The following is a 45592-nucleotide window of genomic DNA, read 5'->3' on the forward strand; positions in this document are numbered from 1 at the left end:
TTTTGCTTGTCTTCTTTTCGCAACACTAAGGTAAGTGAAAATTCTGACATGGCAAAATCCTGGGCAACTTTTTGTTGCTCAGGCACTTATAAATAATGTTAAACTATAGTGTTGCGGAATTAAGGTTATATTAATTGTTTCCTAGTGAAAGTAAAAACGCACTCGGTATGTATGCTGTACACACCGTTACCAGTTCATCAACAACCACGCCAACTCTCTGTTGCCCCTGCCATCGTGCGACTCTGCCAACTACTCCCTTAAATGCCCCATCAATAACCTTTACCAACTGTCCTTTCTCGAACTTTGGCACTTCGACTAATGACACGATGGTATTGTCCGCATCGGCAGCACAGATGATTTTGAGACTTTCCATCTGATAGTCTGGAACTACTAATGGAGTCTTCTCTATTCTGCGACCAACGTGGACGTGGCGATAATAAAAACGAAGGAATGGGAGGTTTACGTTGTCGTAAACGAAAGATTTGAGTTGCTCTTCAGTACCGTAGGCGAAGAAGATATTTGGTAAAAGTGACTCGGTAACAACTTTGCGCTTACCTTTTATAAGTTTCACAGTATCTGTAGTAGGATAGAAAGCCGTGATACCTTTGGCAGTCATGTAGTCGTATGCTTTTTTCTCCCTACCATAGGTGGTGCGTAAAGCATACCAATGAGGAATTTCTTCCTCTTTTTGCGCTTTAGGCTTACTTGCTATATGGGCATTTCTGGTGGACACCCCTGTTTGTGAACTCTCGGCGGAAACAATGCTTTGAGCTTCGGGGAGGGCGTTGGAGGTAAGTCCAGCGCAAGGAGGGAATTCACCACCTCCTGAGGTGTGTACATCTTCTGATGTCCATTCATCGACTTTCATATCGGTGCTAACTTTTTTCTAGACAGAAATCCGTTAAATTGCGACAAAAAAAGCGTGGAATCGTCCTGTTGTCCATTCCACACACTGAGGCTCTTCCAACTGCCTATCAAAGTCGAACAGACAACGTCAGAGCCCACGCCGATATGAAAATCGCTACCGCAAAGAGACCTATATAAAACATTTAACTGCACCCAAAAGGGTACAATTCATGCTTACAAGGTCTCCACGGGATTGATATAATCACACCCGGGACATCTACCGTTGACCATATTCGAGACTTTGATACTGATTGTTTTGGAAGATTTCAGTGTGTCTCAAACACAGCGTCGATAAACGCCTTCCATTATGTCTGGATTGTCTTCCCACCCAAAGCCCGCTTTCGTATAGATATGTCATGGTTGACTTCACTACACTCAGCACGGCGTAGGCTGCCGACTCGGTTATCATGAAAGAACTCGTCTTACAGCGACAACTGCGGTCTGGCTATACAATCCGACTGCAAAAATACGAAAATTTATTGAGAAAAGACAAGAAATGACAGGAAATATAAATACTACAACACAAATTTAAGACTATTTAAGCATATTTGCTTTAATATCTCAGAAATTTTGTATAAACAAATGCTGTTCTTATGCAATTTTTGTATGTTACGAGACCAATATACTTGAAGTGCCGATGAAGTATAACTTCGACAGGCTATGAAGTGCTACTTCGATGGTTGATGAAGTAATATTTCGTTTTTATGGGATGTATAATAGTTGAAGTTCTGTCATTCTTCGCCTTTTGATGGACGGAATGCATTTGCCTCTCCATCTGCAAAAGTCAAGGTAATCTTTTTCTATGTCACGCAATCCTCGTTCAATCTTTTGCAGGAGACGGCTCTTCGGAAATCTTTTGTTCCCTAATATCTTATAGGGGCCGACATTGTAGGCAAGTACGGCAAGGAGTAGTGAGTCCTTGCCATACTTGCGGAACATAGCACATAACTTGGTGAGGTCTGAGCGCAACAGAGTATCGGCTTGCTGATAAGTAAGATTCTTCTTAAACTTTTCATGTGGCAATATCCGATGTCCCCATCCGATATAGGGATAGTTGCGCTTAATATCGTGCCATCCCTCGTAATACTTGATGCACCGTACGGCTCGTTCAAAGGGTGGCAAAGCAAAGATGCCCAAGTCGGTTTGGCTTGGGCTATCGTTTGTAGGTGTTTTGTTCTGTGCCACTATGCTTTGGCACAGAAACAAGAGCATTAGGGTAATATATATTCTTATCTTTTTCGTCATGGATGTTGTTTTTGTTTTGCATTTGGAGTGTCATTGGCTTGTCACTTGGCATTCTTCTTGTTGAATATCTCTGCTATCATGGCTTTCACGTCCTCACCAACTTGCACGAAGTTTTTATAGAGGATGCGCTCACGCTCATCACGGCTCTTGAAGGTGTAGAACTTGGGCAGTGGCATATACTCGCTTTCTTCTTTCTTGATGTCTGCCATATTAAAGTCGGTCTTGCAATAGAACTTACTGGTCTTGAACTCATCGCTCTCCTGTATGTTCATACTGCCATTCATGCCGGTCTTGGTTGCCACAAAGTCCCTTGCCGTCTGACCGCAGATCCATCCTGTCGGCATGTCCGAGATTTTACTGGCTGGTACAAGACTGTCCATATTCTCATTCAGGTTGATGCTCGTCTTGTCTCTATCGATGGTCACGCCTTTCTTCAGTTGCACCACCTTTCCGAAAATGTCAGAGGATAGCCATTCCAGAGTTTCCTTGCTTCGTGCCGAACCGCTCACCACATTGCCTACGGTGGTGATAATCTTCTGCATACCAACCTTGCCATAGTCGGCTTCCAACTGCGGCAACTCCTGAAAGCCCAGGGCTACGCTCACCTTGTTGCTTCGGGCTGTGCCTATCAGTCTGTCTATTTTGTGGAAGTAGAGGGTCGGCAACTCGTCCACGATGATGCTCACGGGGATGTTCTTGCCTTGTCCTGTGTTCACTCGTGTTACCAAGCGATTGAGAATAAGGGCGTTCAATGCTCCAATGATGCTCTCCATTTCTGGGTCATTGGCTATCAGCAGATAGCTCGGATTCTTCGGGTCACTGACCTTCAGGTCGAAGTCATCGCCGTCCTTGTGGAATATCCAATAGCTTTCCTTGGTGGCAAGACGTGAGGTATAGACACGCAGTGTACCTATCATACCCTCCAACTGCTCCATAGCCTTGTTCTTCAAGGCAGTCTGGAACGGTCCCAATAAGGGTGCTACCTCATTGTCGGTCTCCAGCACATTGAAGATTGTCTGGTAACTTTCGTTCAAAAAACTAAGAATATGAGGCATATCGCTATATTTGCCCAACCAATAGGCTGGCTCCACTTCTTCTCCTGCATGGTTAAACACCTTACCGGTCGGCTTCATCTGCATGGTCTTCGGGTCAAGTACTTTCTCTGCTATCAGTATCTTACCATCCTTGTCGTATGGCTCTTTGCCATAGTTGATGAAGAAGTAGATACAGGCGGCGAGGAAGTTGACGGCTGAGGTCTGGAAGAACTGGTCGCTGCCGCCACCGCCTTCCTTTTTTCCTTTTTGCAGGGATTCAAGTAATGTCTCTGCGGTCTCGCTCGCTGCTGCCAAGTTATTGATATACTTCTGCTGTATCGGGTTCACTCGCTTGGAGTATTCCACATCCACGAAGTTGATGATGTTGAACTTGCAGCCTTCTGGCAGTTTGCCCAACTGTTGGTTCTTCTTATAGTGGTAGTACAGTTTGGTTGCCAAGGTAGGGAACTTGTAGTCGTAAACGACCATGGCAAAGCCTTTTGCACTATGCTGTCGAATGAACGGCTCGATGATGGAGAATGTCTTACCGCTACCCGGTGTGCCCACTACCCAGGTGCCACGGAATGGGTTCACGATGTTCACCCATCCCTTACGGAACTTGCCCTTATAGTAGTAGCGCATGGGTATATTCACGCTGTATTTGTTGTATTCCTCCTTTTGGCACTGCTCAAAACTCTCGTTTTCAAAATTGAAACGGTCTTTCATCAGTCCTTCCTTCAAGAACTTCGAGATGTTGTCCAAGGCGATATGCACCAATACCGTTCCGATTATGGTTGTCACCATATAGAGAATGGTGTTCAATCTTAGGGTATAGAGACGAGTGTCCATCGCATAGCCGAAGAGCCACACGGACAATATCAACAGCAGCACGCCACTCACCAAGGGGTACAGCACCTGCCTTCGGGCATCAAATTCCAAGTGTTTCTTGTTTCTCGTGCCTACACAGGTGATGCACACCAACAAGAACGTCACCACCTTGCTATACACCAGGTTGCCGTCATGGTAGATGAACCACTGCTTGATGCGGTCGTGCAGGTCGCACACCACACCGCCAAAGCCGTCTATCGCCCTTGGGTCTATGGCATACTCAAAGAACTCCATCAACACGGATATGTAGATGACCGCCCTGAATATCTTGTAAAATCCTTGTAGCTCCTTGCTTTCTTCCATTGGATATGATTGCTATTTTAGAAAAATCGGATTGAATGAGTCGGCTGACAACACATCGCTATAGTTCACTTTCAATGAGATGGTGCGACCGCTGATTTGGTTCTCCGTCATTTCGATGGTTAATTGCTTGTCATTCGGGAATGTCATTTTCCGAATGACTATCACATTGCGGTAGCCATAGCGGAAACGCTTGGTCTGCTCCAACATGAAGACTGGATGCAACTCTACCATCTGCGAGTTGGTAGCCTTGGCGGTTTTCTTATCCGTCAACTTCAATCGTATTTGGTCTATATCAAATGGAATGTCAGTCTTGTTCTCCACGGAGAAATCCAGGAAGAAATAGTCGCCCGACGAATAGATGTTGTTCAGTCGCATTACCATCTTATGGGCTTTGGTCTTCACATTGTTCACACGGGCTTCCGAACTCCAAATCTCACGAGCATAGCGAGCCATGTCAGTAGAGGACAAGGTTACCGCAGGATTGTTATATGCATTCTTTTCTATCTGTTGTATCTCCTTATCCGTCACTGCCTCTTGCAATCTTGTTGTATAGAGCAGCGCATACTGGGTACGGTAGCGTTCTGTCACAATGGTAACGATGGCAAGCACTTCACCATCTTCATGCAGTCCCTCCTTGGGTTTCAAACGCACAGTATTGTTGATGGGTTGGTCTCCTGCTATCTTGTCAGTGGATATGTCCACAAAGCGGATGGGTTCGCTTGCCGTAATGACTGTTGTCACTTGCTCGTTCACGGTCAGCTGCTCCATTTCCTGGTAGGTGCAGGGCTGATAGCTCTCCGCACTGGTCTGTTGTGCCATCATGGGTGTGGCTGTTATAGCGCACATCATCAATGTGCCAATGGTCTTCTTGATATTCATATTGATGTAATGTTTACTTTGTTGTGTTTAATGTTTACTTGCTCTTGGTATCTTTCGAGTTTATCAGATACACAAAGGTGCCATATTTCAGTTTCACCTTGTTCTTCTTGATAGCCTTTCCTATGGCATTGCTTGTTTTCTGATAGGCATTCTGCATGGTCTGCATGCCCCATTGTGAAAAACTGCTGCCAGTATTGGTGGTATTCATATCCACATTCCCGGTCACGGCTCCGCTTGCCACATCCTTGGTGGTCTCTCTAAACTGGCTGCTTGGCACATACAAGCCTTCCATACCGTCTGTGTCATAGAGTGACAGGTTGATTTTCACTATCTCGTCATCCACCAGCACGCTTTTCACCGTTCCTTTCACTCGTTGCGAACTGAAACCGCTCATGGTGGCATACAGGTATGCGCCTTTCTTCACCACCATTTCACCGATTTCCACATCATCTAACAGTCTCAAACGTACACGGCTTCCATCCATAGCCTTGATGTTCTCGTCAATGATAGCCTTGATGAGTGTCGGCTCTTTCTCATTCACTGCCAATGTATTGAAGTAGTCCGATGATGTCTTCACCTTTTTTACCACTTCACTTGGCTTGTCATTCTCGTCCGCTTCCTTTCTGGCATTCTCATTCACCTTTATTTTGCCTTCGATGTTGATACCGCCCTTGGCTGAGTCTTGCGAGTCGGCAGGAGAGGTGGCTGCAGAAGTCGAGATGTTCGCTTGTGTGGCTTGCTGTCCCTTCAGTCTTGCCTCGGCAAGTGCCTTGTTCAGTTCCGCCAACGCTTCATTCTCTCTTTGTCGCTCATGGGCTTCTCTCTGTTTTTCCATTTCTGCTTGCCTCTTGGCTTCGGCATCCAACTGTTGCAGTTCTGCATCCGAATACTTGCTTTGGTATTCTTCTTTTTCTTGCTCATTGTCTCGGTCTATATTCTCCACGGCACTATGATCTTCTATCTTGCCGTAGGCATTCAACATGTTCTCATACTTGCCTCCAATACCGTCACCGCCCTTGATATGGGCTTGTGGCAGATTCGGATTCAGATATTCCGTGGTCTGCATATTGGCATCCTTCTTCTCCGCCACCTTGGTATCAAAGAGGTCGAAGATAAAGTAGGAGGCACCAAGCAGTGGAAGATAGACAATCGCAGGTAGCATGTACTTGGGTTGTCTGAAATTGATTCTTTCTGTCAGCTTCATCGTTATTTGTCTTTATGAGGATGGCGTGCATCCTCATTGGTCCTTACTATGTTCTTTGCATTCCCCTTATTCTGATGGCGAGCCTTTATCAGCGAGTCCTGTCTCTCCGTGGCGGTGCGTCGCTCGCCCTGATAATGGTAAGCTCTTGCCATGCGATAGATGTTGAAACTGAAGCTCACACCAACAAATCCGAACACGATGATCAGGAACAGTGTCTTGTGCAAGTCGGCAAACCTTTGCACCTTGGCTGCCGTCTTGTCTATCCTGCACATCTTGGCAAACTTCCTTCCGGCTCTCACGTCTCGCTCATAGCGTTCCTTGTATTTGGGGTCGTCCTTGTCGGGCATCTTCTCCCCAATGAGCATCTGCTTAAATCCTTTTGTGTTCATCGTTATTTCTTTTCACTTATTTTTTACATTTTTACTTTTTTACCCTTTTACCTTTAATAGTTGCTCTTCGTCTTCTGGTCAATATCCTTGTTGAGCAAGGTTCTCCAGTTCACTATCAGCAATCCATGTGGATTGTTGTCAGTCCTCGGAACTCGTTTCAGTTGTCCTGCCGTCACCAGCTCACGTGTCAGCACATTGGTTCTGCGCTCGATGCGCTGTCTGCCATAGTAGGTAAACTCCATCTTCTCCTTGTTGAACTTGATACTGTCACAGAAGATACTGAACACGGCACTCGTTCCCATGATGTTGGAGTAGAAGCCCTTTTCCTTCAGTGTATTGTACTGCGCCAGTCCTGTCTCATCCACCAGATACATGGCTTTCTCCATCGTGTATTTGATGTACTTGTCATCGGGTGCCAATGTAAAAAAGTAGTGATGGAACATCTCGATATGACTCTTTGCTTCCACATCCAGTGTCTCATCCATCGTCGTGCGCTGCACCAGAATAGGCACATTGCCGTCCAATACATAGATTTTGTTCTGTGCATCCACCACCATGTTCTTTGCCGTCCAGATGCTACTGATACTTATCAGCACGCATCCAACCAGAAACAGACTACAGATGATAGTCACCAACTTCACCTTATTCTCTAAATTCTTGATTACCATTGCTATTTTGCTATTATTTTATCTTTTTACTTTTTTGCCCTTATCAGTGCATCACATGGGCAAGTGTTCCCTGTGCCGACATTTTGGCTTGCTGTGCCACACCCTCACCGAAGTTTCTGGTAGAGAAGGCGGTATCGCCCTCAGGAATCATCCAAGCTGCCAAGTCTGGAACCAAGTTCAGACACTTCAAAGCCACGATGCTTGCTGCCATCAGATACCCTGCCGAGAAGAACGAGTTCTGCAAATATGCCGCCATCGTCTGCTCACTGGCGGTGATAGCCGTCAGGTTCTCCACCTGTATGCAGAGCACGATGTCGAAGAGCAATAGCACGTAGAAGCCCACGAAGTAGAGCATGGCTCCATAGAAATGCACGGTCAGATACCTTGTCAGCCACTTCGCCCAACTGCTTTCCCATTTCGGCAGTAGCGAGAACGCCCATTGTATCGGTCCAAATATCGTCAGCATTCCCAACAGTATCTGTTGACAATAGATGGTGCTCCACCAACCGATACGGAAGACAATCAATGCTATCAGCATTACTATCTTGTCGATGTTCACTACGGCTCCTGCAGTCAGTGAGGTAAACCACAGCTTGGCTGCGTCCTTTTCCATATTGGTCACTTCATCCACGCCTGTCTGCTCCATGGTCGATTCCACCAGATTCGGGTCTGTTGTTCCCTTATGGGCAATGTCTGCCTGAGCTTGTACGTTGGTGTACATCGTGTCTCTGGTATAGATAAGCTGCTGAACTTCCGTAAACTTGTCCTCTATCTGTGTGGCTTCCGCCTCATAAAGGTCATGGGTATAACTTCCGATGGAGTTTGGAATGTAACTCAGGAAGTCCAATACGCACCAACTGCTACCACTATTTGTCATACCAGTATCGGCTGGTGGGTACCACCAACAGAGGATGATGCTTATCACCAGTGGCTTGAATAGTTTCATCACATCCAGTGGCTCATGCTTCACCATCATCTTGTAGGCCATGTTCGCTGCCACCACGATGGAGAAGAGGGCTGCGAGTGCCATACACATTTGGACGACCCACCAAAAAGGTCCGTTTGAGCCTGTAAAAGTAGCGTCGCACAGAAACTCGTTGGTCTGGAAAATCACGTCATCAATTTCTTCTTCCAAGATGTTGATGCCGAAGTCGGATAATATGCTACTGTTGTCTGCCATAACTCCTTATCTGTTTATTTTCAAATCATTGTCATCCTCATTCGAGCCATTATTACTGCCCGAAGATGCATCGTTTCTCACTGCCATTCCTGCCTCTCGCCATTTGCTGGATGCACTGCTGATGATGCTTCGTTTGTTGGCGGTCTGGTAGTTGCCGTTTGCAGCCAACAGTTCCTTGGTCTTGATGGCATTCGACATTTGCACCAGTTGCTTCACAAGCGTCTCGTTCTGCTTTGCCACGTCTGCGTAAATCTGCAGATACATCTTCTTGCGTTTGGCATTGGGCATATAGGCATCCTTGGTGGCTTTGATGGCAGTCTCATAGACATGATAGTATTCTGTCCAGCGTTGCTTGTCACCGATGGATCCGCCTACAGGCAGGATGCGGTCGATGTTCTTCTTGAAGGCATCCATCTTGCTGTTGATTTTGCTTCCTTCCACTTTCCAGGCGAGGTCAATCTGACGGTCTGCCATATTCAACGCCTCAATCTCTGCTCTTTTGGTCAGGGCAGAGTCGATGGCTTCGGCATATTCCACTTGATTGTAAGCTCCGATTCCTGCCGTGGTACGAAAACCGAGTTTGTTCTTGCTGGCAGCCGATTTCTTGTAACTGCTGTGCAGTAACTGATAGTACAATTCTGGTGACAGACTACCACTACCGATTTCCATCACCGTTATCTGGTTCTTTTTCGAACTGTCATGATTGTATGTTACACCACTTTGGGCATTGCCGCTGATAGCGACTCCCAACATCAACATGATGGTTCCTATTCTTGTTTTCTTTCTATCCATGCCTATACATTATTATATATGGGATTATAAATTCTTCGTTCTCTCAATATCCGAGTTTACCTGCCACTCGCCACCGACCGAAGGCATCTTCCAGTATTTGCTGCTTGCTTTTGGTTCGGTAAACCTTTTCTTTCCAATAGCCGATGCGCACTTGGATATATCGCCACGACTCAAAGTAGCTTTTGTTCAGATGCTTCTCTATATTGTCAAGCGAGGTGTTGATGCTTTCCAATACCACAAGAAGGTCTGCCGTGGAACACGCTGCCGCTCCTGTGGCATACAGCACCAAGTCGCTCACGCTTTTGTAGAGGTATTCGCCTTCATTTGCGATATTCTCTATGGCTCGTCGGTTAATACCTATCAGTATGGTATCGGCAAGCGAAATGCGCTTTCGTTTGATGACTTTTTTGTTGTAGTCATCCAACAGCTTCTTATAGTCCGATATTCTGTCGCTCACACCCTCGTAGGTGGAGTACACGTTCAGACTGGTTCGTAAACTTTGATATAGCACATCTATCACATCAAATGCCCTGGTGTATTTGTCAAGGTCAACGTTCAGTTCCTTGTATGCCTTGGTCTCGTCCTTACTGTAACTGTGCAATAGTTTATTGCTGTATTCCAAAGTGCTTCTTGCAAGCAACAGGCTCCGCTGTTTCTTGTGGTCATTGATGTAGGCTTCCACACTGGCAACATCAAATCCCCATTGGGCGAATGTTTTAGAGGGGAGGGCGAGGAACAAGATTGCTACCAGCAATGTTCTCACAATATCCATTCGTCGCTTCTTGCTCACTGACCCTGCAACCCTCTCCGCTGCATCAGCCTTGTATTCTCTTCTATTTCTCATTTTCATTGTCTTCATCATTAAACTTGCCGTGATAATCATCTGAATGTTTGGTGTCGGCAGCTTTCCTTAACCAACGTTTCTTGCATTTCTCCACCAGTGTCAACCGTCGTCCTTCGTCAGCATTGATATGTGGAGCGATGTCCATCAGCACGTCGATGATGTTGCGCTTGTAGTGCATCATCTTCTCCAACGATACCAAGTCTGCGTATATCTTGGTGATTCTGCTGTCCACCTCTCTGGCTATCTCTAACCTATCGCTCGACCATAGCAGATGAAGGGTATCATCGGTGTTATTGTCATCGGCAGGTGCGCTCTTAGCATATTCGGTGGTTATCTTGCACGATGGAAATTCCTGTGCGATTTCCGAGATGCGCTTGTTCACTTCGTCCGCCTTTTCCTGCTCGGTCTTGCTTGGGTCAAGCGTCATCACATCCACTACCGAGGTGTTGGTGTATTCCGATGTCAGCTCCCAACTGATCTGCAGGATGGCTCTGTGTATCTTGATGCCCAAGAAATATTTCGGCTTTCGGGCAATCTTCAATGTTGCCTTGAAGGTGATGATGCCGTTGATGTTGGGCATGGTGGCTTTTCGAATGTAAGTATAGCCGCTCCATGTTCCTTCCCCTTGCCAAGTCAGGTTGTAGGCACTCTTGCAGTCGTTCATAATGGCTGGTATGCGATAGTAGTCATCCGTCGCCACGTCATTGTCCTTTCCTGCCTCTGCCTTGGCTTCCTCTATTTCCCTTTGTTTCTGTTGCCATGTGGCAAGTTCTTTGTTCAGTTGTTCGATGGAAGCCTTGTTCTTGTTGTATTGCTCCCGATACTTGGCTGCATCTTCCACACTTGCATTGGCGATTTGCTTGACAAGTGACTTGTTCTCGGCTTCCAACTGACTGATTTGAGATTGCAGAGAGGCTATCTTGGCATTGGCTTCCTGCTCTTGTTTATACAAGTCCGAGAGGTCGAGGGTGTTTTCTGTCACCGATGTTGTCATGGCGCATTTCTTGCTGTGGTCATTCAGCGAACCGCCACAACTCTTGCATTTGTATTGTGTGGTGCCTTGCCCCAACTGCACACCGTCGCTGCATGTCACACTAATGGTCACGCTCTCGCATCCCTTCAGTTTGGCGGCATCGGTTGCCTGATAGTAGTTGCGTGCGCCACTGCCTATATAATAGGTATAGCCTTCCTCGTTGTCATTCCATTCGCTCAACCGGGCTTGCAGTTGTGCATTGAAGGTGTTCAAGTCCATCGAATAGGAGTCGAAGACTGCCTCATACACTTCTTCTGTCCTGTTCCAACTCTTGTACACCTGTATTTCGTAGGCGTATGCCTTCTGTTTCTGTCCTTTTTTCTTGCTACTGATGATGTAGCTGTTCAGCCAGTAGCTGATACCGTAGGTAAAGCCGTCATTCTGGTTGCTGAGCTGTTGCACCCTTGTCCTTGACCATCCTGCATGATTCTCCGAGTTTTGCAGGATGGCTTCTTTTTGGCTGCTGTTGGGATAGAAGTTGGCATCCTTGGTGTTGATTCTGTACCAGTGGTCGCCTTTCAAGATGCTGTTGTCATCGGTGGGCGGTACATAGTCGCACAGTTTTTCTCGTCCTTGGTCTCGTCGGGCGATATACCATCTTTGCGTGTAGTAGTTTCCTGCCGTCTCATCCAGATAGTCCGTCATCCATGAGGTGAGGTTATAGTTGGTTAGAGAGAAAAGTCCTGCCACGTTATCCTTGCCTCCAATCATGCCCAAGAGGGTGTTGCCTACGCTCTTGTCGAGACTTTTGAACAGCGAGGAATAGTTATCCACAATGTCGATGGCTGCACTGAGCTTGCCTTGGAAGAGGTCGTTGAACTGGCTGCTCTGCAAAAGGGCATTGCCGATATTGTTCATTCCTGCTCCTGCAAGGTTGGCTCCTGCCTTATACAGATTGTCGATGTCGGCTTTCAGATTGTCTACTGTAAAATTGCCTGGCACCTTCGACAAATCGTCCAACATCTTCTTCCAATCCACGTTGCCAATCTCTGAAAGTTTCAGTATGGCAGCTATCTCCTGGTTGATTTGTAGAAAGGCGATGTCCGAGAATGTGAGGGTGCTGTTTGTTACCACACTCTCAAACTGCATACACAGGTTCTTGGTGTCATCACATATCTTCACGAGATAACTTCCCCAATAGAGGGCTGTCTGCGGACTTTTCAGCATCATGCCTGCTACCGTCCATATCTTCGGCATGATTTTATTGCTCACCATGTTGTAGATACGGCGGTAATAGTAGTTCTCTGTGCTACTGTTCCAAATGCCCAACTCCGTCATTGCCTTGCGCTCCAGAAACTTGGAGGCGTAGATACCGGCACTCGCCACTTCTGCAGCATTATAGTGTTTCAATATGTTCTGCACCTGCTCGTTATAGTATGCCTCTGCCACGGCTTCCGTTCCGTAGGCAGCAGACATAGCAGCCACAGTCTGCTTGTCATAGTTCACGCTGTAGTACTGTGCGTCAGCCTTTGCCAACACACAGACTATCAGTGTTATGATGGATAGAAGTCGTTTCATCTTTGATTACTTTTTATTTTTGTTCCCTAAATTCAGTACTTTTCCTGCCTGATTTACCTTTTGAGCAAAAGCGAGGCTCTTGCTGATACCACTTGCATCCCAATCCCTGCAATAGGCTTCGATAGCTTGTTGGTGATTGCATTTCAACTCTCGCTTGTAGAGTTTTAATGCTTCCTTCTCCGCTCGTTCCGTGGTGTAGGTCATATAGCACTCATGCGGTTCTTCCACACCATACACATTGCTGGTCTGTCCTCGTCTGATGAACACTTCACGGAAGAAACTGCGTCCTTCCTTGTTCTCCAAGCGGTTGATGGTGAATATCTTCTTGCAGTCCACATCGGTCAAACCGAGTATCGCCTTGATGGTGTCAAAGCGTTCCTTGAACTTGCTCTGGTCGAGCAGCATCACCACATCCGAGTTGTTGATGATGGCTTCTTTCACTATCTCACTGCCGATGATGTCCTGTATCTCCTGTGTCACCACACCCACGCTTGCCCAGAATTTTCTGGCGGTCTTATACAGATATTTTATGTATTCCGCCATCATGGGTGAGGCGATGGCTTTCCAGGCCTCCTCGATGATGAGCATCTTTCGGTTCTTCTTGATGCGCATCTTCTGCAGGAAGACGTCCATGATGATGAGCGTCACCAGTGGAAAAAGCAGTGGATCATCCTTGATACTGTCGATTTCGAAGACGATGAAGGTCTCATCAAACAGACTGCTGTCCATGTTCTCATTCAGCGTCACATCATGGCTGCCTCCTTTATAGAAGTCCTTCAACAGATAGTTGTAGGATGACAGGTCTATGCCATGCAGACCGTTCTCCTCGCATATTTTCGGCAGTCGCTCAGTACTGAACTCATAGAAAGTGTTGAAACAGAGGTTGCTCACTCTCTTGGTGGTGAAATAGGCATCGTAATACTCGTTGATGACTTGTTCTATCAGTCTGTCTTCGGTCTTGCTCACTGTGCCTTGACTTCCTTTCCATATCAGCATCACCAGGTTCTTCAGGAATCCCAACTTCTCGATGTTCCATTCCTCTCGCTTGATTTTGAAAGGGTTCATCGTGATAGGATGTTCTTCTGTGTAGGATATGTATTTGCCTCCAAAGTATTCACATAGTCCCTCATACGAGTTTCCTGTATCTACCAACACGATGTCGGTGTCCTGCTCATGGGCTTGGCGCACCATGGAGTTTACATAAAAACTCTTGCCGCTTCCCGAAGGACCGAGGACAAAGAAGTTGCTGTTGTCGGTCAGCTTGTTTCGTCCCTCTTTTCCTGATATGTCGATGGCTACTGGTACTCCTTGGCGGTCGGTATAATAGACCTTGAAGGGTGTGTCCTCGCTATGCACAATCTTTTCCTTGTACATCAGGCAGGTGGCAGCATCGCCCAAGGTCAAGAATCGGTCGTAGTCGGCATTCATCCCATAGCAGTTGCCGGGGAAAGAGTTGACAAACAGTTCCAACTGGTTGTAGGCTCGCTTCGAAATATGGATGCCCATCCTGCCAAAGGCATTCTCCAGATGGTTGGTACACTTTTGTATATCCGTGTCTGGCTTCACCGTCACTATCAGATTATAGTGGGTATATACCAACAGCTTGTTTTCCCTCGCTATCACCTCCTGCACTCGCTTGATGTCCTCTACGGCTATCAGATTGCTTGGGTTCGGCATGCTGGCATGGCGGTTCTTCTTTTTGTCGAGCATGGCAAGCTCACGCTTCTGATTCGGCACAAAGATGATTTGGGTATACACCACACTCTCCACACCAGGAATGCTGTCCACCAATGCTACCAGATCCACTGGCATACTTGTGTTGTTCACCTCGATGTTGGTAAACGGACGGATTTGTGTCGGCAAGTTGGCGCAATCCACATCCACCAGACTATATACCTTACAGCGTCTGTCACCCATACCTATCATCTCGTCATCCACCTTGAATCCTGTCATGCTCACCATCTTGTCACGGAAGTTCATGGCAAAGAAGCGGTCAACATACACACTTGCTTCTTGCTTGTTCAAGAACTCCGACTTGATACCGGCATCCTTCAGCTGGTCTTGCACCTTTCTGATTTTCACTAAGAAATCTCGCCATTTCTTGTTGTCGAAAGACATCAGACGACTCTTCTTGTTCTCCTGCGTAATGGTCAGATAGGTCATGCTGTCCGTATATTCTCTTCCGTTGAAATAGCGGAAGTAGGATTCGGAAAGGAACTCGTGTCCCTTGCCACTCTCATCCTTGAACTGTTTTCTGGTAAAGATGTCCTGCTTGTGCAGGGCATAGCCTTCACCCAGAGTCTGTGCGATGGCAGCAAACAGATTGGTGAACTCATAATAGCTGTCTATATTGGCAGAATATTTCTGCACTGGGTTCTCCATTCTCAGGATGGCAGAATACTCTCCAGTCTTTGTATAGAGCACACCGATACCGTCCGTGTCTTCCACGGAGAAGTAGATGTCCTGAAAGATTTTCTTCCGCTTGCCACCAGTACCAAAGGCATAGACCGATATGGCCATGCCAATGCAGATTGCCACGAAAAATAAGATTACATATAGTACCATATTCGTTTATTCTTCTGTTTCTTCGGATGATTGATGATTTTCTCCCATACTGGATGATTTGTTGTCATTCTCTTTATAAGAGGTATTGGAGCTTTTCTCGCTATAAAGGGGTGATATACTATCTTTTGCAGTGGAATCCATCCTGCTTGTTTGCGTTTCCACAGTTGCAGGACGTTCTTCTGTTTCTCTCGCCCAAATAGCCCTTGCCTTGTCAGCACTCCTCATGGCATCCAATGTGGGTGGCTTGTAGGTCTTATCCTTGCAAGCGATTAGCAATATGCCAGCCAATGCCATCATTATTATGTTCTTTGCTTTCATGCTCATAACTATTCATTTATGTCGAAGATGCAATGTTCTTTTCGCAGAAACGAATAAAGGTAGACCCACACCCTTGGGGGTGAATGAGCCTACCAGTCGTTCACTTTCTACTTGTCATCCACATCTTGGTCATGTCGATACTTTTTTTGTTTCACATTTTTATATGCGCTTGCTGTAGGCATAGATAAACACTCCTTGGTCGTTCTTCTTGGTATGCAGTCCCTTCCGTTGCTTGAACATGATGAGACCTACACCCGTAGTGATTGCCACGACCAACACTATCAGTCCTGCAATAATACCCATCAGACAGTAGGCGGCAATGAAGCCGATGATGGCTCCTCCTGCCGTGGCTGCTGCCCAATAGATATACCGCCCTTGTATTCCCATGAATTCAAGGGGCTTCTGGAGTCCCTTGAACAGTGGGTAATCGGGGTAGCGGATTTCCTGCTCTTCTCTTGCCATTCTTCACGTCGTTTCTCACTTACTGAATATGCACGGAATAACTCTCACTCGTTAGTTGGTCACACCGAAGAACAATGGCAATGCCTGTGCTGCTGCCACGAGGAAGATACATGCTCCTACAATCATCATGATCTTTTTCTTGAGAATCTGCTTCCGAATTGTAAAGTGCTGAATATCAACACTCCCAAAAAGCAAAAAGTACCAAAAGAAACAAACTGGAAACAAAAATTTCAAAAACCCCAAAATGAAAACATCTGCTTAACATATCTTAACACGGAAATGAACGGAAATTTTCATTTTCTATCATTTTGTGCTGCGTTCCTGAAGGTGCAAAATCAGGTATTGTGAACCTTATTGTCGTTTCAGCAATCAGGTTGAAAAAATGGCTTTAGTTGGAAAAATGTGCACGAAAAGTGGGCTTTTCAGGTGGCATTTTATAGTATTTTCTGCGAAAATACAGTTGTATGTTTAACTTTCTACGTATAAGTCTCTTTAGTCTCACGGAATTTTATTAACTTTGCACCAAAGTTTATTTTAATTGCAATTTTATGGTCACTTATTTTGATGCATGTGAGATTCTTGAAATGCTGTCTGAAGCATCTGTAAAGGTGTTTCTGGACGGCGGTTGGGGTGTCGATGCACTTATAGGCAGAGAAACAAGAATACATAACGACATCGATCTGTTCGTAGAGAAGAAAGACTATGGTAAGGCCATATCCGTGATTACCTGGAAGGGATACAGAGAAGTTGTAATGGACTATACGACCGATAGCCATACTGTCTGGAAAGATGACAACGGAAGAATAATCGATCTGCATTGTTTCGAATATGTCGAAGATGGAATTCTATATGACGGATACACTTTCCCAAGCGAAACTTTCTCAGGTAAAGGAAATATCGGGAATATTGAGGTAACATGCATAAACCCGGAGGCACAGGTACAGTTCCATCTTGGATATGAATACGATGAAAATGATGTCCACGACGTCCTGTTATTATGCAGAACTTTCAATCTTGAGATACCGGAGCAATATAAAACTCACATCTGATTCAATATGCTATGATTACTGATAGTTATGATATTGAAACTGAACCAATGATCAATCTGTTTGATTTCTACGGCAGACGTGGAGATTTTGCAGATATATGCCTGATAATATTCTCGAAGGAGATTCATCGGCATTTACTTGATTCCTACGAATCTGAAATTATTGCAACTATGCCGGCTTGCAATGGCGATACGCATATCTATAAAACAACTTATAAAGGAGTTACGATAACTTTCTACCTGTCAGGAATAGGTTCAGCAGTAGCATCCTCTCTATGTCATCTTGCAAGCTGGCTAACTGGAGCATCAAAGTTCATTATGTTCGGTTCCTGTGGCAGTCTTGACCGTACAACCACACAAGGTAGATTTATCATACCGACACAAAGTTACAGAGGGGACGGGTGTTCATATTATTTTGCAGCACCATCCGACTATATTGATATAGCCGCAAGCAAGGAACTTTCCATAATTTTCGACAAATTATCTGTACCATATATTACAGGTAAAATATGGACGACAGATTCGATGATCAGAGAAACAAAAGGACTTGTACGCAAACGTATGGAAGAAGGGTGCATCGCTGTAGAAATGGAATTGGCTGGAGTTCAATCTGTGTGCGACTTCTACAATTTGAAGTTGTATGCTTTTTTTGAAACAGGTGACATTTTGGATACAAATGGATATGAAGCCAAAGGCTTGAACAATGCCAACCATAGTTTAAACAAACTTTATATTGCTTTAGAAACGGCAACCTACATCTGAAGTATATCAGAATTGTAAATTCCCATTTAGCGGACTATATAAAAAGTATTCCATAACCATCTATACGTGGTTTACGGAATGCTTACTTTATAACAATTAGGTTTACACTCGTTTATTTTGACGGTGCAAAGTTACTCATGCTATCTGGCTCCCACAACGGGCAATAGTGCACATTTTCAAGAAAATGACGTTTTCAAGAAAAAAAATATCCCTACAAACTTAGACTATGCCAAGTTTCGTAGGGATTTTGGAGGGTATAAACATTAGATTACTTCGTCCAGTGGTAGTGACTGTCGAGCATCAGGAAGATAGCCAAGCCGAAAATAACGAGTCCAAGGACAAAGAAGAACCAGAAGAAATACTGCACATAGTGTCCGAGGTAGGTTCCGTCGTACTCCTTGTACCTTTCCTGAACCCTTCTACGTTCTTCATAAAACATTTGATTGACCTCACGGATATGCTTCTGCATCTGAGTGGTCATCCATTCATGTTGTTTGTCGAACATGTCCTGAATCTTCTTCCAGTCAACATCATCGACTCTGACTGAAACCTTCAACTTGGTTGGGGCATCCTTCAGAACATTGTCAATGTGGGTATTGATGGTGTCAACCTTACCACTGATAGTGTCAACGGCATTGCCAAGAGCAGTCTGAGCTGAATTGTACTTACGGATGGCAGACTCCAGTTGAAGAGTTGCATTGATCCAAGTGTTGGTCGCTTTGTCAATGTTCTCACTCAACTGCCTGAGTTCAGGCGTACGACTGACAACAGCATCCTCGGCATCATGCTCTTCAATCTCTTCCTGGACTTCGTTCATCATGTCATCGAAGTCAGGCTTCTGCTCGTCATCTTCGATGAGTTCTTCTACATGTTTTGTTCTTCTCATTGATATGTAGGATTTGTCTAACGGTGGAATGAACGTCTTTTCTGCGGTGGCTTGCACATGGCATGAGCCATCTGGAGGCAACGGCGAGCCCGCTCACGCTCGTCTTCGTCATCATCCTTACCCCAACCAGAGGAAGGAGCAGAACCACCACCGCCACAAGATTCGGACACGGTTGTTGCTGCATCAATCATATCAAGGAAGAGAAGCATACCTACATGAGAAATGTCCTCTCTTGATGCAGTCATATCAGAATCAGGAACCTGAACCTCATTGAGGAAGATGTCCTTGACCGTGTTCGGAATATAGATTCTCTTCATTTCACCGCTAACATTGACATTGAAGGCAGTCTTGGTAGCAACTGGCAATGGCTTAGAATTGGACTGGGTAGGTTTCGTTGTCTGAGCAACATGGCGAGCAGGGCGAGCCGGTGAAACGGAAGGTGAAGCAGGTCGCATCTTGACCTGAGTAGGCTTAGGATGCATCTTCTTCCATGTGGCTTCAAGCTGTGATACCATGAACTTTCGACCGATGGCAGAAGCCTTGAACACTGAGGCATTCTTGCCGATGGTGTAGCCCACAAGTTTGCAGTTAGTAGTGTCATACCTTGGATTGACCTCATAGCCTCTCATGCGAAGCATATCAAAGTAACGGTCAATGTCGAAACTATCCATCTTCTGAAGGGTATATTCGCAAAACTCCGCTATATCTTGTTGGCGCATTTCACGAACCTCCTGAGGTTGCTCCCAACCATGCCTTGCGTTGATAATTTCCGCAGCCCTTATTGCTCTGATGTGAACATCGTGAACATCGTTGGTCTTGCCGTCATTATCCACACGGCAACAGTCAAGATGCAGGTGAAGGGTTCCAGACTTGGAATCCCGATGCAAGGCAGCAACACTCATAGAATTGCGGAAATTGGTCTTGACCTTCTCCTTAAAGCCTTTGGGTAAAAGTCCGACTGAATCCAAAGCTTCCAATCCTTCATCAGCGAGGTTTGCCCAGTCATCCAAGGTATAGTTCTCTGACTCTTCCTTGGATGGGGAGAGTACAAACGTGGTCATGAAGCGTTCCAACTTTCGCCCAACAGTCCTGTCCTGTTGATGCAACTGGCAGTGATGCTTCATCCGATACCAGATTTCGGTGGCATCGAGATAGTCAGGCATGTGGTTCACCTTGACCACGGTTGCATCCTCCTTCTCCATTGCGTACCTTGCGGCATTGCCGCCATAGGCTACTGGTCTTGCGAGTATAATCATTCGTCTTCTTGAACTTTGGTCAGTACAGGAGAAGTAAGGTTGTCTTCAATGCTATACCAGTGTTTGATGAGTCGTTCAACGGCTTCAATCCACCACTTCATGAACTTTGGAGATCTGAACATCTTCTGCTTTTCCTCGGGTGAAGCATCGTGCAACTTACTGCGGACTTTTATCAAGTCGGTACGTGCCTCAGTCAGAGAGTTCAGGGCTTTGCTTTCCTCTGGAGTGAGTCGCTGACGTGGGTGATGCTTCTTGCCAGTCTCAACGAGATACTTGCCTATGCTCATACCACATTCCTTAGCGAGTTTTTTCAGTTCCTTCCAGTCCTTATCGGTACAGCGGAAGGAATGCACCCTTGTGGGTGTCTTCTTGATAATCTTCTTTTTCTTAGCCATATCTTTGAATATGATTAAAGGGATGAATATAAATCAGTAAAAAAGAAGGACATAGGTCTGCGAGCCTGCGAGTAGCCCGAGAAACTTTTAGGACTGCATAAATTTGGTCACAAATAATGTAGTACAAAAGGATTTCTCGAAAAGTACCTATAAAATGACGGCACTTTTAACAGCCTCCATCCCCAAAGCTGCTTAAACGTATAACAGTGGTGCGGTAGCCTATGTCGGTCAATCGTCCTTTGGGATGATTTCTCTGTATGTTGGCTTATTAGCCTCTGTATGCCTATTGATTGCCGTTATGGTATTCGTTGGTCTTGTAGCCATTGGCGTTAGAACCGTTAGATTGTTGTGCTTGACCTCCAAACTGATGCTGTGGATATGTGTTGTGCTCTCCCTCATTCTGTTTGGCATCTGCTTCTTGCAGGGAAGAAGGATTGCCAACAGACTGTCTGGAGTAGTTTTGCTGTGGGGAAATTCCACCTGTAACAGCATCTGAAAGATTGTCATTCGTTCCGACCTTACCCACACTTCTGTTGTCATTAGATGAAGTCGAATTTAGGGAAGAAGAAATATCTGCTGTGGAAGAATTGCCATTGTTGTCAGTATCGGATATTCCATTGGCAGAATGCCCATCTTCCTTGTCCGACCTTGTATCATCCTCTGTTGTCGTAACAATTACTCTTGCTTGTGGAACTTCCGTGTGGATGATTGCAGAGCCATCCGCATTGCGCTTCAATGAAAAGCCGTTCTTGACAAATCTTCCGTCCACATACCAACCAGAGAGAGAATGCAGGGTAATGATGCGGTTGTCTCCAACTTTTTGTAAAGAGAAAATGCCCACAGCCTCCATAGCCTGTAAAAGTTTGGGTACGGTCTTGCGGTCTTTATCCCAGAGTTTGGCAAGTTGGGTATTGTCAACCATACATTGCCCACACAAGATTTCCACTTGTTGGGTCTTGCTGATAGGTACAAGTGTTGTTTCACGTTCAGCAAGAGAGGCAAGAGACATGAAGCATTCCATGCGGTCAATCTTGTACTTCTTGCAGCGAAGATACTCCATCTGTACATCGGACAGCGTGAAGCAGTAATGTATCTTTTGTTTATCCATCTTCTGTAAATTTTGAATATTATAACCATAAATGGCAAGACTGTTTTTCTCAGTAAAGAGAAAATCATCTGTGCCGTCCTCTCCTAGGGGAAATGTCCTCTGCGATAACATAGAGCTCGCCTTGCAACCTGTCATTAGAATGGCTGCTTAATCGTGAAATGCACTCAATGCAAACAGACTGGGCAAGAAGTTTTCTTCTGCCGACAGTTGCTTCATCATTGATGCCCTTGTTGGCTCCGCATTGTTCGGCAAGTCCATTGAAAGCATCACGCATCCGAAAGTAGCCGTTGCCAGTATTGATGTAGCTCACGGCAAGGTCAGCGACATTTGCCAACTTGCTTCTGTACTCCTCATGGGAAATATCGTCCTTCATCATCGCCATGTCTATTTACAAAGTTCACTCATGTGCTTGGTCGCTGCAGCCTTGGTCTCAGCCTCGGACATACTGCGGTTCTGGCGCATCCAGTTCAAAAGCTCGGACTTCTCAAAGTAGATAATCTTGCCGTTGGGACGGAAGAACGGAAGTTCATGCTTGTGTGTCATCTTGTAGAGACTGCTCTTTGATATACCCATGAATAAGGCAGCTTCCTCCAGTGTCAATACTTGCTTGGCATCACGGAGAAGGTTCTCCATTATCCCAATGCGGTGCTCATGTGACTCTACCTTCAAAAGAAGAGTCTCGGTGTCGATAGTTTTGTTCATTATCCTGTAATTTAATTGTTTGTAATTCGTTGTACTGCTTGTTTTGAAAGTGTAGTCCCCCAAGACAGAGAGAAATCCCTGCCCGAAAAATGGGGACTACAAAAGTGAAATTAACTGGTTGTTATCCTGAAAAGCTCTGTTTACTTTTATCCTGTGTAAATGTGGTTTTGCGTGGATGGGTGTTGGTGGCTGCTATCCGCTTTGTCCTCGGTATTTGCTTGTTCTCTTCACGCTGTTTGCGACCTCGAAAGGCTTTCTTCATATTGTCAACAGCCTTGACCTTTTCATGCGTCAGCACATCTGCATAGATGACGGTGGATTTGAGTGACTTGTGTCCCATCAGTTTCTTGGTAGTCTCAATGTTGCCAGTAACCGCCTGTACCAAAATTCCGAATGTATGTCGGGAGCAGTGAAAAGAGATATTCTTCTCAATGCCCACCTTTTTAGCTATCCTTTTAAGGGCTGCATCCACATTAGCCTTGGCAGGAAGGTGAAACACAAAATCATCATTGCCTTTGGGTGGCATCCATGACAAGGCGGTATTGCCGATTGGTACGGCATTGAGAGCCTTGGTTTTCTTTTGGATGATTACAAGCGTGTTTGTTTCCTCGTTCCTCTTGATATCACTCCACCGCAGAGCCTTGATGTCGCTGATACGAAGTCCTGTCAGACAGGCGAAACCGAAAGCCTTTTGTGTCTCTGCAACTCCTGGACTTCTCTCATCTGAAGCCATGAACCTTTTCAGTTCATCGGGAGTGAGATACTGCTTATGTGATGACTTCGGCTTGGGAAAGATGTCTGACTTCTCCAACTGGTAGAAAGGGTTAGCCTTCAACTTGCCGAACTTGACAGCCTTGTTGAACACCGTCACTATGCGCTGTTGAACATTATGCAGGGAGCCTTCACACAAAGGCTTGGCTTCAACTCGTACATACTTCTGTGGTACATAATCGTTCTTCAACCAAAGGAAGAAAGCCTTGAACCATGCCTTATCGAACTTCCTCAGAGTGATGTGAGGTCTGCGCTTGTTGGCAAGGAACTCGCTCATTAGGTATTTCAGATACTTTGATTGGTCAACAATAGCCTTGGAATAGTCTGTGTTGTCGCTCATCCAGTCGATGTAAGTCTGGATCCAATCTAAGACTTCGGGAGACTCGTCATTGGGGATTTCTTTCACAATCATCAAATGACCTACCTCTGGAATGGTCTCTGGATGAAGAATACGCTCTGCCCTTATCTGGTGAGCACGTTGCAATGTTTCTTCGTTCCTTGCTTTGGTCTCTGCATCAACCTCTGGCAACAAATAGAGGGAAAGAAATTCAAACTTGCGCTTGCCACCATCGTAGATGTCAAGATACAAGCTTATGTTGTCGTTGGCAAGTGCCTTTTGTCTGATAGTTATTGTCATGTCTCTATATGTTTTCGTTGTCAATGATTTATGTGAACATACCGTCAATGAGGTTGATGGCTTCCTCCTTCTTCTTGTCCACGATTTTAGCATAGATTTCCGTGGTCTGAATGTTGGAATGTCCCATCAGCTTGCTTGTGGTAAAAAGGTCTGCACCGAGCGTGAGCATCATCGTTCCGAATGTGTGCCGTGAGCAATGGAATGAGATATGCTTCTCAATCCCTGCCGCTTCCGCCCATTTGCGGAGAGCCCTGCCTATAACGGTCTGTGTGGTCGGAATGTCAAAGAAAGGAATATTATTTCCTCTTGGTTTCGGCAACCAACGCTTAGCCTCTTCCGAGAGAGGTATTATAACAGGCTTCTCCGTCTTTTGCATTTCCATGTCTATGTATTCGCCTTTTCCGTCAGCGGTCTTGAAGATGTGCATCGGCGCAAGACGGTACATGTCGCTTAATCGCAATCCTGTAAAACAAGCGAAGATGAAAGCCTCCTTGACCTCTGGGCGGTAACTATCCGTAGCTATGAGGGTGCGAAGTTCCTCTATAGTAAGGTATTCTTTCTTGCCTTCCTTGGGTTGGATGCGCTCACGTGCATCAAGTTCCTTCATCGGATTGTTTCGGATAATGCCTTGGCGCACAGCGTTATTGAGAGCAGTGGAGAACATTCCGAGGTATCGGCTTGCCGTATTCTCACTGATAGGTCTTGGCTCGCCATACTTGATATGGGAATTTGGGAAGTTACGCAAGAATTTTACATAACCACGGCAGAACTCCGCATTGACCTCTTCAAGGGCAATGAAGCCTTTGTTTGTCTCGTCAAGATACTTCTCCACGGTGTGCAGCATTTCCACACGGCAATGGAGTGTTGACTTCTTGATGCCGACACCACCTTCACAATACTTCTTTATCCAAGTAGTGAGAAGCATTGAACCTTGCTTGACGGTTTCCCAGTCCTGTATGCCATGACCATGCAGGGCTTTGATGCGCTCTGCCTTGATGCGTTCTGCAATCGCCATAGTCTGCTTGTTCTGTTCCTTACAGACGGGATTGATTTCGGGGACGAGATAGAGTTTGAGGTATTCATACTTTCTCACTCCCTTATAGTAGATGTCAAGATAGATGCTCTTGTTGCCATCTGCGAGCGACTTCAACCGAATTTTAATCGGCTCTTTCAGCTTTACTTGTTTCTTTGGTCTTGCCATGATGTATAAAGTGTTATTTTGTTTTTGTATTCTGCTGCCTGGAGGGTCTTTCTCCCTCTTGTTGAAAGTTCATGTCAGATATGGTTTCCAATGCTGACATTTGCTTTTCTTTCTCTTCCCTTACTTCGGAAAACTGATGTAAAGATAAGAAAACAAACCGAGAAACGAGAAACAAAACGGAAACAAGAAACAGTCTTTTATGTCTTTTTAAGAGTGAGTTCCGCAAACATCGGAAAATTCAAATTATCGCTTAAAGCATTGATACTTAGTGCATTTGCTTTCATTTGCTTTCTTGTCTTTTCAAACGCATTTCGGAGGACTAAGATATTCTTGACATCCTGCTCCTCATTGTTCATAGCGATGTAAACGCTGATGGCACCCACTACGGCAACAACACCTGCAATGGCATAACAGAGCTTGACCACAATAGGCACGTATTTGGCTATTTCCTCCGTCACAGTTGTCAAGGCAGTGGTTCCTGCTGTGTAGTCACCTGCCGAGTTTTGCGCCATGGCAATGCCACCGCCCACAAGGAGCATAAATGCCAATGTCTTCAAGCGTCCTGAAGAGAGAACGCTCTTGGCGGTCTTCTTCAAATAGTTCGTTGTTTTCTTAAACATTCTTTCTTGTTTTACTTGTTAATGATTCGTTTGGCAACACCTTATTATAATTATATAGAAATGTGTTGTCGCTTTCACATGATATACTCTTCTGCAGTTGAGTCTTAAATCTGGTAGCCAAAGAATGCTGGGAACAGGATGGATGCGCCTATCATAAACAGACAGGCTCCTATCAGTGTCAGTATGGACTTGCTAACTCCATCTTCCCCTGTATTCATCTTGATGTATATCTGCAAAGCGGATATAATCACCATCACGGCGGCGACAGCGTATGTCAGATACAGCACATACAGCATCATCGTCACCACATAGTCGTGCATTCCTGCCAGTGCGTCTGCTCCCCAGCTATAGTCCACATTACCGCATTTGGCTGATGCTGACAGGGGGAGCAGCGCAAAGACAAAGGAACTTACTACATTCTTTATGATATGGCTAAATTTCATCCTTGACTGGTATTGTTTTGATGTTTGGTTGTCCTGGCTTTGTTTCACCTTGTTTCAATAGGCTCTCCGTGAAGTCGTCCTGCCATAGTCCGTCTATCCATATGGGAGAAGTGGACTCCATCTGCCCATCCATCTTTTCCTGCAACGACTCGGCTGTGTTCTTCGGCTTCTGTTGGTTGACATCATTTCCTTCGTCTTCATCAACATCATCTTCTCTGCCGGAAGAATCCGTTTCTGGAGAATAATCACTCATTCCGTTGTTCTCCGTTCCCATACCATAGCCCTCATCGTATGATGTGCCGTCTTGGAAACTCGTGTCGTATTGCTTGTCGGCAACGCTAAAGCCACCATCGCTTTCATTGACGGCTACTGCGGCTTCCTCTTCCGTTATGTTGCTGATGTCAAACATTTCCTCGTTGCTCTTGGCTTCTTCCTTCTTACCATACAGGTCTCTGGTTATCATCACCGCATAGTAGATGGCGTATGCAATGGTAAGGCTGATTGCGAATATCAAAAATGGACTCATATAATACTTTGTTTTATTGATGATTTATACTCTATGCAGTGGCAAAAGTGCCAGTTGCAAGTGCAAAGTAAAGAGTAAAATCCGACATAAAAGAATTTTGTAAAGTATGGCCATCAAAGTTTAAGATATATTCAAATTATAATTATATTTCATACTCTCAATCATACTTTAATCAGCTTCTTCTGTTAGTTTTCGCATGTTTGGGAAAAGGGCATAAAAAAAGCCCTCCGAATGGGAGAGCTTGATAAGGTATATCGTAATACCTTTATTTTTCCATGTATTGTTTCAGTTCCTGTGTGATATATGTCCAAACTTCTTGGAAGGTTAGTGGCTCCTTGAATTTGATTTTCTTCAAATAACTATTCCACATAATATTTCGTTTGGCATCTGTCGCAAAAGAATCCTCGAAAAGGCTATTTTCCGTAGAGATGGCGGTGCCTCTATTCTCAAACGTGGCTGTGATGGCTTCTTGCAATGTGTTCAAGTCAATATTTCCTGCTTTTAGTATTCTGTACACATCAAAGAAGTCTTTCATGCGGCTGTTCTCTGTCGCATGGTCTATCATTGCCTGATACTTTTCAGCCACCACGGTCTCTAAAGAGTAAGCCAAGATGTCAACTTCTGGTAATGTGTCCAGCAACACCGGATAAGAAAGGTCAACGGGTGCAGGAGTTATGATGTCGCCAAAGCCTACATCCATGGAAATAACTTGGCTTGCCGTGTCAAGTCCTACCTTGACATGCACTCGCACACCATTATATTCTTTTTTGAGAGTGATTTCTTCTACGCTAATGCTGTCCTTTTCAAAGACAACTCCGTCTTCCAGACATTCTATGTCGCATAAATTTCTGAATGTCTCCTTGATATTGTCCAACTCACGGCTAATCTGTTGACCAAGGAAGTCTATGTCCAATGTTGGTCTTGCTTTCAAATGCTCATGGGCATACAGTAATGCACCACCTTTCAATATAAAGCGTTCTTTGTATGGACTTACCGACAGACGGTACAACAGACGCTCCTGAAAGTATCGTGTCAATATCGATTGGTAGAAGACATTCTCTTCTTTCGATATATTAAGCAGTTTCGCTCTTACCGAGCGAGCATAATTCTTCGTTGTCATATTTATTATTTTATAGTTCCATTTGTAGATATGTTCCCAATGTTTTGGCAACTCTCAGTTGTGAGGCATATTTCATCAGTTTGCTGACATTACGATCTCTGCGCTTCAGATATTCCTTTATAATCTCCGTACACACATCTATGCCGATTTTGTTTCTATACTTTACTGCATCACAGACACATTTCTCCACGTCATATATCCTCACATTGAAACCTTCAATCTCAGTATTCGTAATTCCAAGGTTAAAGGCGGTATCACTCCAATGGTATAGTGTAATTGGGGGATAATCTGGAAGGGTGATTTTTCGGCCTCTTTTTATTGCAAGACAATATTCTTGTGGTACCTGTGTAGTCAACTGATAATGTGACCAAGCGGAATACAGACACAACACGCCACCAGGAACAACCTTTTCCACATCAAGCATTTGACTTGCCAAATGGTCATCGGTTGCATACACACCTCTTTTTATTCTGGTGAGTTCGCCATTCTTGGCGGCTTGCAATACTTTATAGTATGCAGCTCTTCCTGCCATATCTTTTGCAGAGATGTAGCCTTCAGATTTTGGATTTGTCATACGCTTTTCCATGATTTGCATCTTTAATTCTGTACAAAGTTACTACATATTTTCAAAAGTGTAGTATGTTTGTACGGAAATCTACGCAAAAATCACGCAAAATATAGTTTTCTACGGAGAATATTGACTTTCTCCGTAGAAAATTATCGTTTTATACATCCTCTTTATGCGGAATAATGGATTTTCTGCCGATAAGATAATCATTGACATCCTTGTATTCTGCATATCTTATGGATTCGTTGATTGCCCTGTTTTGATAACAGTCCATGATTGTATGGGCAGCCACCGTTCCTGCTTGGTCATTATCAAGATAACAATGGATAGCAGTGTAACACGCCAATCGTTCCATGCATTTCCCAAGGCTACTGATGGAGTTCAGCACGATATAATCACATGGCTCTTGTATGCAAATCACATTGTCGCCTCGCTTTTCCAAAGTCTTGTACGAAAGAAAGTCCATAAACCCCTCGAAGATGCAGCATCTGTCCTGCACTCCAACTTGCTGTGAATGTATCAAGGATATGTCTTTCTCGCCCAAACAACCTTTATAATATGGGTTACGCAGCTCATAACCATCCCTGTTATTTGGAAAGGCTATACCAAAATACCGCTTGCCCTTAAACGTGTACCAGATCTCCTTGCAATAGCGTTTACCTATGTCCGCATCCACATGGCGTGAACGCAGATACGACATAAGCACAGGGTAGGACAATTCTTGGATATGTACCTTGTCCATCTTGTCTGTCTCTACTTGTGTCGGTATGGGAGGTTTTGCCTTTGTGGACTTTGGGTTGTTCATGTCCGCTGCTATATGCTGCAATGCAGCACCCACATCATCCGTATTGTAGAGAAGTTGGGCAAGAGCAATGATGTTGCCACCCTTGCCAAGAGCAAAGTCATACCATTGGTTTCGGCTGAAGTTCACCTTGAACGATGGCTTTGTCTCCGCATGCAATGGCGACAGATAATAAGATGTGGACTTGCTGCATCGTTGGGGCTGATGTCCCAATGCGCTCAGATAGTCCGTGAGTTTGATTTCCTTTGCTTGTTGTATGTTCATCTTTCATTCATTTTTTGTTCATTCGTGCGCTTATTATATATACACCAGAGTGAATGAACGGTTTTGTGAAGTCATTTTGTCGTATGTCCATGTAGTTAAATATGATGCCACTTCACAAAATCCGTCCGTTCTACTATTATATATACACCGAGGTGAATGAAGTGGTTTTTGAAGTGACTTTCGCTTCATCCTCACTTCTTTACCTCCTGCCCTTCAAGCAGCGGAAGCGAAGGATAATCCTTCATTCTGCAATACTCGTTGTTGCCACACTTCACCACCAGTTTGCTCTTCAATAGGAAGGTCAGCAGCTTTGACATCACTGTTCTACCTCTGGCAAAACCAATAGTTGTATATCCTCTCGTCAATGCGTTTATCACATTCTCATAACCTGACACCACTTTCTTGCCAAAAGCCATTCCAAGAGCCTTGTCATGCTGCTCATCGGTAATGTCGGCTATTGTCATCTTCGGCTGTTTGGCTGTGGTGGAGTCAACCACATAGTCCTTGGTAATCTCTGGAAGTCCCTCCTTGTTTATTTGGAACGCAAAGGGCGCAAAGTCCTTGTCTCGGATGTTGAGCGGTTTCACTTCACTCACATTCGCCATCGAATTGCTCTTGCTTATCACCAGTACCGTCTCTGCCTTGTTGCTGAGTTCCGTTCCTATGTGACCTCTTACATTGTCATCACCCTTGTTCAAGTGTAGGACACAATGTATGTGCAGGTCATAGCGGCTTGACCACTGCATCAGTTTGTTGATGATATGGACGGACTCGCTCGGATTGTTGATGTCGAGCATCAAGTCCCTTATGCCGTCAATGATGACCAAGCCAAAGCCCTTTTGCGTCTGCAAGGCATATTCTATCAGTCGCAGTCTGAGGTTGGGACTGTACTCTCGCAGTCCGAAGAACACAAGGTTCTCACTGTTCATGTTGTCGGGCAATCCTGCAAGCCGGAGGATGCGCTGCATCACGCTGTGACAGTGGAAACGGCTCTGCTCCGTATCAACGTAGAGTATCTTACGCTTGTCATCGGGTAGTTTTGCCGTATATTGCAGCACCTTTCCATTAGCGAGCGAGGCTGCCACCAATGCCGATACATTGAACGTCTTTCGGCTCTTCGCCTTGCCTGTGGAGGCACTGAAGTTGCCAAGCGTGGCTATGGTCGAGTTGTCCACCCATATTATCTGTGGCGGTGTCTGGTAGGTCTCATCCGCATGGATAAGCGATGCCTTCAGCAACTTTTCCAACAAATCAGCATTGTCCGCTGCGCCTTCAAAGAGGCTCATGTCGTTCATTTCTTCCATCGTCATCTGCTCTTCAAGGGTTTGTTCATCACATAGCGTATGGCATCCTGCTCATACACCTCTTTTGTTTTCACAGGGTGCTTCTTGATCCATTCCACCAGTTCTTCCTTGCTGAAATAGATGGTCTTGCCGTTTGGCTTGTAATGGGGAATGGCAAAGGTACGTGTCAGTTTGTAAAGCTGACTCTTTGAAGCGTCAAGGAATACGCTTGCCTCGTCAAGGGTGAGCACGTCTTTTCCTGCAAAGAGCCATTTCTCCAAGCACTTGATGCGGTTCAGCACATCCTCCACTGGTCCAAGCAGCTTGAATGCTTCTTCCATCTGTTGAATGCGCTCGGCAAGTCTCATTGGTGTCATGTCTGCCAGTTCTTGTTCTGTCAACTCGTGTTTATCCACGTCTATCGTTGGCGGTAGGATAGTGCCATCCTTTGGCGGATTGTTTGCCTGATTTGTTGTCTGTCCAATCATTGTCGTAATTTTATTTATCGTTACACATAACGAGGTCGCCCTCCATAACCAGGTTTCTGATTACGGAGGGCAAAGGTAAGGGCATTTCTGCCCAATCGGATGGAAGGGCGCTTGACTGTCAACCGACTATCAAGCCAACTGTCAAGGTTTTCATCTGTCAGATGGTGTCCTTGCTATCATTTTTACCGCATTCTGCTATTTCTTGCACTTTCTTGCGGATAGCCTCATAGATACTGGCGTTGGTACTTTTGGCATCACTGGTTGCTGAGGACAGCTTGGTTGTTGTAAGTGGTTTGTCTGTTGATGAAGACAGGATGAGTTTATGCTTGGCAATGACCGATTGCCATTGCTTGCAAATCAAGTTCTTGCTGCAGAGCATGTCAAAGAAGAATGCCACACGTCTGTTACTTCTCGCCTTTAGCTGCTTGCAGACTTGGCACGAGAAGAGTTTTCGCATATCCTCTTCCGACACATCGGCTGAGAACAAATGAACCTCATTGGCATGGCGCGCAATGAGGTTCAACTGAGTAGAATCAAAGTAACATTGAAAGTCCTGTTTCGGTTTGGTGTCTTGTGCTGTTTGTAATATTGACGGTGGTTTACCATGGAGATACTGACCGTTTGGAGGCGGCTCCGTGGTGTTGAACTTGTGATGAAGAGCCTTGTAGTCATGATACTCGAAATCCACTTTGGTAAAGAATATGACTACTAAGTCCTCACGTTCTTCAAGAAACTCCTCCATGATGTAGAAGTTCTTCTTGTGCTCGTTCTTTCCTGCCGCATACTGGCAGTCCGTATAGGAATGGCTGTTGAGAAAGTCTTTTTTGTAGCGGTGATACAGTTTACCGCATCCTATAACTTCCGTCTGATAGCACTCGTGGGCTTCCTTGAAGAACAGCCACAATTTGTTGGTACCACAAATGCCACCTACACTGTTAGCGAAGGTGCATTCATTGCATTGGGGTAAAAAGAGAGAACGAGGAGTCGTCTCGTCCTTGGTTGTTTGATGTATTATTATGTTCCATTTTTATTCTTCGAACGCACTGTCTAATAGGGAAACAGCCTCGTCCTTTTTCTTGTTGATGATTTTTGCGTAAATTTGTGTCGTGCGCACCTCCGTATGACCGAGAAGTTTGCTTGTAGTGTATAGGTCTGCACCCATGGTCAGCTCCATCGTTGCGAACGTGTGCCTTGAGACATGGTAGGTCACATGCTTGCTGATACCTGCCGCACGGCTCCATTCTGGAATGCAGTCGTAGTTCTTGCTTGGCAGTGTTGGAAACACATTGTCCTCGTCACTCGCAGATCCACGCTCAGGCATCCAACGAAGGGCTTGCTTGTTGAGAGGAAGATAGAGGGGCTGCTTGGTCTTGTACTGTAATATCTCAACTCGTGTCTTGTCACCCTCTGTGATGATGTTTTTCCACTTCAAACTCTTCACGTCACTGATACGGAGTCCGCAGAAGCATGAAAACAGGAACGCCGCCTTGATATCCTCACGCTTGCAAGGGGTGTCAATCAGTCTCTTCACCTCGTCAACGGTCAGATACTCTCGCTTGGTACCGCCACCTTTCAGAACATCCATGCGAAGACGCAATACGGGATTGTCGTCCATTATCTCTTCCTCAATAGCCATGTTGAAGGCTGCTTTGAGGCATTTGAGATAGTTCATCACCGTGGATTTTGATGGATGGGTGTGCTTGTAGGTGATATAGTCGTTCAACAAGAACACCATGAAACCATTGCAGTATTCCTTGGTCATCTCTGCGAGTGTCACGTTTGGCGAATGTTCTCTCACTGCATTCAGCACGCTGTTCACCCAGTTTCGGGCAGATTGTCTTCCTCGCTCCACTTGTGCGTCACGGAATATCTCCAACCAATCCACAAGTCGCATTTTGATTCTCGACTTGTCTTTGAGTCCTGCGATACCGTTGGTGATGCTCATGATGCGTTGTGCTTTGATGGCATACACCGCTTGCATCGTCTGCTTGTTCTGCTCCCTGGCAGCTGCGTCAACCTCTGGTATGAGATAAAGGCGCAGATAATCATAGGTACGGCGACCGTTGACATTGATGGATAGATAGATCGACTTGTTGCCGTTGGCAAGTTCCTTGAAGCGGATTCTCACAGGCTCCTTGATCTTGGAATTTCTCTTGCGCTCAGTCTCTGCAACGGCAATCTCTGTCTTCACCTTCTTGGTGGCAAGATACTCCTTGTATTTGTCCACGTTGGCATCGGGATCTTCTCCATGCGGTTTGTAGCCTCTTCTGCCGACACGCTTCTCAAAGGTACCGTCCTTCAATGCCTTCATGCGTTCCTTGGCCTTTTTCTCCGCTTCTTTCCAGATTTCCTTGTGTTTCTCCTCGCTGTCATCCTTGCGAAGGTAAAGACCAACTGACTCATAGGCACGTTGTCCCTTACCATAATATATATCAAGGAAGAGGGAACGGTCTCCATTGCGCATCTTGCGACTACGGACTATCACAGAACTGGTGTATTCCTCAACTTTCTCCACTTGGTTCAGCTCGTCAGAAGGATCCGTGAAAGTCTCTCCATTGACAACCTCTCGCATCTTGCGTTCTTTCAGACGCTCTGCGGTTTCCATGACCAAGGCATTATTCTGCTTGTCAGTCTCGGTAATCTCTGGGTTGATATAGAGCTTCAGAAACTCGTACTTACGCTCACCATTATAATATATGTCGAAGTAGAGCGACTTGCTGCCGTTGGCAAGGTTCTTGAAACGAAGAGTGACAGCTTCACGCTTGTTGGGTCTGCCTCTATGTTTTTTGATTGTTCCATCTATGGCTCTGTCCTCACCGTCATCGTCAATAAACTTCCATTGGTGTCCTTCTCTGCCAGAAACAGCTCCGACGACTTCGTTTACCTCACTTTCCTTTCCATTGGCACTTTTGCCAGTTTTAGCACTTCCGACTTTCTCCTTCTTGCTTACTCGTGCAGTCTTCTTGCTTGAAGTTGTTGTAGAAGCAGGATGCTCCAAGGAAGCCTTCACTGTTTTCAACTTTCCCGACAAGATTTCTTGCACTCGTTGGTTCTTGATAGCTTCTGCCTTCTGCAAGGTCTCGGCATTGACAGCCTTAGCCTTGTCATCATCCTCAGGAAGTAGATAAAGCTTCAAGAACTCATACGACCTCTTTCCACTTTTGTAAGTGTCGAGATAAATCGACTTTGTGCCATTCGCCAAATCCTTGTAGCGTATGCGCACAGGTTCATTGTTACTTCTCATGTTACTTTGTTATTTATTCTACTTATTGTCATTTTGCGAGATTTGTTACTCACGGTGCAAAGATACGAAAAATAATTGGATTTGTTACCCAAAACAAGAACCAATTACGAACCATTAACTATGATAAATTATAAAATTAAATGGTAAAGTAACAAATAAATAACAAATTATACACTTTATCAAATGCCTGCTATATGCTGTATATATTAGCATTTACGCGCATTTTCTTGTCGTTTTGAATGTTGCATGAGATTTGACGTTGTATTGGCGTTGTATCAGCGTTGCTCGTTTCGGCAAGTTGGGGCAATGCGAAGGCCTACGAATCGTGGAACGAGTGACAGGACTGGCTCCACGCTTTCTTTATATATATACCTTATTTATTATATTAACTGCCAATTTGGGAGTCGTTGGTATAACAACATCTGATATGAAAAAGAACATGATGAAACTTGCCGTTATTGCATCATTGCTAACAGTTTTCACTACAGAAGCAAATGCCCAAGTTCAAAGAAGTGAATGGACGGTTGGTCCTATCATCACAACAACCAATCCTGCTTATTCTGGTGCAGCTATGGTAGCAGAAAGTGCCATCGCCGCCATTTACTGTGGCGTAGATATGGAAGAAGGAACTATTAAGCGAGATTTACCAGCTTCAGCTAAATTTTGGATGCCAATGTTCACTTATAAATGGCACGCCATCAAAAGTATGAAGATTGATGACGACAAAGCGAAATTCAGACACAAGATGGATTGGAGTTTGAAAAACTACTCCGTTGGTTACCGCCTTGGCTATATGTCTCGAACGGTTCCATTGGGATTTGAAATCCAGGCAAACTACGAACAAGAAAACATGGCATACAAAATGACTGGCGATGAAGATTACAGAGATGCAACTAAGACGATGTTTGTTCCAACCGCATTGCTGAAAGTTCGATTTGGCAGTTACACAACAGGTGCATTCTGTCCTACTCTGGAATTGGGTGGAAGTTATGACTACGCACTAAGTTACAAAGAAAAAACTGATGGTGAAACAATTAAAAACAAAGATCTTGTCAACAGTGGATTCTCTGGCATTGTCGGCATAGGCTTTACCATTCCTTCAACTCACTGGCACTGGAACTTGCGCTACTCTCATCAGTTCTACAAGTATTACAACAAAGATGCTGTATTGGATGGTGAGAAGCTAAACTTTAACGAGAAATCCACATTTGGAACATTCATGCTTGTTTCATCTTATGCATTCTAACCATGAGAAAATCATCTTTCAAACATATTTTGCTTGCACTTGTCCTAATTTTGACAAGTGTAAGCTGCCAAGCTACCTCTAAAGAAATTTTAAAGGCAGACAGTTGTTGGAGCAAAGCAATCGGTGATAGTATTTCAGAAATCATAGTCAAATCAAAACATACCAAAACCTTTCTATGCAAATATGAAAAGGGCAAAAGTATTAGAACCGACTTCAAGAAATTGAGAAGAAAATATCAATTCTTATTGAGATTTCTTTTGTCAAATCCACAAATGACACAACAAGACAAAATCGTCTATGGACATTTCACCCCTTGTATTGGCTTTGAATTGAAAAAATCCAACAAGGAGAAGGTTTATGTTTATGTGGACTTAGGACTTGGTAAATGGTCGATTAACGATACGGAATCAAAACAGATTAAACGATTCGACATAGAAGGCTATGAACTCTTACGTTTCTGTGCCATACTCTATCCTACGGATAAATTTATTACAGGTGTTTACAATAATAGACTCAACAAATGAAAAAAGTAATTTTCCTTCTGTCTATGCTGCTGATGTCAGCTATGACATACGCTCAAACCATTCACTGGCTTACATTTATCGATACAAAAGATGAAAATGTTGGAGAGATAGATATTTTAGGAAGAAAAGTATTATATGGTAGATATATCAACCTTATCAATGCTGCTTTAGCTTCCAAAGGGTATACCGCAAACATACAAGATTATTATGACTCACGCCTTTCTCCAGAAAACTGCAAGAAAGCCATTCAAAACTTGCATTGTCAACCTAATGACATCATTATGTTCTACTATATAGGACATGGCGGAAGAGCCATTAACGATAAATCTACAGTATATCCACAAATGTGCTTGGGACAATCCTACAATGAAAGAATGATCCCACTCGATTGGGTATATAACCAACTCAAGTCGAAAGGAGCTCGTTTGACTGTCACCATTGGAATGTGCTGCAATTCAGAATCTAGAGGTCTTACCTCAAAAATCGCTCCTCAGTTTAGTCCTAATAACGGAAATACATATATGACAGACCAAGAAGCTGCAAGAATTCAAGAACTATGTCTCAGCTACAAAGGAAATGTACTTGTCACATCAGCCTCACCTGGTCAGACATCAGGATGCGCGGAGAGTAATCTCGGCTATTTCGACACATATACAAACGTACTAGTGCATATATTTGATGCCCTTCAAAAAGGAGAATTAGCTCCCTCTTGGGATGCATTGTTGGCAGAAACAAAATCTACAGTCAATGAAGTTACAAAGAACAGACAAACACCTATCTTCGAAACTCACGTGACAAAGATATCGGCTCCTCGGCAAACCGCAAAGAAAGAAGCACCTCAACAAGAAAACATTGAAAAACCTACTTCTAAGCAAGAAGGAAGTACATCTGATGAAAATGCAGAAGAACAAACTGCCCAAAATCTCCTCAACAAAATTGCCACAATCTATGATTATCTCACAGACACAAGCATCAACGAAGAAGACCGCATAGAGGTAGAGCAAAGGTTTACCCAAACATATAGTGACGAAATCAGTGAAGTCAAAGTACTAAGCCAAGACAATGATTTTGTTATTGATAGAAGTAGTTTTGAAGATTTCAACGGTAGAGTTGCGACATCTCGATTACTGAGAAAAATTGCCATTTGCGGATACTTAAAAGGTACAAATGGCAAAATTGCATTAGTCGTAAAAGAAATATATAAAAAGTAAAACAACATAATATGAAACAGAACATCCTTTACAAAAGACTGGCGATGTTGTTCTTCACCATCATAATGACGAGTATAGTTTTCGCACAAAACCAACTGACAGAACAAATCAAAAGACGTGCCGCAGAGAAAGTTGGTCAAATGAACGACTATATCTCATTTATGGCCAACAAGAATAAGAAAGCAAACACACGCCTTTACTATAAGAAAAAAGCTCTTAATCTTTTTGTTGGTTGCGGAGAAAGCTACGAGGAAGATGGAGTAAGAAAAGAAGGCGTACAAATGGAAGTTACATCCATTAAAAGAAAGACTAAATCACGACGGTTGATGAAGACTTACTTCCAAAGTCTTATTGACTTAGGATATAGTCAAGTAAACATTACCTCAACAGACATTGCAGACATAAAGGTAAGCCAACTACAAAAGATTGGCGAGAATCTTTTTGTGTGCACTTGCTACTTTGAACAAGCTTTTATTGGTTATCAAGATGGACGACCTATATACAAAGACATCACTCGTAAGCACGTTAAATGTTATGTTTTCGCAGAAGAAACGGAAAATGGAACCGAGCTGATGATTTTACTTGGTGATGTCACAGCAGACGAGACTCGCAAGTTATGATGAGACATTTGCTTGCATTCATCTTCTTGTGCCTGTCCTATTCTATAGAAGGACGGGCGCAAGAAATCCTCTGCGATACGATTCTTGAAAAAAGAATCTATGAATATATCGGCTTGTTCAAAGACTATTTGCAGTTTATGTCTAACGAGCAAAAGTCATTGGAAACGAGATGTTATTATGAGAAAAAAGCAAAGGCACTTTTCTCGCCAAACGCATATGCTATTATCTATAAAGATAGCATAGTTTTTCAGAGTTTCCCGATTGATTCCCTTCTGAAGAGTATTAGAACTTCTCAATTATCTTTATCGGACATTACATTAGATTCCATTCAAGTACCTAATTGGAACTGCAAAACACCAGACTCCCAACAAAGTACAATATGGGTAGAATGCAAAGTCATATCTATAGATAATGCGGTTACGTATAGGCATCAAGACAGCTTGAGGCTTGCTAAGGAGTCAACCGAAAAACGTGAAGAATGGCATCCTTTGCTAGGCAATCTTTACATCAGTTATATACATAATCATGTCAAAGAAAATGAAATCAAAGAAGACAATTCTATACCTCTTACTATTGTTGATTGTACCCTTGACAACAAGAGCACAGTTTGTCAACGAGTTAAACAAAAGCATGTACGATGCAAGAGTAAAACTCGTGGACGAATTCTTCAGCCGATTCAACGGGACAGAAATGAGAAAAGACATTCCAAGCAAAAGCAAAGATGCAAGGAAGAAAAATCTTCTCATGTTATTAAATCTGGCGAACTATAAATCTGCTAACGATGCAAAACTAAAGGTTGCAGACTCTATGATGCAACAAGTTATCATCCATAAAGTCCAACTCCATTATGCAGATTCTCTTTGGTTTGCCAAGGTAAAATGCAAAGGCAGTTACAAAGGCAAGGACACATCTTTCTTCCTTTATCTCACCATAGAGCAACGAGGTGAGGATATGTACAAATGGGTGATTCAAAAGGCAGATGGTAAACTCTTTGAGTTGACACCCAAAATAAAGAATGAAAGAATCATGCTGATGCCAGACGACCATGAGACTAGATTCACCTCACTTCATCGTATAACAACCGACTACCAAAAGTGTGTCACCAATTTTGCCAATAAATACTACCAAGTAGATCCCACTACCGTATTTTTCACAATGGTACAAACTGGTCTCTTGAAAATCGACTTCATCGACAATGTGAAACTGACATTCCTTCAGATACCGGAATATGCTTTCAGTATTGAATACTTTGATCGAGAAGGCAATAATTCAGGTTGGCTCATCGACAACTTATGGAAGATGAGCAATGATGAAAAGAAGCAGTTCCTAAATAACATTTATACAAGACCAAAAAGTAAGATATGAAAAGAATTTATTTATTAGCAGGAATGTGCTTGACATTTCTTTCCACCTATGCTCAAGCTCCAACGACTACCATCCAAAAATATGGCAATTATCTTTCAACTTGGATGGACGAAGATGACATCGAAATGAGAGACAAAATCTCACAGATGTGTGAAGGTAAGAAAAGTTGCAGGGTGGACGACAAACTGATGTTAGAGTTTATCAAACGCTCCAAAGAAGTATTGGGAAACGGAGACAAAGTCATGGACACCTATCTCAATGGCTTTGAGAGCCTATGTGGCAAGACTCACTTCCAGTTGTCCAACATAACACAATTGGATGACGACGCAGCACCTGACATCAAGAACAAGAAAGACAATGAACCACCATTGAGATGTGTCACCGCAAATCTTTTTGTTAAGAACAAAGATCTTAACTTTACAGGATCAGACATGTTTATGATAAGAGGCAACATGATTACAGGTATCGTTGACAACAACAATGATTTGTCAATAGGTAAAGCTATACGCCTCTATTCACAGCACAAGTATGAAGAGGCTTTCCGAATGTTTCGTACCCTCGCCTATCAAGACATTTTCAACTATGAAGCCCAATACTATTTAGCTGTTATGGAAATAAAGAAGCAAGGCTGTAGTTATCTCTCACCTAAAGTAAGAGACAAAGAATGTCTTTGGTTTTGTTCAAAGCCATTTGTCATTACAGATGGTTCCAAAAAAGGAGCTAAACTAAAATCTTTCTATGATAGATTTTCCATGGATGGAAGCCAAAACATCTATAATGGATTTGGAATATATGCTAATTCATTCAGCTTATTAAAACCATTCAATGAAGGCTTATTGCCATTCAAAAAAAAAGTTGGCAACAAATATGTTTTCGGTTTTATGAATGAGTCTGGAAAGATTGTTATTCCAGCCAAATATGGCTTTGCTTATCCATTTGGACGCAATGGACTAGCCATCATCCAAAATGGAGATAAGGTTTGCGCTATAGACAATACAGGAAAAGAAGTTGTGCCATTTGGGGCATATGACAATATGGGAAGAGGTTTCAAGAACGGAAACAATATCGCTCACATTGGAAAAACTGCTTATCTTATTAACAAGGAAGGATCCATAATCAAGACTCTTGTCAACAGCAATGAAGATGTATGGTGTGGCAACTACTACTTTGGAGACTATCTGGTAATTGGCGAAGGGACAGACATGAAATATATCTTCGATTGCAATGGTAATATTTTTTGGAAAGGTCATGCAAACGCTTATTCCATCAATGCAGAAAAAGGAACTATCGTTATGGGAAAAAATAATGGTGACAAGACAGAAACAATCACAGAAACAGAAGTGCCATATAACTGGTAACAAGACTTCAACAATATAGCATTTTACGTTTCCGAATCATAAAGCTTACTTCAATCGCCATCGAAGCCTACTTCAATCGCCATCGAAGCTTACTTCGTTGCGCAATGGAGTAAGCTTCATTGGTATTCAGGAGAGAAATGGACACTGCCATCACTTGCCACAAGGCACAGGGTGGACAGTGGGAACATGTCTATGTAGATCAGGGATATATGACGGATGATATGTTGACACCTGATTATATTCATTGGCTTTATACCGCCTTTACCCGTGCCAAGAGTAAACTCTTCTTAGTGAATTGGCCCAAAACACAGACGCAGGCATGATAAGTTACTTCTGCAGGAAATAATTTTTGCTTGGGCAGGGAGAAATTTTTCCTTGCCCAGCCAAAAATAAAAGTGGGGGTAGGTGGGTATATAAAAACGAAGAATCCGAAACCTAATTAAAGGAACCGGATTCTTTATTTTTTGAGTTGTTTTGGGAAAAGTGGGTGGTGATGGATTCGAACCACCGAAGGCATAGCCAGCAGATTTACAGTCTGCCCCATTTGGCCACTCTGGTAACCACCCTTGCTCTATGTTTTCAAAAGCGAGTGCAAAGGTAGTGTTTTTATTTCATTCCACCAAATTTTTCTGCAACTTTTTTCTCTTTTTCTTCAAAAAACTTCATTTTTCCCTATAAAATCCTCCTTTTTCCCCTCCTTTTCCCTCCTTTTCCCGATCTTGAAGAACTGCTGCCATGGCGATGCACCCAAGTCTTCGGCAGCTTCTATATAACTGCTCGTTATAAAATTTGCGTGCAAAGTTACTCATTTTCCAATCAATATTGAATAAAATGCTGGAAAAATTGTATCTTTGCAACCGGTTTGACACAAAGATAGGGATATTCCTGTATTTATATACATTTTTATGATTGTAACTGTTGAATGGATGGAAAAATGGTTCAGGTTCTTCGACGACGAGTACTTCGGAGGAAAGTTGCCTACACCTGAATTGGGGGTTACCCGGGCCAAGACCAGGCTCGGGCAGATGGCGTATAAGAGAGCTACCCGATGGGGTCGTACGAAACTTTATGATTTTAAAATTTCCATGTCCACCTATTATGATATGACAGAGAAGCAGGCCAAGAGTGTGCTCCTCCACGAGATGATACATTATATTATTGGTTACACTGGACTGAAGGATACGTCTTCGCATGGGCTTGTCTTTCGGGGCATGATGGATAAACTGAACCGCACCTATGGCTGGGATATCCGGGTGATGACTTCTACCAAGGGATGGAAGGTGAGCGAACAGGTGGTCAAAAAGAAAAAGGCACAGGGCCCGCAGACCTATCTGATTTTGGCGATAGAAATGCAGGATGGCAAGCATTTTCTCTCACGGGTCAATCCCGGTTTTGCCCGTCGCATCGAAAGTCAGTTGGTGAAACTTCGGGAGGTGAAGTCGCATTGTTGGTACACCACCCAGGAAAACTACTTTGAGGATTATCCGCAGGTGCGCAGTCTCCGTGGTCGTCGCATTTCAAAAGCCGATTTCGATCGTCTGCTGAATGTCTTGACTCCTTTTCATTTCTGATATTTCATCGTCCCACAGATTTCACGGATCTCCACAGAACTTATATAGTACTATTGAGATTGTAGAGTCCCACAGAAAGGACTCATAAAAAAGTCCCACAGATTTACACAGATTTCCACAGATTTATTTTTACTTCAAAAAGATCTGTGTAATTTGTGGAACTTTATAATCTCTGCGAGGTTTATCTAAGATCTGTGTAAATCTGTGAAATCTGTGGGACTTAAAAAAAACAACGGTCTATATGGGAACTATGCAAATCTGTGGGATTTTGCTCTTGCAATAGAGCTGGATGATAAGGGAAAAGGATTGGTGGATTGGAAGGAAGTGTGAAAAAGACAAAGGGCTGGACTCCAAATCTGGAATCCAGCCCTTTAACGCTTTTCATTATCTGTTTCTATAGCAGACGATGGTGTCAGTCATCGCCCCACTTATTGCTGTTCGACTCTCCCCACAAGTCTTTGTATTCTGTCTTGGTCGCATCCTCGTTGACCACATCAAATTTGCTGATACATTCTCCCTTGAGGTCTGCTCTATGTACGCTGGCGATATTCAAGCCTTCGTTGCAGAGAGCCTCGAGCTGTATCACCTTAATTTCTGGAGTTATATAGTTCTTCTTCATTTTGCGTAACTGTTATTTTGGGTTTATCTGATAATTATCTTCTTTCCGTTCACTACATACATTCCCTGAGGCAGTCCCTCCAGGCTGCAACTGCGGCGCACCATCTGTCCGTTTATGTTGAACACGCCCTCTATGCCGCGCTTGTAGGATGTGCGGTCCGTGCTGCCGTGTATGTCGTCGATGCCCGTGGTGCTGTCTTCCACTCCGTCGATGAGTAGCGATACTTGGCTCGGTTTTCCTTCGGCAGGAGTATTGGCCGTCAGCTCAAACCAGCAGCGGAACGCCTTCAGTCCGTATGAATACTGTTTGCCATTCTCGTTGTGCGGCACCTGTATCAGCTTTCCCTTATACATGAAGTAGTCGCCGTTGAGGTCGTCTCTGCCCGAGATAATCTTGTTCTTACCGTTTTCATCCTTGTCGTATGTCTTCGCCATTGTGCCTTTGCAGACCATTTTGCCATAGTTGCCGTCGATGGTTTTGAACTGTATTTTTGATTCCCATGTGTCGGTGTTTACATGCTGCGTCAGCTTCTCCCTGTCGAGCGACACCATCGTGATGTCGTAGTGGTCGGCTTTCAAGGTCTTCGTCAGTCGGTTGTTTTCGTCCTTAGACGGCTTGTAGTCTTTACCCAGCCATTCGCTGTTGTCCTCGCCCTTTGATGTGTAGAAGTGTTCTACGGTGTAGGGTGCCGACTTCACCTGTGTATATGGTGGGTACACGATATATGGCTCGAATGCCTTTACCATCACTTGCTCGTCGCTGTCCGGCTCCACGGTCACGAACTGTACGCTGTTTTCCGTCAGTGCCTCAAGCTTTGCCACCTTCACGGCATCTCCGAACGTGCGCTTCATCTGTCCCCATGTCAGGTCGACGGGCAGAATGAGCGAGTTCCACATATTGTCGTTCAGCTTGCGGTTCAGATGCAGCACGCTGTTCTTGTATTCGTCTTTAGCCTCGGTAAGATAGCGCAGGTCGGTAGATTCCTCGTCGAGAATCAGCTCCGGGTTGCGTCGCGGTCCGGCATAAAGCAGCTTGAATTCGTCCGCGGCGGTCAGTTCGTTGTCTCCAACTTCCGGTTTCCCGTCGGGTGTAGGGTCGACATAGAAACCAATGCGGAGAGTCACGGGATTGTCGTTTGATATTTCATTCCCATTCGGGGCTTTGTCGAGACATATCTGTACCTGGTTCTCATACTTTCCCTCGAAGAAGGCACGTCCGATACCGGCTCCTTCGTATGTATTGCCAAGCGCCTCGGCATCCTTCTGACTGACGCCGTTGAAAGCAGCTGTTGAGTATTTTTCTTTAATCGGTTTGCTGTCGGCATTGAGCACTGTAATGAATAGGTTTGCAAGCGGTTTGCCGTTCGTAGTGATGTTCTCCGAGCTGTTCGCTGTGCTGAATCCGTTGCATCGCAGCAGGTACCATCCTGCCTTGTGTACCTTCACGTCCTGATAGAATGTGAAGCCGCGCAAGCCTTTGGTGTAGCAATAGAAATACAGGCCGTAGTCGGCATGATGGGGTTCAGTCCTACCTGTCCAACTATCATCTTTGGTGTTGCCTATTAAGTCATATGTCTTGTACATCTTTTTGTCTCCAAAGTACACGTGGCTCTTTACATCATTAGGTAAATTTTTACCTCCGATTGTCCATTTTGCAGCATCAGTATCATTTATTCTGAAATCAGGACAAGTAATAAGGAAAGAGGCATCGACAACCGATTCCATATTTGCAGGGGTTATTTTGAAGAGCTCGTAATACTCATTCTTTGTAATCACCTTCCACTCCTGATTCTTATATTCTTGGGTACCTTCCGTGGCTTTACTTGCATAATTGCAGATTTTTTTCTCGTCATCAGGATATGCCGTGAGAAAACCTTGGTCAGCGATATTGACGAGATAAACCTTGTTTTTTTCTGTATAGTCTTTGCCTCGTTCAAAGGTGACTTTAGATCCTCCTCTGTCCATAAACAACATTTTCTTTTTAATGAATTTATCCCAGATGATACCCATATATGAGCCTGCTGAAGAACCTGACACCTTGCTTTCCAGAAAATACGTTTTTGAATTTTTATTCCAATACATATAAATGGAATGTGGTGAAACATTCAGTGCGGCTTGTGTGCCCCATAAACCACCAATGCTCAGAAACTTTTTCGCACCGACGTTATACAGACACACAATCTTATTTCCATCGGTTACATTTGTTCCATTTGCACAATAGGCTGACGAAGGATCAACGCCAGAAAGGTCGTCAACCCCACCTATAACCTTTTTTTCTATTCCGTTGTCTTCCGTCGCTTTATTTTGTGCCGAGGCTACAGTAGCGTTTGCAGCCATCAGTATTGCGGCTAAAGCAACTGCCGCAATGCTTCCTTTTGTTTTAGCAAAAGAAAGCAGATAACTTTTACTCATCATAATTTATTAATCTCTATTGTTGATTTTTTTCTAAAAATACTTATTCATTCAAATGTGTCAATTGTGACATCTATGCTGTCATCCTGAGTCATCCTGATATGAAAACGACTGCAAAGGTATGAATAAAATATTTACGATAAAATTTCCCCCCCTGCCATTATTGTTATTTATGATTTATTAATGAAAACCCGTTGGCGGAATTAATTTAGCGCATACTTAACCCTGCCAACCGGTCTGTTGTTTACATAATTAATATATTGCAAGACTGTAAATGCGCTGATTTTCCCGATGATTCGGGTAAACAGTCCTAGT

44 protein-coding genes, 1 tRNA gene and 3 pseudogenes are annotated in these 45592 nt (G+C 44.1%); 11 read left to right on the forward strand and 37 right to left on the reverse strand.

What is annotated here, in order from left to right:
- Positions 1-130 precede the first annotated feature (130 nt).
- The 15 genes and pseudogenes from EXN75_RS11035 to EXN75_RS11105 form a co-directional block, all read right to left on the reverse strand.
- A complete protein-coding gene (locus EXN75_RS11035; protein WP_134843862.1) occupies positions 131-868 on the reverse strand; it encodes a UpxY family transcription antiterminator in 738 nt (245 codons plus the stop codon).
- 740 nt (positions 869-1608) lie between these two features.
- Positions 1609-2091 carry a glycoside hydrolase family protein gene (locus EXN75_RS11040; RefSeq protein WP_246031374.1) on the reverse strand — a complete coding sequence of 161 codons (483 nt, stop codon included), beginning with the start codon at positions 2089-2091 and terminating at the stop codon, positions 1609-1611.
- A gap of 101 nt (positions 2092-2192) precedes the next feature.
- Complete coding sequence (locus EXN75_RS11045; protein ID WP_134843864.1) at positions 2193-4376, reverse strand: type IV secretory system conjugative DNA transfer family protein; 2184 nt, start codon at positions 4374-4376, stop codon at positions 2193-2195.
- A gap of 12 nt (positions 4377-4388) precedes the next feature.
- The gene (gene traN / locus EXN75_RS11050; RefSeq protein ID WP_134843865.1) at positions 4389-5255 is read right to left on the reverse strand and encodes a conjugative transposon protein TraN; all 867 of its coding nucleotides are present in this window, start codon (positions 5253-5255) and stop codon (positions 4389-4391) included.
- A gap of 34 nt (positions 5256-5289) precedes the next feature.
- Complete coding sequence (traM, locus tag EXN75_RS11055) at positions 5290-6459, reverse strand: conjugative transposon protein TraM (RefSeq protein ID WP_134843866.1); 1170 nt, start codon at positions 6457-6459, stop codon at positions 5290-5292.
- A gap of 2 nt (positions 6460-6461) precedes the next feature.
- Positions 6462-6848 carry a hypothetical protein gene (locus EXN75_RS11060; protein WP_134843867.1) on the reverse strand — a complete coding sequence of 129 codons (387 nt, stop codon included), beginning with the start codon at positions 6846-6848 and terminating at the stop codon, positions 6462-6464.
- Between the two features lie 53 nt (positions 6849-6901).
- A complete protein-coding gene (gene traK, locus EXN75_RS11065; RefSeq protein WP_010537146.1) occupies positions 6902-7516 on the reverse strand; it encodes a conjugative transposon protein TraK in 615 nt (204 codons plus the stop codon).
- Positions 7517-7559: 43 nt separating this feature from the next.
- Positions 7560-8696 carry a membrane protein gene (locus tag EXN75_RS11070; RefSeq protein WP_010537145.1) on the reverse strand — a complete coding sequence of 379 codons (1137 nt, stop codon included), beginning with the start codon at positions 8694-8696 and terminating at the stop codon, positions 7560-7562.
- A gap of 6 nt (positions 8697-8702) precedes the next feature.
- Complete coding sequence (locus tag EXN75_RS11075) at positions 8703-9488, reverse strand: DUF5045 domain-containing protein (RefSeq protein ID WP_134843868.1); 786 nt, start codon at positions 9486-9488, stop codon at positions 8703-8705.
- 43 nt (positions 9489-9531) lie between these two features.
- Complete coding sequence (locus EXN75_RS11080; RefSeq protein WP_408005954.1) at positions 9532-10260, reverse strand: hypothetical protein; 729 nt, start codon at positions 10258-10260, stop codon at positions 9532-9534.
- A gap of 61 nt (positions 10261-10321) precedes the next feature.
- Complete coding sequence (locus tag EXN75_RS11085; protein WP_134843869.1) at positions 10322-12883, reverse strand: hypothetical protein; 2562 nt, start codon at positions 12881-12883, stop codon at positions 10322-10324.
- A 6-nt stretch (positions 12884-12889) separates the two neighbouring features.
- A complete protein-coding gene (locus EXN75_RS11090) occupies positions 12890-15448 on the reverse strand; it encodes a TraG family conjugative transposon ATPase (protein ID WP_134843870.1) in 2559 nt (852 codons plus the stop codon).
- A gap of 6 nt (positions 15449-15454) precedes the next feature.
- Positions 15455-15766, reverse strand: a complete 312-nt coding sequence (locus EXN75_RS11095) for a hypothetical protein (protein WP_134843871.1) — start codon at positions 15764-15766, stop codon at positions 15455-15457.
- 159 nt (positions 15767-15925) lie between these two features.
- Entirely contained in the window at positions 15926-16228 is a 303-nt protein-coding gene (locus EXN75_RS11100; protein ID WP_010537139.1) for a hypothetical protein, read from the reverse strand.
- A 51-nt stretch (positions 16229-16279) separates the two neighbouring features.
- Positions 16280-16381: pseudogene (locus EXN75_RS11105) on the reverse strand (DUF4134 family protein); the annotation flags it as partial.
- A gap of 395 nt (positions 16382-16776) precedes the next feature.
- On the opposite strand from EXN75_RS11105, the gene EXN75_RS11110 reads away from it, so the two are divergent.
- A complete protein-coding gene (locus tag EXN75_RS11110; protein WP_006743465.1) occupies positions 16777-17277 on the forward strand; it encodes a nucleotidyltransferase domain-containing protein in 501 nt (166 codons plus the stop codon).
- Positions 17278-17288: 11 nt separating this feature from the next.
- Complete coding sequence (locus EXN75_RS11115; RefSeq protein WP_134843872.1) at positions 17289-18038, forward strand: nucleoside phosphorylase; 750 nt, start codon at positions 17289-17291, stop codon at positions 18036-18038.
- Between the two features lie 268 nt (positions 18039-18306).
- Here EXN75_RS11115 and EXN75_RS11120 read toward each other — a convergent pair whose 3' ends face one another.
- The 18 genes from EXN75_RS11120 to EXN75_RS11205 all read right to left on the reverse strand — a co-directional run bounded on the left by EXN75_RS11120 (position 18307) and on the right by EXN75_RS11205 (position 34352).
- Positions 18307-18924: a hypothetical protein gene (locus EXN75_RS11120; RefSeq protein WP_134843873.1), complete on the reverse strand. Its 618-nt coding sequence runs from the start codon at positions 18922-18924 to the stop codon at positions 18307-18309.
- Between the two features lie 17 nt (positions 18925-18941).
- Positions 18942-20180 carry a hypothetical protein gene (locus EXN75_RS11125; protein ID WP_006743467.1) on the reverse strand — a complete coding sequence of 413 codons (1239 nt, stop codon included), beginning with the start codon at positions 20178-20180 and terminating at the stop codon, positions 18942-18944.
- Positions 20177-20575 (reverse strand): plasmid mobilization protein, encoded by a 399-nt coding sequence (locus EXN75_RS11130; RefSeq protein WP_005812832.1) that lies wholly within the window; start codon positions 20573-20575, stop codon positions 20177-20179. The genes EXN75_RS11125 and EXN75_RS11130 overlap by 4 nt, the downstream gene beginning before the upstream one ends.
- 283 nt (positions 20576-20858) lie before the next feature.
- Positions 20859-21683, reverse strand: a complete 825-nt coding sequence (locus EXN75_RS11135; protein ID WP_134843874.1) for a hypothetical protein — start codon at positions 21681-21683, stop codon at positions 20859-20861.
- A 64-nt stretch (positions 21684-21747) separates the two neighbouring features.
- Positions 21748-22065: a hypothetical protein gene (locus EXN75_RS11140; protein ID WP_171038617.1), complete on the reverse strand. Its 318-nt coding sequence runs from the start codon at positions 22063-22065 to the stop codon at positions 21748-21750.
- A 2-nt stretch (positions 22066-22067) separates the two neighbouring features.
- Positions 22068-22385, reverse strand: a complete 318-nt coding sequence (locus tag EXN75_RS11145; RefSeq protein WP_004302115.1) for a helix-turn-helix domain-containing protein — start codon at positions 22383-22385, stop codon at positions 22068-22070.
- A gap of 121 nt (positions 22386-22506) precedes the next feature.
- On the reverse strand, positions 22507-23793 hold the full coding sequence (locus EXN75_RS11150; RefSeq protein ID WP_134843875.1) for a site-specific integrase: 1287 nt from the start codon (positions 23791-23793) through the stop codon (positions 22507-22509).
- 28 nt (positions 23794-23821) lie between these two features.
- Positions 23822-24994: a site-specific integrase gene (locus EXN75_RS11155; RefSeq protein ID WP_134843876.1), complete on the reverse strand. Its 1173-nt coding sequence runs from the start codon at positions 24992-24994 to the stop codon at positions 23822-23824.
- 197 nt (positions 24995-25191) lie between these two features.
- Positions 25192-25614: a DUF4134 family protein gene (locus EXN75_RS11160; protein ID WP_134843877.1), complete on the reverse strand. Its 423-nt coding sequence runs from the start codon at positions 25612-25614 to the stop codon at positions 25192-25194.
- A 104-nt stretch (positions 25615-25718) separates the two neighbouring features.
- Positions 25719-26057, reverse strand: coding sequence for a DUF4134 domain-containing protein (locus EXN75_RS11165; RefSeq protein WP_134843878.1), 339 nt, complete (start codon positions 26055-26057; stop codon positions 25719-25721).
- Positions 26047-26583, reverse strand: coding sequence for a hypothetical protein (locus tag EXN75_RS11170; protein WP_134843879.1), 537 nt, complete (start codon positions 26581-26583; stop codon positions 26047-26049). Before EXN75_RS11170 ends, EXN75_RS11165 begins: the two co-directional genes overlap by 11 nt.
- Positions 26584-26848: 265 nt before the next feature.
- Positions 26849-27703, reverse strand: coding sequence for a nucleotidyl transferase AbiEii/AbiGii toxin family protein (locus EXN75_RS11175; RefSeq protein WP_134843880.1), 855 nt, complete (start codon positions 27701-27703; stop codon positions 26849-26851).
- 10 nt (positions 27704-27713) lie between these two features.
- Positions 27714-28277 (reverse strand): type IV toxin-antitoxin system AbiEi family antitoxin domain-containing protein, encoded by a 564-nt coding sequence (locus tag EXN75_RS11180; RefSeq protein WP_134843881.1) that lies wholly within the window; start codon positions 28275-28277, stop codon positions 27714-27716.
- Between the two features lie 151 nt (positions 28278-28428).
- On the reverse strand, positions 28429-29337 hold the full coding sequence (locus tag EXN75_RS11185) for a toprim domain-containing protein (RefSeq protein WP_134843882.1): 909 nt from the start codon (positions 29335-29337) through the stop codon (positions 28429-28431).
- 191 nt (positions 29338-29528) lie between these two features.
- Positions 29529-30647, reverse strand: coding sequence for an AAA family ATPase (locus tag EXN75_RS11190; protein ID WP_134843883.1), 1119 nt, complete (start codon positions 30645-30647; stop codon positions 29529-29531).
- Positions 30644-31108 (reverse strand): helix-turn-helix domain-containing protein, encoded by a 465-nt coding sequence (locus EXN75_RS11195; RefSeq protein WP_010537131.1) that lies wholly within the window; start codon positions 31106-31108, stop codon positions 30644-30646. Before EXN75_RS11195 ends, EXN75_RS11190 begins: the two co-directional genes overlap by 4 nt.
- Positions 31109-31265: 157 nt before the next feature.
- On the reverse strand, positions 31266-32012 hold the full coding sequence (locus EXN75_RS11200; protein ID WP_134843884.1) for a hypothetical protein: 747 nt from the start codon (positions 32010-32012) through the stop codon (positions 31266-31268).
- 123 nt (positions 32013-32135) lie between these two features.
- Positions 32136-34352, reverse strand: a complete 2217-nt coding sequence (locus EXN75_RS11205) for a site-specific integrase (RefSeq protein WP_408005953.1) — start codon at positions 34350-34352, stop codon at positions 32136-32138.
- A gap of 427 nt (positions 34353-34779) precedes the next feature.
- Between EXN75_RS11205 and EXN75_RS11225 the strand changes: the two genes are divergently transcribed.
- The 8 genes and pseudogenes from EXN75_RS11225 to EXN75_RS11260 all read left to right on the forward strand — a co-directional run.
- Positions 34780-35598 (forward strand): hypothetical protein, encoded by an 819-nt coding sequence (locus tag EXN75_RS11225; protein WP_134843885.1) that lies wholly within the window; start codon positions 34780-34782, stop codon positions 35596-35598.
- 272 nt (positions 35599-35870) lie between these two features.
- Positions 35871-36122, forward strand: coding sequence for a hypothetical protein (locus EXN75_RS11230; RefSeq protein ID WP_134843886.1), 252 nt, complete (start codon positions 35871-35873; stop codon positions 36120-36122).
- Positions 36119-37333, forward strand: a complete 1215-nt coding sequence (locus tag EXN75_RS11235) for a caspase family protein (protein WP_134843887.1) — start codon at positions 36119-36121, stop codon at positions 37331-37333. The genes EXN75_RS11230 and EXN75_RS11235 overlap by 4 nt, the downstream gene beginning before the upstream one ends.
- 11 nt (positions 37334-37344) lie before the next feature.
- Complete coding sequence (locus EXN75_RS11240) at positions 37345-37953, forward strand: hypothetical protein (protein ID WP_134843888.1); 609 nt, start codon at positions 37345-37347, stop codon at positions 37951-37953.
- The gene (locus tag EXN75_RS11245; protein WP_134843889.1) at positions 37950-38723 is read left to right on the forward strand and encodes a hypothetical protein; all 774 of its coding nucleotides are present in this window, start codon (positions 37950-37952) and stop codon (positions 38721-38723) included. Before EXN75_RS11240 ends, EXN75_RS11245 begins: the two co-directional genes overlap by 4 nt.
- 37 nt (positions 38724-38760) lie before the next feature.
- Positions 38761-39318 (forward strand): hypothetical protein, encoded by a 558-nt coding sequence (locus EXN75_RS11250; RefSeq protein ID WP_134843890.1) that lies wholly within the window; start codon positions 38761-38763, stop codon positions 39316-39318.
- Entirely contained in the window at positions 39315-40676 is a 1362-nt protein-coding gene (locus EXN75_RS11255; RefSeq protein WP_134843891.1) for a WG repeat-containing protein, read from the forward strand. The genes EXN75_RS11250 and EXN75_RS11255 overlap by 4 nt, the downstream gene beginning before the upstream one ends.
- 146 nt (positions 40677-40822) lie before the next feature.
- Positions 40823-40999: pseudogene (locus EXN75_RS11260) on the forward strand (ATP-binding domain-containing protein); the annotation flags it as partial.
- 161 nt (positions 41000-41160) lie between these two features.
- On the opposite strand, the gene EXN75_RS11265 reads toward EXN75_RS11260, so the two are convergent.
- Positions 41161-41242 (reverse strand) — tRNA-Tyr (locus EXN75_RS11265).
- 339 nt (positions 41243-41581) lie between these two features.
- On the opposite strand from EXN75_RS11265, the gene EXN75_RS11270 reads away from it, so the two are divergent.
- Positions 41582-42247 carry a SprT-like domain-containing protein gene (locus EXN75_RS11270; protein ID WP_134843892.1) on the forward strand — a complete coding sequence of 222 codons (666 nt, stop codon included), beginning with the start codon at positions 41582-41584 and terminating at the stop codon, positions 42245-42247.
- Positions 42248-42659: 412 nt separating this feature from the next.
- On the opposite strand, the gene EXN75_RS11275 is transcribed toward EXN75_RS11270, so the two are convergent.
- The 3 genes and pseudogenes from EXN75_RS11275 to EXN75_RS11285 all read right to left on the reverse strand — a co-directional run.
- Positions 42660-42866 (reverse strand): hypothetical protein, encoded by a 207-nt coding sequence (locus EXN75_RS11275; RefSeq protein ID WP_134843893.1) that lies wholly within the window; start codon positions 42864-42866, stop codon positions 42660-42662.
- A 23-nt stretch (positions 42867-42889) separates the two neighbouring features.
- Complete coding sequence (locus EXN75_RS11280; protein ID WP_134843894.1) at positions 42890-45280, reverse strand: hypothetical protein; 2391 nt, start codon at positions 45278-45280, stop codon at positions 42890-42892.
- A gap of 200 nt (positions 45281-45480) precedes the next feature.
- Positions 45481-45592 (reverse strand): annotated as a pseudogene (locus EXN75_RS11285) (IS982 family transposase); the annotation flags it as partial.

The organism is Segatella hominis (assembly GCF_004535825.1).
GTDB lineage: Bacteria > Bacteroidota > Bacteroidia > Bacteroidales > Bacteroidaceae > Prevotella > Prevotella hominis.

Bases quoted from the DNA above. Each gene is read 5' to 3' on its own strand.
- EXN75_RS11035 (WP_134843862.1), bottom strand. From the start codon at position 868: ATGAAAGTCGATGAATGGACATCAGAAGATGTACACACCTCAGGAGGT.
- EXN75_RS11045 (WP_134843864.1), bottom strand. From the start codon at position 4,376: ATGGAAGAAAGCAAGGAGCTACAAGGATTTTACAAGATATTCAGGGCG.
- traN (WP_134843865.1), bottom strand. From the start codon at position 5,255: ATGAATATCAAGAAGACCATTGGCACATTGATGATGTGCGCTATAACA.
- traM (WP_134843866.1), bottom strand. From the start codon at position 6,459: ATGAAGCTGACAGAAAGAATCAATTTCAGACAACCCAAGTACATGCTA.
- EXN75_RS11060 (WP_134843867.1), bottom strand. From the start codon at position 6,848: ATGAACACAAAAGGATTTAAGCAGATGCTCATTGGGGAGAAGATGCCC.
- traK (WP_010537146.1), bottom strand. From the start codon at position 7,516: ATGGTAATCAAGAATTTAGAGAATAAGGTGAAGTTGGTGACTATCATC.
- EXN75_RS11070 (WP_010537145.1), bottom strand. From the start codon at position 8,696: ATGGCAGACAACAGTAGCATATTATCCGACTTCGGCATCAACATCTTG.
- EXN75_RS11075 (WP_134843868.1), bottom strand. From the start codon at position 9,488: ATGGATAGAAAGAAAACAAGAATAGGAACCATCATGTTGATGTTGGGA.
- EXN75_RS11080 (WP_408005954.1), bottom strand. From the start codon at position 10,260: ATGGATATTGTGAGAACATTGCTGGTAGCAATCTTGTTCCTCGCCCTC.
- EXN75_RS11085 (WP_134843869.1), bottom strand. From the start codon at position 12,883: ATGAAACGACTTCTATCCATCATAACACTGATAGTCTGTGTGTTGGCA.
- EXN75_RS11090 (WP_134843870.1), bottom strand. From the start codon at position 15,448: ATGGTACTATATGTAATCTTATTTTTCGTGGCAATCTGCATTGGCATG.
- EXN75_RS11095 (WP_134843871.1), bottom strand. From the start codon at position 15,766: ATGAAAGCAAAGAACATAATAATGATGGCATTGGCTGGCATATTGCTA.
- EXN75_RS11100 (WP_010537139.1), bottom strand. From the start codon at position 16,228: ATGGCAAGAGAAGAGCAGGAAATCCGCTACCCCGATTACCCACTGTTC.
- EXN75_RS11110 (WP_006743465.1), top strand. From the start codon at position 16,777: ATGGTCACTTATTTTGATGCATGTGAGATTCTTGAAATGCTGTCTGAA.
- EXN75_RS11115 (WP_134843872.1), top strand. From the start codon at position 17,289: ATGATTACTGATAGTTATGATATTGAAACTGAACCAATGATCAATCTG.
- EXN75_RS11120 (WP_134843873.1), bottom strand. From the start codon at position 18,924: ATGAGAAGAACAAAACATGTAGAAGAACTCATCGAAGATGACGAGCAG.
- EXN75_RS11125 (WP_006743467.1), bottom strand. From the start codon at position 20,180: ATGATTATACTCGCAAGACCAGTAGCCTATGGCGGCAATGCCGCAAGG.
- EXN75_RS11130 (WP_005812832.1), bottom strand. From the start codon at position 20,575: ATGGCTAAGAAAAAGAAGATTATCAAGAAGACACCCACAAGGGTGCAT.
- EXN75_RS11135 (WP_134843874.1), bottom strand. From the start codon at position 21,683: ATGGATAAACAAAAGATACATTACTGCTTCACGCTGTCCGATGTACAG.
- EXN75_RS11140 (WP_171038617.1), bottom strand. From the start codon at position 22,065: ATGGCGATGATGAAGGACGATATTTCCCATGAGGAGTACAGAAGCAAG.
- EXN75_RS11145 (WP_004302115.1), bottom strand. From the start codon at position 22,385: ATGAACAAAACTATCGACACCGAGACTCTTCTTTTGAAGGTAGAGTCA.
- EXN75_RS11150 (WP_134843875.1), bottom strand. From the start codon at position 23,793: ATGACAATAACTATCAGACAAAAGGCACTTGCCAACGACAACATAAGC.
- EXN75_RS11155 (WP_134843876.1), bottom strand. From the start codon at position 24,994: ATGGCAAGACCAAAGAAACAAGTAAAGCTGAAAGAGCCGATTAAAATT.
- EXN75_RS11160 (WP_134843877.1), bottom strand. From the start codon at position 25,614: ATGTTTAAGAAAACAACGAACTATTTGAAGAAGACCGCCAAGAGCGTT.
- EXN75_RS11165 (WP_134843878.1), bottom strand. From the start codon at position 26,057: ATGAAATTTAGCCATATCATAAAGAATGTAGTAAGTTCCTTTGTCTTT.
- EXN75_RS11170 (WP_134843879.1), bottom strand. From the start codon at position 26,583: ATGAGTCCATTTTTGATATTCGCAATCAGCCTTACCATTGCATACGCC.
- EXN75_RS11175 (WP_134843880.1), bottom strand. From the start codon at position 27,703: ATGACAACGAAGAATTATGCTCGCTCGGTAAGAGCGAAACTGCTTAAT.
- EXN75_RS11180 (WP_134843881.1), bottom strand. From the start codon at position 28,277: ATGACAAATCCAAAATCTGAAGGCTACATCTCTGCAAAAGATATGGCA.
- EXN75_RS11185 (WP_134843882.1), bottom strand. From the start codon at position 29,337: ATGAACATACAACAAGCAAAGGAAATCAAACTCACGGACTATCTGAGC.
- EXN75_RS11190 (WP_134843883.1), bottom strand. From the start codon at position 30,647: ATGACGATGGAAGAAATGAACGACATGAGCCTCTTTGAAGGCGCAGCG.
- EXN75_RS11195 (WP_010537131.1), bottom strand. From the start codon at position 31,108: ATGATTGGACAGACAACAAATCAGGCAAACAATCCGCCAAAGGATGGC.
- EXN75_RS11205 (WP_408005953.1), bottom strand. From the start codon at position 34,352: ATGAGAAGTAACAATGAACCTGTGCGCATACGCTACAAGGATTTGGCG.
- EXN75_RS11225 (WP_134843885.1), top strand. From the start codon at position 34,780: ATGAAAAAGAACATGATGAAACTTGCCGTTATTGCATCATTGCTAACA.
- EXN75_RS11230 (WP_134843886.1), top strand. From the start codon at position 35,871: ATGACACAACAAGACAAAATCGTCTATGGACATTTCACCCCTTGTATT.
- EXN75_RS11235 (WP_134843887.1), top strand. From the start codon at position 36,119: ATGAAAAAAGTAATTTTCCTTCTGTCTATGCTGCTGATGTCAGCTATG.
- EXN75_RS11240 (WP_134843888.1), top strand. From the start codon at position 37,345: ATGAAACAGAACATCCTTTACAAAAGACTGGCGATGTTGTTCTTCACC.
- EXN75_RS11245 (WP_134843889.1), top strand. From the start codon at position 37,950: ATGATGAGACATTTGCTTGCATTCATCTTCTTGTGCCTGTCCTATTCT.
- EXN75_RS11250 (WP_134843890.1), top strand. From the start codon at position 38,761: ATGATGCAACAAGTTATCATCCATAAAGTCCAACTCCATTATGCAGAT.
- EXN75_RS11255 (WP_134843891.1), top strand. From the start codon at position 39,315: ATGAAAAGAATTTATTTATTAGCAGGAATGTGCTTGACATTTCTTTCC.
- EXN75_RS11270 (WP_134843892.1), top strand. From the start codon at position 41,582: ATGATTGTAACTGTTGAATGGATGGAAAAATGGTTCAGGTTCTTCGAC.
- EXN75_RS11275 (WP_134843893.1), bottom strand. From the start codon at position 42,866: ATGAAGAAGAACTATATAACTCCAGAAATTAAGGTGATACAGCTCGAG.
- EXN75_RS11280 (WP_134843894.1), bottom strand. From the start codon at position 45,280: ATGATGAGTAAAAGTTATCTGCTTTCTTTTGCTAAAACAAAAGGAAGC.